The following is a 56,839-nucleotide window of genomic DNA, read 5'->3' as shown; positions in this document are numbered from 1 at the left end:
ACCTTCGTCGGCGAGACGACCGGGCCCGGTGGCGACACCTCCCCGGCCGTCACCGGTGGTGACGTCGACCCCGAGGCGCAGGAGATCGTCCGCGACCTCTACAACCCCGACGGTGACCGCCAGGACGAGAACGACGTCCGGCCTGAGCCGCAGCGCGAGAACGCGGCCGTCGTCGAGGACCCGGTGCTGTCCCCCGACGTGGCCCGCGCGGCCGCCGCTGAGATCGAGGCCGCCGAGCTGGGCGACGCGGCGACCTCCGGCACCCTGGCGCCGGGCGGCGAGTCCGCGCCCGACCCCGAGTGAGCGGTCGCTGAGCACTGCAGCACCTCACGACGAGCCCGCCCCCGACCCCGGGGGCGGGCTCGTCCGTCTCCGGCTGCAGGTCGCCTACGACGGCACGGCGCTGTCCGGGTGGGCTCGCCAGCCGGCCCGCCGCACGGTGCAGGGCGAGCTCGAGGAGGCGCTGGCGCGGGTGCTGCGCTGCCCGGTCGAGCTGACCGTCGCCGGACGCACGGACGCCGGCGTGCACGCCACCGGGCAGGTGGCGCACGCCGACGTCCCCCGCGCCGTCTGGGAGGAGCAGCGCGGGCGGCTGGTGCGGCGGCTGCGCGGTGTCCTGCCGCCCGACGTCGCCGTCCCCGCGGTGGACGAGGCGCCGCCGGACTTCGACGCCCGGTTCGGCGCGCTGGCCCGGCACTACGTCTACCGGCTCACCGACGCCGACGGCGGACCGCCGCCGCTGCGCCGCGCCGACACCGTCGGCTGGCCGCGCCGCCTCGACGCCGCGGCCATGGACCGCGCGGCGCGCCTGCTGCTCGGGGAGCACGACTTCGCCGCCTTCTGCCGCCGCCGGGAGGGCGCCACCACCATCCGGACGCTGCTCGCGCTCGACGTGGCTCGCGAGGACGACCTGGTGACCGTCTCCGCCTCGGCCGACGCCTTCTGCCACTCGATGGTGCGCAGCCTCGTCGGCGCGCTGCTCGCGGTGGGGGAGGGGCGGCGGCCACCGGAGTGGCCGGCCGGCCTGCTCGGCCGCACCGAGCGCGCCGGGGACGTCGGCGTCGCACCACCCGGCGGGCTGACGCTGGTGCGGGTCGACTACCCGGCCGACGTAGACCTCGCCGCCCGCGCGCGGGTCACCCGGGCCCGGCGGGCCTGAGCGCCGCTCACGGCAGGGCGGCGACCGCCTCGGCGATGGGCGTGGGGCCGCTCACCAGCTCGACCACCTCGTTGGTCTTGCCCGCGTCGAGCAGGGCGAGGAGGACCGCGGCGACGTCGTCCCGGGGGACCTCGCCGTACTCGACACCGTGCGCCAGCGTGACCTGCCCGGTACCGGGGTCGTCGGTGAGCCGGCCCGGCCGCAGGACCACCGTGTCGAGGGCGGGCCGGGGCAGGATCGTGTCCTCGGCGGCCAGCTTGGCCTGCAGGTAGAGGGCGAACACCGGGTCCATGCCCCGCGGCGTCCCCTGCCGGGCCTGCTCGACGCCCATCGAGGACACCAGCAGGTACGGGCGGACGCCGGCCCGCTCGGCGGCGTCGGCCAGCAGCACCGCGGCGCCCCGGTCGACGGTGTGCTTGCGGGCCCCGCCGCTGCCCGGGCCGGCGCCGGCCGCGAAGACGACGGCGTCGGCGCCCCGGACGGCGTCGGCCACCTCGTCGACCGACGCGGACTCCAGGTCGAGCACCACGGGCGTGACGCCGTCGGCCTCGAGGTCGGCGGCGTGGTCGGGGTTGCGGACGATGCCGAGGACGGTGTCGCCGCGCCCGGCCAGCAGCCGGCCGAGGCGGCGGGCGACCTGTCCGTGGGCACCGGCGATGGCGACGCGCATGGCCGCTGCCTACCCGCCGGCCGGCCCGGTCACCCCCGGTCGGGCTCCCCGGCGGCGGCGCGGGCGCGGGCCAGGTCGGCCGGGGTGTCGCAGTCGGTCCACGGCGGTGGCCGCCCCGGCTCGCGGGACGGGTGCCACCGGGTCACCGACAGGGGCGCGACGAGCCGGCGCACCGAGGTGGGGCCGCCGGCGGCACCGAGCGCCCTCCGCAGGGCCGCGGCCCGCCAGACTCCGAGCAGCAGCTGGTCGCGGCCGGTGTCGTCGACGACCAGCACGCCGTCGTCGACCAGCCGCCCCCGCAGGTCACGCACCAGCTCCGGCGGCACGAACGGCAGGTCGCCGGCGAGGACGGCGACCACGTCGGTGTCGACGGCGGTCAGGCCGGCGCGCAGCGCGGCGACCGGGCCGCCACCGGGGCGCTGCTCGCGGACGACGACGACGCCCGCGGGCACCGGCTGCGGCGGGCCGACGACCACGCGCGGCCCGGCGTCGGGGACGGCTGCGAGCACGGCGGCGAGCAGGGTGCGGCCGCCCACCTCCAGCTGGGGCTTGGCGCGCCCGCCCAGGCGCGCCGCGCGGCCGCCGGCGAGCACCACCGCCGCGTAGGGCGGGAGCGGGTCGGCCGGGGTCACGAGGCGACCGTAGGGGCCGGGCGTGGGTACCGTCGCCCCTCGTGGGACGAGTCACCAGCCGCACCCCGGTCCTGCGCATCCGGGGTCCCCTGCGCACCACCCGGCCGGACACCGTGGCCGCGGAGGAACCCCTGGAGATCCGCCTGGGCGGGTCTCCGCTGGCGGTCACCATGCGCACCCCCGGCGCGGACTTCGACCTGGTGCACGGCTTCCTGGCCACCGAGGGCGTCATCACGGGCATCGAGGACGTCGCCGGCCTGCGCTACTGCAACTCCGTCGACGACCAGGGCCGCAACACCTACAACGTCGTCGACGTCGACCTGGCGCCCGGCGTCGAGCCGCCCGACACCGCGCTGGACCGCAACTTCCTGACCTCGAGCTCGTGCGGGGTGTGCGGCAAGGCCAGCATCGACGCGATCCGCACGCGCACGCGGCACGACGTCGCCGCCGACGCCACCCGGCTGGAGCTGGCCACCCTGCTGGCGCTGCCCGACCGGCTGCGCGCCGAGCAGGAGGTGTTCGACCGCACCGGCGGGCTGCACGCCGCCGGGCTGTTCACCGCCGGCGGCGAGCTCGTGGTGCTACGCGAGGACGTCGGCCGGCACAACGCGGTGGACAAGGTCATCGGTGACGCGGTGCGCGAGGGCCGGGTGCCTTTGTCCGGGCACGTGCTCGTGGTGAGCGGGCGGGCGAGCTTCGAGCTGACCCAGAAGGCGGCGATGGCCGGCATCCCGGTGCTCGCGGCGGTGTCGGCGCCCTCGTCGCTGGCGGTGGAGCTGGCCGCCGACGTCGGCATCACGCTGGTCGGCTTCCTGCGCGGCGACGGCTGCAACGTCTACACCCGCTCCGACCGCGTGCTCCTAGACTGAGGCCGCCGACCGAGGCCGCCCTGCGAGGCGACGCGAGGAGTGGGGGCCGGAGGCTCCCGCGATCGACCGCCGGGTCGGGCTCAGCGCAGGTCGGGACGGTGCGTGGCCGCGGTGGAGGCCGGTAGGCCGACATCAGGCGTGGTCGCCGCCCCGGAGCTGGGACACGACGTGGGGGAGCAGCGGGCCGAGGACGGCGAGGCCGTCCCGCACCCCGCCGGTCGACCCCGGCAGGTTGACGACCAGGGTCCGCCCCGCGGTGCCGGCGATCCCGCGGGAGAGCACCGACGTCGGCACCTGCTCCTCCCCGGCCCGGCGGACGGCGTCGGCGATGCCCGGCGCCTCCCGCTCGACGACTGCGCGGGTGGCCTCGGGCGTGACGTCGGTGGGGGACAGCCCGGTGCCGCCGGTGGTGAGGACGACGTCCGCGCCCGATGCCACCGCCTCGCGGATCACCGCGGCCAGCGCCTCGGCGTCGTCCGGGCGCACGTGCGGCCCCTCGACGGCGAACCCCAGCGCGCGCAGCCCCTCGGCCAGCGCCTGCCCGCTGCGGTCCTCGTAGACGCCGGCCGAGGCGCGGTTGGACGCGGTGACGACGACCGCTCGCGCGTCCGGGGGCAGCTCGCTCACCGCCGCCACTCCCCGCTCTTGCCGCCGGACTTGGCCAGCAGCCGCACGTCGGTGACCGACGCCCGCGGGTCGACGGCCTTGACCATGTCGATGACGGTCAGCCCCGCGACGGCGACCGAGGTCAGCGCCTCCATCTCCACACCGGTGCGGTCGGCGGTGCGCGCCGTCGCGGTGATCTCCACGGCGTCGTCGGTGACCTCGACGTCGACGGTGACCCCGTGCAGCGCGATCGGGTGGCACAGCGGCACCAGGTCCGGCGTCCGCTTGGCCCCGGCGATGCCGGCGATCCGCGCGACGGCGACCGCGTCGCCCTTGGGCACGCCCTGGCCGCGCAGCAGCGCGACCACCTCGGGGCTGACCAGCACCCGCCCGGCGGCGGTGGCCTCCCGGGCGGTGACCGGCTTGGCCGAGACGTCGACCATCCGGGCCGCGCCGGTCTCGTCGACGTGGGTGAGGCGATCGCTCACTGGAGGGCTCCCTCGATCAGGACGACGTCGATCGCGCCGCCGACGGGCAGCTCGGTGACGTCCTCGGGCACGACGACCAGGCAGTTGGCGCGGGCGAGGTGGGCGACCAGGTGCGAGCCGGGCCCGCCGACCTGGGACACCCGCCCGGCGTCGTAGCGGCCGCGCAGGAACTGCCGGCGGCCGGCGGGGGAGCGCAGGGGCGCAGTGAGCACCGCGGGGGCGCGCAGCCGGTCGGGCGCCGCGTGGCCCAGCGCCCGCCGCAGCGCCGGCCGGACGAACACCTCGAAGGACACGAACGAGCTCACCGGGTTGCCGGGCAGGGTCACCACCGGGACGCCGTCGACCGTGCCGGCCCCCTGCGGGCCGCCGGGCTGCATCGCGACCTTGCCGAACTCGACGGTGCCCAGCGTCGCGAAGGCGTCCTTCACCACCTCGTAGGCGCCGGCGCTCACCCCGCCGCTGGTGACCAGCAGGTCGGCCTCGGCCAGCTCGCTGCGCACCGTGGTGAGGAACTGGTCGACGTCGTCGGGCACGAAGTGCAGCCGCCGGGCGCTGCCGCCGGCGTCCTCGACCGCGGCGCACAGCAGCAGCGAGTTGGACTCGTACACCTGCCCGGGCAGCAGCGGCTCGCCCGGCTCGACCAGCTCGCTGCCGGTGGAGAGCACCAGCACCCGCGGGCGGCGGCGCACCCACAGCGTGCGGACGCCGACCGCCGCGGCCAGCCCGAGCTGCGCGGCGCCCAGCGGGCTGCCGGCGGTCAGCGCGACGGTGCCCGCGGCGATGTCCTCCCCGGCGTGGCGCAGGTGGGTGCCGGGAGCGGGCGCGTCGCGGATCTCAACGACGTCGGTGGCCGCGTCGGTGAGCTCCACCGGGACGACCACGTCGGTGCCCGGCGGCAGGATGGCGCCGGTCATGATCCGCTGCACGGTGCCCGGCGCCAGCGGGACGACGTCGGTGCGGCCCGCGGGGACGTCGTCGGCGACCGGCAGCCGCACCGGCAGCCCGGTGAGCTCCGCCGAGCGGGCGGCGTAGCCGTCCATCGCGGAGTTGTCGAAGCCCGGCAGCGGCACCGTCGCGGACACGTCCCGCGCCAGGACGCGCCCGTGTGCCGCGGCCAGGGGCACCTCCTCCTCGCCGAGCGGCGCGAGCAGGGCGGCCACCGCCGCCTGGTGTTCCTCGACCGTGCGCACCCGGCCATCCTGGCGGATGCGGCGGCGACGGGCCTCGGCCGCCCGGGCCGCGGGCACCGTGCGGGTCGCCCCCGGGCAGAGGAAGCTCTCCCCACGTCCCCACGTCCGCACGTCGGCAGACGTGGGGAGAGCTTCCTATGCCCCCCAGCACGAGAGGAGCCACGCGTGGCCGAGTACGAGCGGATGCTGGCCGCCAACGAGGAGTGGGCGCGGGACTTCCGCGGCGAGTTGCCGGTGGCGCCCAAGCGGAAGGTCGCCGTCGTCGCGTGCATGGACTCGCGCATGCCGCTGTTCCCCCTGCTCGGTCTCGACGTCGGGGACGCACACGTGATCCGCAACGCCGGCGGGGTGATCACCGACGACACCATCCGCTCGCTGACGATCTCCCAGCACCTGCTGGGCACCCGCGAGATCGTGCTGGTCCACCACACCGACTGCGGGCTGCAGAAGACCGACGACGCCTCCTTCGCCGACCTCGTCGAGCAGGCCACCGGCGTCCGCCCACCGTGGCCGGCGCGCGCCTTCACCGACGCCGACGACGACGTCCGCGAGTCCATCCGGCTGCTGCAGGAGAGCCCGTTCCTGCTGTCCAAGGACGTCTGCGGCACCGTCTACGACGTCACCACCGGCCGGCTGCACCAGGTGGAGCCGGCGCCGGGCACCTGAACCGCCCCGACGCCGCACCCGGTCCGCCGCCCGTGACGGCGACGCGGGCCGGGTGCACGGCGGTCGCTGGGCTGGTTGCCGCCCGGCGGGCCGCCGCTGACCGGCTGGTATCGTCGTCGGCTGGTGCGCAGCCGCCGGCTGGTGCGCGCGCGCCGTTCCGTCTCCCGTGCTCGGTGAGGCGATCCCACCAGCCGCCCCGACGACGACGGAGGACACGAGCGCCGTGCGCACGTACTCACCCAAGCCCGGCGAGATCACCCGGGCGTGGCACGTCATCGACGCCACCGACGTGGTGCTCGGTCGACTCGCCAGCCAGGTCGCGACCCTGCTGCGCGGCAAGCACAAGCCCCAGTTCGCGCCCCACCTGGACGCCGGCGACTTCGTCGTCGTCGTGAACGCCGGCAAGATCGCCCTCACCGGCTCCAAGCGCGACCAGAAGACCGCCTACCGGCACTCGGGCTACCCGGGCGGCCTGCGGGCGATCAACGTCGGCGACCAGCTGCGCACCCACCCCGACCGGGTGGTGGAGCGCGCCGTCAAGGGCATGCTGCCGCACAACAGCCTCGGCCGGCAGATGATCAAGAAGCTGAAGGTGTACGCGGGGCCGGAGCACCCGCACGCCGCCCAGCAGCCCCAGACCTTCGAGATCAAGCAGGTGGCCCAGTGACCACGCCCATGACCGTGACCGACGCCGAGGGGCGTCCCGTCCAGACCGTCGGCCGGCGCAAGGAGGCCGTCGTCCGCGTGCGGCTCGTGCCGGGCACCGGCCAGTTCCGCCTCAACGGCCGGACCCTCGAGCAGTACTTCCCAAACAAGGTGCACCAGCAGCTCATCCGCGAGCCGTTCGTGACCCTCGAGAAGGCCGAGCAGTACGACGTCGTCGGCATCCTCAAGGGCGGCGGCGTCACCGGCCAGGCCGGCGCGCTGCGCCTGGCCATCGCCCGCGCCCTCATCGAGGTCGAGGCCGACGACCGCCCCGCCCTGAAGAAGGCCGGCTTCCTCACCCGCGACGCGCGGGTCAAGGAGCGCAAGAAGTACGGCCTCAAGAAGGCCCGCAAGGCGCCTCAGTACTCGAAGCGCTGACCGGTACGGCCGTGGGTCGCCTCTTCGGGACCGACGGCGTCCGGGGTCGGGCCAACGCCGACCTCACGCCGGAGTTGGCTCTCTCGGTGGCCCGCGCGGCCGCCGGTGTGCTCGCCGACCGCGACGGGACCACGCGTCCCGTCGCGGTCGTCGGCCGGGACCCCCGCGCCAGCGGGGAGATGCTCGAGGCCGCCGTCGTGGCGGGCCTGGCCAGCGCGGGCGCCGAGGTCCTCCGCGTGGGCGTGCTGCCCACCCCCGCCGTCGCCTTCCTCACCGCCTCCAGCGGCGCCGACCTCGGCGTCATGATCTCGGCGAGTCACAACCCGATGCCCGACAACGGCATCAAGCTGTTCAGCCGCGGCGGGCACAAGCTGCCCGACGCGGTCGAGGCCGCCATCGAGCGGACGGTCCTCGCCGGCGGCGGCGCCGGCGTGCGCCCCACCGGGGACGGCGTCGGCCGGGTCCGCGACCTCGCCGGCGGCGCCGAGGACTACGCCGCGCACCTGCTCGCGACGCTGCCGGCCCCCGTCTCGGGGCTGCGCCTGGTCGTCGACTGCGCGCACGGGTCGGCGGCCACCTGCGCGCCCGACGTGTACCGCCGTGCCGGCGCCGACGTCACCGTCATCGGCGGCGAGCCCGACGGCTGGAACATCAACGACGGGATCGGCTCCACTCACCTGGGGCCGCTCACCGCGGCCGTGCGCAGCCTCGGGGCCGACCTCGGCATCGCCCACGACGGCGACGCCGACCGCTGCCTGGCGGTGACCGCCGACGGCGAGGTCGTCGACGGCGACGCGATCCTCGCGGTGTGCGCCCTCGGCCTCAAGGAGCGCGGCGAGCTCGCCGAGGACACCGTCGTCGCCACGGTGATGAGCAACCTCGGCTTCCACCACACGATGCGCGACGCCGGCATCGCGGTGCACACCACCGCCGTCGGCGACCGCTACGTGCTCGAGGCGCTGCGTGCCCGCGGGCTGAGCCTGGGCGGCGAGCAGAGCGGCCACCTGGTCTTCCTCGACCACGCCACCACCGGCGACGGCCTGCTCACCGGCCTGTCGCTGCTCTCCCGCATGAGCGCCACCGGCGCGTCGCTGGCCGAGCTGGCCTCGGTGGTGCAGCGGCTGCCCCAGACCCTGGTCAACGTCCCGGTGCGCGACCGGATCGCCGTCGTCGAGAGCGACGCGGTGGCCGGCGCGGTCAACGCCGTCGAGGAGGAGCTCGGCGACCACGGCCGCGTGCTGCTGCGCCCCTCGGGCACCGAGCAGCTGGTGCGCGTGATGGTCGAGGCGCCCACGCAGGAGCAGGCCGACGAGATCGCCCAGCGCCTGGCCGCCGTCGTCGCCGCCGTCGACTGAGGCGCGTTTATGTGGATTGGGTTACGCCAGCCTGAGGTCGGTGGAATGAACGCGTAGCAGGGTGTGCGCGGCGATGGTGGCGGCGGTGCGGGTCAGCAGGCCCCAGAAGGTGTGGGCGCCGTGGCGGGCCAGCTCCATCCGGTCGGTGAGCTCGCCGAAGGTGACCTCGATGTGGTTGCGCCAGCGGGCGATCACCTGGCGCAGGGCGCTGGGCATGTTCGGGCGCTGGGCCTTGGTGGGCGGGGTGAGCACGGCGGTGCCGCGGGCGGCGCAGGCGGCGGTGAAGGCCCGACCGGTGAAGCCCTTGTCGACCAGCAGGTCACGCGGTGCTGGCCCGGCGGCGAGCAGATCGGTCGCGACGTCGCGTTCGTTGACCGCGGCGGGCACGATGCTCCAGGCGCGCACCAGCCGCGATCCCAGATCGGTGCGGACGGCCAGCCGGAAGCCGTAGAACCACTCTCCGTGCGCGCCGTCGCGGCCGAAGCCGGCGACCAGCTCGTGCGGGCCGACCCAGCCATCGGGGCCGCGGACCCGGGAAGGGTGCTTGACCGGCAGCGCGCTGGTGTCGATCTGGGCGCAGTCATCGAGCGGGCACCGGGCCACCAGCGCGGCGCGCAGCTGCTCGAAGGCCGCCCACAGCCAGCGGATGCGCCGGTTGGCCTCCGACTGGTGGGGCAGCCGGGGAAACAGGTGCGCGAAGTCGCGGGCGACCTCGGCGAGGAACCCGGCTTCGCTGCGCCGGCCCAGCAGATGGCGCACCAGCGCGATGGTGAGCAGTTCGGCGTCGCTGCAGGCCGGCGCCGGACCCGGCCGCACCGGAATGGTCACTTCTGCGGCGGCGATGGCGTCGTCGACGAGCACGTAGACGTGGACGAGGAGGTTCTCGGTGGGCAGCATGAGAGGCGCCTCTGCGGACGAGGGGTCTTCGACAACCGCCACGTTCCGCAGAGGCGCCCTCATGTCAAGCCATCAGTTGCCGCGGGCAACCCACATAACGCGCCTGAGGACCCCTCTGCCCCCACGCCTCCCAGGCCCGGGCGGAGGGACCCTGCGGAGGGGCCGCCCGTCGCCACCTCCGGAGGACCGGCCCGGGGGGCTGCGTCGCCGTGGGACTGCTGGGACGGCTGGGGGCCACGGTGCCGGACGGCGGTGACACGGCCCGGGCAGGACGGAGCGGTCCGCCACTGCCGGTAATCTCGGACAGATGTGCGGCATCGTGGGTTACGTCGGTCCGCAGAACGCTCTGGACGTCGTCCTGGAGGGTCTGCGCCGGCTGGAGTACCGCGGGTACGACTCCGCGGGTGTGGCGGTCCGGGTCGACGGACCGGGGTCGGGTGAGCTGAGCGCGGCCAAGAAGGCCGGCAAGCTGGCCAACCTGGAGAAGGTGCTGGCCGACCAGCCGCTGCCGGCGGCGACGCTGGGGATCGGGCACACGCGGTGGGCCACGCACGGCGGGCCGACCGACCGCAACGCCCACCCGCACCTGTCCGCGGACGGGCGGGTCGCAGTGATCCACAACGGGATCATCGAGAACTTCGCCGCGCTGCGCGCCGAGTGCGAGGACGCCGGTGTCGAGTTCCGCTCCGACACCGACACCGAGGTCGCCGCGCACCTGCTGGCCCGCGCCTACGACGAGCTGCCGGCGGGTCCCGACCGGCTGGCCGAGGCGCTGCGGGCGGTCAGCCGGCGGCTGGAGGGCGCCTTCACCCTCGTCGCCGCGCACGCCGACGAGCCCGACACCCTCGTGGCCTCGCGGCGCAACAGCCCGCTGGTGGTCGGCGTCGGCGACGGCGAGTACTTCCTCGGCTCCGACGTCGCGGCGTTCATCTCGCACACCCGCGAGGCCCGTGAGCTCGGCCAGGACCAGGTCGTCGAGATCGACCGCAGCCGCGGGCTCACGGTCACCGACTTCCACGGCACCGTCGTCGAGCCGGTCGCCTACACCGTCGACTGGGACGCCGCGGCCGCCGAGAAGGGCGGCCACGACTGGTTCATGCTCAAGGAGATCGCCGAGCAGCCGCAGGCGGTCGCCGACACCCTGCTGGGCCGCCTCGGCGACGAGGGCGAGCTCGTCCTCGACGAGGTGCGGCTGTCCGACCAGGAGCTGCGCGACGTCGACAAGGTCTTCGTCGTCTCCTGCGGCACGAGCTACCACGCCGGCCTGATCGCCAAGTACGCCATCGAGCACTGGACCCGCATCCCGGTCGAGGTCGAGGTGGCCAGCGAGTTCCGCTACCGCGACCCGGTGCTCGACCGCTCCACGCTCGTCGTCGTCATCAGCCAGTCCGGCGAGACGATGGACACCCTCATGGCGCTGCGCCACGCGCGCGACCAGAAGGCCCGCACCCTGGCGATCTGCAACGTCAACGGCTCGACCATCCCGCGGGAGTCCGACGCCGTCCTCTACACCCACGCCGGGCCGGAGATCGCCGTCGCCTCGACCAAGGCGTTCCTCGCCCAGATCGTCGCCTGCTACCTGGTCGGCCTCTTCCTCGCCCAGATCCGCGGCATCAAGTACGCCGACGAGGTGGGCGCGATCGTCGAGGACATCCGCGGGCTGCCCGACGCGGTGAGCAGCGTGCTGGACCGGATGGAGCCCGTCCGCGAGCTGGGCCGCTCCCTCGCCGACGCCGACACGATCCTCTTCCTCGGCCGGCACGTCGGGTTCCCGGTGGCCCTAGAGGGCGCGCTGAAGCTCAAGGAGCTCGCCTACATCCACGCCGAGGGGTTCGCCGCCGGTGAGCTCAAGCACGGGCCGATCGCGCTGATCGACCAGGGCACGCCCGTGGTGGTCGTGGTCCCGTCGCCGCGGTCGCGGGAGTCGGTGCACGGCAAGGTGGTCTCCAACATCCAGGAGGTCCGGGCCCGCGGGGCGCGCACCATCGTGATCGCCGAGGAGGGCGACGAGGACGTCGTCGCCTACGCCGACCACCTGATCCGGGTGCCGCGCACGCCGACCCTGCTCGCGCCGGTGGTCACCACCGTGCCCCTGCAGGTGCTGGCCTGCGAGATCGCCGCCGCCCGCGGGTACGACGTCGACCAGCCGCGCAACCTGGCCAAGAGCGTCACCGTCGAGTAGTCCCGGGCAGGGGCGCGCCATGATCAGGGAACCTGATCGTGGCGCGTCCTCCCCGACCGCCCACGGTGCGGGAGGACGCGCTGCGGTGAGGGAGGACGTCCCGGGACGGCGGAGGGCGCACCCGCACGGCAGACTGGGCGGGTGATCATCGGGGTGGGGATCGACGTGGTCCCCGTGGCCCGGTTCGCCGAGTCGCTGGTCCGCACCCCGGGTCTGCGCGACCGGTTGTTCACTGAGGCCGAGCAGCGGACCCCCTCGGGGGGGAACCGCACGCCGGAGTCGCTGGCCGCGCGGTTCGCCGCCAAGGAGGCCCTGGCCAAGGCGCTGGGTGCGCCTGCCTCCCTGCGCTGGCACGACGCCGAGGTCGTCGTCGGCGACCGCGGCCGGCCCCACCTCGACGTGCGCGGCACCGTCGCCGAGCGGGCGGCGGCGCTGGGGATCAGCACGTGGCACCTCTCCCTCAGCCACGACGGCGGGATCGCCTCCGCCGTGGTCGTGGCCGAGGGCGGCCTCGCGCAGGAGGGGCGCAACCGGTGATCGGACTGTCCACCGTGGCCGAGGTCCGCGCCGCCGAGGACGTGCTGCTGGCGCGCACCCGCGAGGGCGCGCTCATGCAGCGGGCGGCCACCGGCCTGGCCACGATCTGCCTGCGGCTGCTCGGCCGGGCCCACGGCTCCCGCGTCACCGCGCTGGTGGGTGGCGGCAACAACGGCGGCGACGCGCTGTTCGCCGGCGCCTCCCTGGCCACCCGGGGCGCCCGGGTGACCGCCGTCCTGCTCGACCCGGACCGGGCGCACCCCGCCGGGCTGGCCGCGCTCCGCCGCGCCGGCGGCCGGGTGAGCGGCCCCGATGACCCCGACGGGCTCGACCGCGCCGACCTGGTGCTCGACGGCATCGTCGGCATCGGCGGCCGCGGCGGGCTGCGACCGGCCGCCGCGGCGCTGGCCCGGCGGGCGGCCACCGGCCCGGGGCTGACCGTCGCCGTTGACGTCCCCAGCGGGGTCGACGCCGACACCGGCGCGGTCGAGGGGGAGGCGTTCGCCGCCCTGCACACGGTCACCTTCGGCGCGGTCAAGCCCGGGCTGGTCGTCGGCGAGGGGCGCGGGTGCGCCGGCACCGTCCACCTGGTCGACATCGGCCTCGGCCCGCACCTCGCCCGGCCGCGGGCGCACCAGCTCACCGACGCCGACGTCGCCGCGCACCTGCAGCCCCCGGAGCCGGGCGACGACAAGTACTCCCGCGGAGTGGTCGGCGTCGTCGCCGGCTCGTCGGTCTACCCGGGTGCCGCGGTGCTGTGCACGGGCGCGGCGCTGCGCACCCGGGCCGGGCTGGTCCGCTACGCCGGCACGGCCGCCGACGGCGTCCGCGCGGCCTGGCCCGAGGCGATCGTCACCGACGGCCGGCCCGCCGACGCCGGCCGCGTGCAGGCCTGGGTGGCCGGCCCCGGGATGGGCACCGACGACGCGGCCCGCAGCGTGCTCGCCGAGGTGCTGGCCACCGACCTGCCGGTGGTGGTCGACGCCGACGCGCTGACGATCGCCGCCCGCGAGCCGGACCTGGTGCGGGGGCGGAGCGCGCCCACGGTGCTCACCCCGCACGACCGCGAGTTCGAGCGCTTCGGCGTCCCGGTGGACGCCGACCGGATCGGCAGCGCCCGCCGGCTGGCCGCCGACCTCGCCGCCGTCGTGCTGCTCAAGGGCGACGCCACCGTCGTCGCCGCGCCCGACGGGACGGCGTACGTCAACGCCACCGGCACCTCGGCGCTGGCCACCGCGGGCACCGGCGACGTGCTGTCGGGGATCCTTGGCGCGCTGCTGGCCACGGGCACGCCCGCCGCGGAGACCGCCGCGGCCGCCGCCCACCTGCACGGCCGCGCCGGGCAGGTGGCCGGCGAGCGCGGGCCGCTCATCGCCGGGGACCTGGTGCGGCGACTCCCCGAGACGGTGGGCCGGGTGCGCGAGGGCCGCCTGCGAGACTCGGGGACGTGAGCGAGCGAGCCCGGGCCGAGGTGGTCGTCGACCTCGACGCGATCGCGGCCAACACCGCCGCACTGCGCGAGCGGGTCGGCCGGCCGCTGATGGCGGTGGTCAAGGCCGACGGCTACGGGCACGGCCTGGTGCCCGCCGCCCGGGCGGCGCTGGCCGGGGGAGCCGATGCGCTCGGCGTCGCGGTCCTCGAGGAGGCGCTGGCGCTGCGGACGGCGGGCGTCACCGCCCCGGTGCTCGCCTGGCTGCACGCCCCCGGAACCGACCACGCCGCCGCGCTCACCGCCGACGTCGAGGTGTCGGTCAACGCCGAGTGGGGGCTGGCCGAGGTGGTCGCGGCGGCCCGCGCCACCGGCCGCCCCGCCCGGCTGCACCTGTGCGCCGACACCGGGCTGTCCCGCGAGGGCGCCACCGGCACCGACTGGCCCGGCCTGGTCGCCGCCGCCGCGCGGGCCGCGGCCGACGGCGACGTCACCGTCGTCGGGCTGTGGAGCCACATGGCCTACGCCGACGCCCCGACCCACCCGACGATCGGCGCGCAGGTGCGCGTGTTCGAGGAGGCCGTGGCCATCGCCCGGGCGGCGGGGCTGACCGACGCCCGGCTGCACCTGGCCAACTCCGCGGCGACCGTGGCGCTGCCGGAGACCTGGTACGACATGGTCCGCCCCGGCATCGCCCTCTACGGCCTGGACCCGCTGGGCGGCGACCCCGCGGCCCACGGGCTGCGGCCGGCGATGACCGTGCGCGCCACGGCGGCGCTGACCAAGCGGGTGCCGGCCGGCGTCGGCGTCTCCTACGGCCACACCTACTCACCCGAGCGCGAGACCACGCTGCTGCTGGTGCCGGTCGGCTACGCCGACGGCGTGCCGCGGGCCGCGGGCAACCGCGCGCCGGTGCTGGCCGGCGGCGCCCAGCGCAGGATCGCCGGGCGCGTGTGCATGGACCAGTTCGTGCTCGACGTCGGCGACGCGGAGGTCCGGCCCGGCGACGAGGTCGTGCTCTGGGGGCCCGGGGACCGCGGCGAGCCCACCGCGCAGCAGTGGGCCGACGCGGTCGACACCATCCACTATGAGCTGGTCACGCGGGTCGGCGGGCGCTTCACCCGCCGCCACGTCGGGACCGCGGGGGCGGTCTGATGGCACGGGCGCAGAGGTCCGCGTCGCCCGGGAGGCCGGCGCACCCGGCCCGGTCGGCGGTCGCCGGCGCGCTGTCGCGCCACCCGGTGGCCGGCGTCGCCGGGACCGTCATCGGCCTCGCGGCGGCGACGGCGGCGGTCGGCGTCACCGTCGCGCGCATCGCCACGCGGCGGGTGCGGGCCGACCGGCTCAGCCCGGCCGGCGCCCTGCCCGAGGGCGCCACCGACGCCGACCTGCGCGAGGACGACCCGCTCGGGCCGGCGTCCCGGCGGGCCGACCGCACGGCGCTGGTCCAGGCCGACGACGGCGTGCTGCTGTCGGTGGAGGAGATCGGCCCGCTCGACGCGCCGCTGACCGTCGTCTTCGTGCACGGCTACTCGCTGTCGATGGCCTCCTGGACCTACCAGCGGCGGTCCCTGGCCGCGGCGCTGGCCACCGCCAACGGCCACCGCCCCGACGTCCGGCTGGTCTTCTACGACCAGCGGGGGCACGGCTCCTCCTCGCGCGGGCCGGCCGAGCACTCGACCATCGAGCAGCTGGCCCGTGACCTGGCCGCCGTGCTGGAGACGCGGGTGCCCTCGGGGCCGGTCGTGCTGGTCGGGCACTCCATGGGCGGCATGACGGTCATGGGCCTGGCCGACGTCCACCCGGAGCTGTTCGGCCCGGAGGTGGTCGGGGTCGCGCTGGTGTCGACGTCGAGCGGCAACCTCGCCGACCTCGACTTCGGGCTGCCGGAGTTCCTGACGCGGGTGCGGACCGCCGTGCTGCCGATCGCGGCCTACACGATGCGCCACCGGCCGGCCTTCGCCGAGCGCACCCGCCGGCTGGCCGCCGACGTCGTCTCGGCCGCCACCCGCGCGCTGTCGTTCGCCTCCACCGACGTCGACCCGCGGCTGGGCCGCTACGTCGACGCGATGATCGCCGGCACGCCGGTCGACGTGATCGCGGAGTTCTACCCGGCGCTGGCCGGCCTGGACGAGACCGGCGCGCTCGCGCCGCTGGCGCGGGTGCCCGTCCTGGTCCTCACCGGCGACCGGGACCGGATGATCCCCATGGCGCACAGCGAGCTGCTCGTGGAGCACCTGCCGGACGCGGAGCTGGTGGTCGTGCCGGACGCCGGTCACCTCGTGCTGCTGGAGAAGCCCGAGGAGGTCACCGCGGCCCTGTCGCGGCTGATCCGCCGGGTGGCCGCCGAGACCGCCGGCCGGCCGCGGGACTGACGCTCAGCCCCGCGACGCGTGGCCGCGGGCGACGAGGGTGTCCCGCGTCCGGTGGGCGACCTGCCAGCCGTCGGCGAAGGACAGCTCCCACGGCGTGGTCCCGCCCCCGGGGAGGACGGGGTGGCGCGGCGGCTCGAACACCGCGGCGTGCAGGGCCGGGTCGGTGACCTGCTCCCGCCCGTCCAGCGCCACCCGGCGGACGAGGTCGCCGGGGCCGACGGCGGCGCGCAGCTCGCGCAGCAGCCGGCGGCCGGCCGCGGTGGGGCCGAGGACCCGGCCGAGCAGGCCCGCGTCGTGCAGCCGCCGACCGATGGCGGTGACCCGCTCGTCGCCCAGCGCCCGCCAGTGCACGGTGTCCACCGAGCGCCGGCCGCGGGCGCCGACGGCGTCGAGGACGGCGGCCTCCACGGGGTGGCGGCGGCGCGGGTCGACCACCTGCAGCTCGCCCGGCGCGACCGCGCGGACCCGTCCGGTCGAGGCGAGCGCGACGAGGGCGGTGTCGACCACCCGGTGCGGGCCGCCGGCGAGCGTGGCGACGTCGTACACGTCCGGCTGCGACATGGCGTCTCCCTCGGGCGCGGGGTGGTGAGGGCACGGTGACACGGCGTGGCCGCCGACGGAAGGCCCGAAGGTCCTGCCGAGGCTGCCGCCGTAGGGTCGGCGCGTGGCCGCTCCCCGTCCGCCCCGGATCGACGCCGCGACCCAGGAGGAGGCGGAGGAGGTCGCCCGCACCGCTGCCGCGGCCGCCGACTGGCCGACCCTGGCCGCGGCCGCCGCCCCCTGCGTCGCCTGCCCCGAGCTGGCCGCCACCCGGCGGCACGTCGTCGTCGGCGACCCGCCGGTGCGCGGCCGGGCCCGCTTCGCGCTGGTCGGCGAGGCGCCGGGCGCGAACGAGGACGAGACCGGCCGGCCCTTCGTGGGGAAGTCGGGGCAGCTGCTCGACCAGCTGCTCGCCGAGGCCGGGCTGGACCGCGCCGAGGCCGCCGTCCTGAACGTCGTGAAGTGCCGGCCGCCGGGCAACCGGACGCCGAGGGCACCGGAGGTGGCCCGCTGCAGCGGCTGGCTGCGCCGTCAGCTCGAGCTGCTCGACCCGCCGGTGGTCGTCGCCCTGGGGCTCTCGTCGGCCAAGTGGTTCCTCGGGCCGAGGACCGTGCTCGCCGAGGCCCGCGGCCGCCCGCACGACGTCGGCGGCCGCGCCGTCTGGGCCACCTACCACCCCTCGGCGGCCATCCGGTTCGGCCCGGCCGGGGCGCCGCGCGCCGGGTTGCTGGCGGACCTGACCGCGGTGGCGGCGAGCCTGTCGTGAGGCGAGAGCACGTCCTGCCCGCGCCCGAGGACACCCGGGCCCTGGGCGCCGCGCTGGCCGCGGTCGTCGCGCCCGGTGACCTGCTCGTACTCACCGGCCCGCTGGGTGCGGGCAAGACCGCGCTCACGCAGGGCCTCGGTGCCGCCCTCGGGGTGACCGAGCCGGTCACCTCGCCGACGTTCGTCATCGCCCGCGTGCACCGCGGCGGCCGGGTGCCGCTGGTGCACGTCGACGCCTACCGGCTGGGCGGGGTCGCCGACGTCGACGACCTGGACCTCGACGCCTCGACCGAGGAGTCGGTCACCGTCGTCGAGTGGGGATCCGGGCTGGTCGAGCAGCTCGCCGACGAGCACCTCGAGGTGCGCCTGGACCGGCGCGAGGACGACGTCCGCACCGCCGTCCTCGTGCCGCACGGCCCCGGTTGGGAGCGGCGGCTGGCCGGGTGACCGCCCACAGCGTCGCCGCGGGGGTGCTCGTCGGGGGCGACCGGTCCTGCTGGGCCACCGCTCGCCGGCCCGCCCCTGGTACCCCGATGTGTGGGACGTCATCGGCGGGCGCGCCGGCGGACTAGCCTGGCCTCTCGTGCTCGTCCTCGCCCTCGACACCGCGACCCCCACGCTGGTCGCCGGCGTCGCCCGCCGCTCCGCCGGAGGGGACGCCGAGGTGCTCGCGGAGCGCGCGGTGCCCTCGGCCAACCGGCACGCCGAGCTGCTCGTGCCCGCCGTGCGCGAGGCGCTGGCCGAGGCCGGGGTGGCGCTTGCGGACGTCGACGCCGTCGTCGCCGGCCTCGGACCCGGGCCCTTCACCGGGCTGCGCGTCGGCGTGGTCACCGCCGCGGCGCTCGCCGACGCGCGCGGTGTCCCGGCGGTCGGTGTCTGCACGCTCGACGCGATCGGCGAGGGGGCGCGGACCGTGGTCACCGACGCCCGCCGCAAGGAGGTCTACTGGGCCGCCTACGACGCCGCCGGCACGCGGGTCGGCGGCCCCGGCGTCGCCCGCCCCGAGGAGGCCGGGCTCGCCGGCCCGCTCGTCGGCGACCCGCGTTTCGCCGGGCGGCTGGGCGCGGAGGTCACCCCGGCCGAGGTGACGACGGCGGGCCTGCTGCGCGCCGCGGCGCACCTGCTGGGCGACCCCGCCTCGGCCGGCCCGCTGGTGCCGCTGTACCTGCGCCGGCCCGACGCCGTCCCCCCGACGTCCTTCAAGCCGGTGACCACGTCGTGACGGTGCGGCTGCGGCCGATGCGGCTGGCCGACCTCGACGCCGTCATGGCGCTGGAGGAGGAGCTCTTCTCGCCCGACACCTGGACCCGCGCGATGTACCGCGACGAGCTCGCCCGCACCGACACCCGGCACTACCTGGTCGCCGAGGACGAGGGCGCCGTCGTCGGGTACGCGGGGCTGATCGCCTACGACGACGAGGCGCACGTGGCCACCATCGGTGTCGCCCGGGTCCGGCAGGGCGAGGGGATCGGCGCGCTGCTGCTCGACGCGCTGCTGGCCGAGGCCGACCGGCGCAGCCCGGCGGTGCTGCTGGAGGTCCGCGCCGACAACCCGCTCGCCCAGGGGCTCTACCGGCGGCGGGGGTTCACCGAGATCGGCCGCCGGCCGCGCTACTACCAGCCGAGCAACACCGACGCGGTCGTGATGAGGCGGGAGAGGCTGCGATGACCGAGCCGCTGGTGCTGGGGTTCGAGACCTCGTGCGACGAGACCGGGGTCGGCGTCGTCCGCGGGCACACGCTGCTCGCCGACGCACTGGCCACCTCGATGGCGGAGCACGAGCGCTTCGGCGGTGTCGTCCCGGAGATCGCCTCGCGGGCGCACCTGGAGGCGATGGTGCCGACCGTGCACCGCGCGCTGGCCGACGCCGGGGTGTCCGCGTCCGACGTGGACGCCGTCGCGGTCACCGCCGGGCCGGGACTGACCGGCGCGCTGCTGGTCGGGCTGGCCGCCGCCAAGGCCTACGCGCTGGCGCTGGACAAGCCGCTGTACGGCGTCAACCACCTGGCCGCGCACGTCGCCGTCGACGAGCTGCAGCACGGCCGGCTGGCCGAGCCATCGCTGGCGCTGCTGGTCTCCGGCGGGCACAGCTCGCTGCTGCTGGTGCCCGACCTCGCCCGCGAGGTCACCCCCCTGGGGCGGACGATCGACGACGCCGCCGGCGAGGCGTTCGACAAGGTGGCCCGCGTGCTGGGCATGCCGTTCCCGGGCGGTCCGCCGATCGACCGCGCCGCCCGCGAGGGCGACCCGACCGCGATCGACTTCCCGCGCGGGCTGACCGGCCACCGCGACGCGCCCTACGACTTCTCGTTCTCCGGGCTGAAGACCGCCGTCGCCCGCTGGGTGGAGGCCCGCCGGAGGGCCGGGGAGCCGGTGCCGGTGGCCGACGTGGCGGCGTCGTTCCAGGAGGCGGTGGCCGACGTGCTGACCGCCAAGGCGGTGCGCGCCTGCCGCGAGCACGGCGTCGACCACCTGGTGCTCGGCGGGGGAGTGGCGGCCAACTCGCGGCTGCGGGCGCTGGCCGAGGAGCGCTGCGCGGCGGCCGGGATCGTGCTGCGGGTGCCCAGCCCGAGGCTGTGCACCGACAACGGCGCGATGGTCGCCGCGCTGGGCTCCCGGCTGGTCGCCGCCGGCGTCGCTCCGTCGGCGCCGGACCTGGGCGCGGACAGCTCGCTGCCGGTCGACGTCGTCACCCGCTGACGTCGCACACCAGGGCGGTCGGGGCGCCGGCCACCCGGGTGACGACGACGGTCGCCGTCCCCTCGCCCGGGCCGCGCAGCTGCCGGGCGAGGGTCTCGGGCTGGATCGCCGACCCGCGCTTCTTCACCACCACCCGCCCGACGCCGCGCGACCGCAGCAGCGCCCGCAGCCGCTTGAGGCCGAACGGCAGCACCTCGTCGACGCGGTAGGAGGTGACCCAGGGGGAGTCCGCAGCCGCCCCGGAGGTCAGGTAGGCGATCGTCGGGTCGACCAGCGGGGCGCCCAGCTCCGCGGCCACCAGCGACACCAGCCCCGACCGGATGACGGCGGGGTCGGGCTCGTGCAGCCAGCCGCGCACCGGGCCGGCGTCGGCGGGGCCCGGGTCGGCGTCGGCGGTCAGCTCGTGCACGACGCCGTCGCGGACGACGGTCGCCCGCCGCCAGGTAGCCGAGACGCCGCGGCCCCAGAGCAGCGCCTCGACGATCGAGCCGCGCACCGACACCCACTCGGCCTCCACCCCCGTCGGCACCCGCTCGTGGTCGAGACCCGGCGCCACCTTGACCACCGCACGCGGCACCCGGTCGAGCAGCGCGGCCACCGTCGACCAGGGCGGGGACCACCGGTCGGGGTCGAGCTGCCGGCGCCCACCGGCCCGCCGGGCGGGGTCGAGGACGGCGGCGCCGCACCCGGCCACCTCGCCACCTCGGGCGGCGTCCACCAGCTCGACGACGTCCCCGGCGACCACCCAGACGTCGTCGTCGACGCCCAGGGCGGCCGCGTTGGCGGCGGTCAGCTCCCGGGCCAGCGGGTCGCGGTCCACCGCGAGCACCCGCGCACCGGCCCGCGCCAGGGCCACGGTGTCGGTGCCGGCGGCGCAGCCCAGGTCGGCGGCGGAGTCGGTGCCGTCGGCGAGCAGCCGGGCGGCGCGGCGGGCGGCGAGCTCCGGGCGGCCGGCCTGCTCGAGGGTGTCGGCGGTGAGGAACAACCGATCGGCGTCGGCGCCGAACACCGGCCGCGCCCGCGCCCGCAGCCGCGCCAGCTCCCACGCCGGGCCGGCCAGCTCCGGGCCGACCTCCGCGCGCAGCCGGGCCACGCCGGCCAGCACGTCGGCGCCCGCGGCGAGCAGCGCCGCGGCGCGGGCGGTGGCCGCCGTCCCCTCGGTGGTCCGCAGCAGGGCGACGGGGCTCTCCTCGGGCACCGCGCCAGCCTCCCGCAGGGCCCGCTCGCCCGGGCGGTGGACCCGGTTGAGGGGCTGGCACTCTCGTGGGTAGAGTGCCAATCGACACGGGTCGGCGCCTGACCCCCGCGACGGCAGGCCCAGGCCTCGTGCCACAACGTGCAAGCCACCCAGCCGTCCGATCCCGAAGGGGGCGTCACCTCGTGACGACCGCTACCAAGGTCACCATCAAGCCGCTCGAGGACCGCGTCGTGGTCCAGGCCAACGAGGCCGAGACGACCACCGCCTCCGGCCTGGTCATCCCGGACACCGCCAAGGAGAAGCCGCAGGAGGGCACGGTCATCGCCGTGGGCCCCGGCCGCATCGACGACAACGGCAACCGCGTCCCGCTCGACGTCAACGTCGGCGACGTCGTCATCTACTCGAAGTACGGCGGCACCGAGGTCAAGTACGCCGGCGAGGAGTACCTGGTGCTCTCCGCCCGTGACCTGCTCGCCGTCGTCGAGAAGTGACCTCTCCACACGCGCGCTGAGCACCCCGCACCACCCGTCCGCCCCGGCGACCCGACAGACCGGGTCCCGGGGCGGACGTCGTCCCACCCCGTCCCCTGATCGGAAGGGCCCCATGGCCAAGATCATCAAGTTCAACGAGGACGCCCGCCGGGCGCTCGAGCGCGGCGTGGACAAGCTCGCCGACGCGGTCAAGGTGACCCTCGGCCCGCGCGGCCGCAACGTCGTCCTCGACAAGAAGTTCGGCGCCCCGACCATCACCAACGACGGCGTCACCATCGCCCGCGAGGTCGAGCTCGACGACCCCTACGAGAACCTCGGCGCCCAGCTGGCCAAGAACGTCGCCACCAAGACCAACGACGTCGCCGGTGACGGCACCACCACCGCGACCGTGCTGGCCCAGGCGCTGGTCAAGGAGGGCATGCGCAACGTCGCCGCCGGTGCCAACCCCATGGCGCTCGGCCGCGGCATGCGCGCCGCCGTCGACGCGGTCTCCGCCGCCCTCGACGGGGTCGCCATCCCCGTCGACGACCAGCAGGCCATCGCCGGCGTCGCCACCATCTCCGCGCAGGACGCCGAGGTCGGCGAGCTGATCGGCCAGGCGATGGAGAAGGTCGGCAAGGACGGCGTCATCACCGTCGAGGAGAGCAACACCCTCTCCACCGACCTCGACGTCACCGAGGGCGTGCAGTTCGACAAGGGCTACCTCTCGCCCTACTTCGTCACCGACCCCGAGGCGATGGAGGCCGTCCTCGACGACGCCCTCGTGCTGCTGGTGCAGGGCAAGATCGGCGCGCTGGCCGACCTGCTGCCGCTCCTGGAGAAGGTGCTCGGCACCGGCGCCCGCCCGCTGCTGATCGTCGCCGAGGACGTCGAGGGCGAGGCGCTGTCCACCCTCGTCGTCAACTCCATCCGCAAGACGATCAAGGTCGTCGCGGTGAAGTCGCCCTACTTCGGCGACCGTCGCAAGGCGTTCATGACCGACCTGGCGATCGTCACCGGTGGCCAGGTGGTCAGCGAGGACGTCGGCCTCAAGCTCGACCAGGTCGGCCTCGAGGTGCTCGGCACCGCCCGGCGCGTCACGGTCGACAAGGACACCACGACGATCGTCGACGGCGGCGGCACCGGTGAGGCGATCGGCGACCGGGTCGCCCAGATCCGCCGCGAGATCGAGTCGACCGACTCCGACTGGGACCGCGAGAAGCTGCAGGAGCGGCTGGCCAAGCTGGCCGGCGGCATCGGCGTCATCCGGGTCGGCGCGGCCACCGAGGTCGAGCTCAAGGAGCGCAAGCACCGCATCGAGGACGCCATCGCCGCCACCCGCGCGGCGGTCGAGGAGGGCGTCGTCCCCGGTGGCGGCTCGGCGCTGGTGCACGCCGCCGCCGCGGTCGACGGGCTGGACCTCGCGGGCGACGAGCTGACCGGCGCCCGCGCCGTGCAGCGCGCGCTGGAGGCCCCGCTGGTCCGCATCGCCGACAACGCCGGCTTCGAGGGCCGCGTCGTCGTCGCCAAGGTCCGCGACCTCGGCGTCGGGCAGGGCTTCAACGCCGCCACCGGCGAGTACGGCGACCTGGCCGCCCAGGGCGTCATCGACCCGGTCAAGGTCACCAAGGCCGCGCTGGGCAACGCCACGTCGATCGCCGCGATGGTGCTGACCACCGACTCCGCCGTCGTCGAGGCGCCGGAGGAGGAGGACCACGCGGGGGCCGGTCACCACACCCACGGCCACTCGCACGGTCACGGCCACGCCCACTGACGGAGGACCCCGTCCTCCGCACGCTCCGCTCCGCGCGGCGCGAGCCTCCGGACGGGGCCAGGCGATGATCAGGTGACCTGATCGTGGCGCGTCCTCCCTCACCGCAGACGGTGAGGGAGGACGCGCCACGGTGGGGGAGGACGCCGTGGCGCGCTCCCCCCCCCGCAGACACCGAGAGGGCCGGTCCAGCAGCTGCTGGACCGGCCCTCTCGGTGTCTGGGGGAGTGCTACACGCCCGCGGCGACGGCGGCGGGCTCCGCGGCGATGAGCCGGGCCCGCTCCTCCTCGCTCATGCCGCCCCACACGCCGTAGGGCTCGCGGACGCTGAGCGCGTGCTTGAGGCAGGCCTCGACGACCGGGCACTTGCCGCACACGGCCTTGGCCGCGGCCTGCCGACGGGCGCGGGCGGGGCCGCGCTCACCGTCGGGGTGGAAGAACAGGGCCGTGCTCTCTCCACGGCAGGCACCGTGCAGCTGCCAGTCCCAGACCTCGGCAACGGGCGTGGGCAGGCGGCGGATGTCGGCCATCTGGGTCCTCCTCGGCTCGGTGCGAGCCGGAGGGGGCGGTCCGGCTGCATGGGGGCCGGTGCCCGAGGGCCAGTGGCGCCAAACACAACGGGATCCGACATTTTGCCGGTCCTCGTCTCCCTCCGCAGGGTGAGCACGGCTGTTGCCGGTCCCGGCGGTCGCTCATGGTGACTGCAGGCCGTGCCGTTCCCCGGGTCGAGGACCCGAACGCCCTGCACGGCCGGGGGAAGACGAGGAGTACGCGTGATCGACGACAGGATGCGTGGGCCCGGCCACGGGGCCACGACCGTGTGGGTGTACGACGAGCGCCGCCGGGTCCGCGACGACGTCGCCGCCCGCCTCGTGGCGCTGCCCTTCGTGGGCCGCGTGGAGGTCGTCGGTGACGCGGCCGTGCTGGTGCAGCGGCTGGCCACCCGCCAGCCCGACGTGCTGCTGGTGGGCACGCAGCGGGCGGTCGACACCGGCCTGACCGTGGCCACCCAGGTGCTGCGCGCCCACCCCGGCGTCCCGGTGCTGCTGCTCGGCGCGCCGGACGACGCCGAGACGGTGCGCGCCGCGGTCGCCGTCGGGGCCCGCGGGTACCTGCGGTGGGACGCCAGCGCCCTGGAGATGGGCCTGGGGCTGTCCCGGGTGGGTCTGCGCGCCGACGGCCGCCCGCCGCAGCCGGCCGCGCCGGTGCCGCTGGCCTCGGTCGGGGCGCCGGCTCCCAACTGGGCCACGCCGCTCAACGGTGCGGGGCCCCGGGCGGTGAGCACGACGGTCCGCGAGGCCGCGCCGCCGGTCACGCTGTCCGTGCGCGAGATGCAGGTCCTCACCGGGATGAGCCAGGGCAAGAGCAACGCCCAGATCGGCCGCGAGCTCTACCTGTCCGAGGACACGATCAAGACCCACGCCCGCCGGCTGTTCCGCAAGCTCGGCGCCAAGGACCGCGCCGAGGCCGTGGCCACCGGCTTCCGCCGCGGCATGATGACCTGAGCACGACGACCACGCGCTGAGGGCCCCCTCCCGATCCCGGGAGGGGGCCCTCAGCACGTGTCCCGGCCCTGCTGCAGGGGCCCGCCGTCAGCTCGCGAACGGTGGGGGCAGGAAGGTCCTTCGTCAGTCGTCGCGGGCGTGCCGGCCGCCCCGCTGGGAGCCGGTCGGCTCGTCGCGCTCGGCCATCGCGGCGATCCCGTCGGCGTAGCCGCTGGCGTAGTCCCAGCTGACGTAGTCGGCGGGGTCGGGGTCGAACGGCGGCTCGTGCCGGCCGGTCTGGCCCTCCTCGAGCAGCTGGCGCAGGTTGGCCTGCATCAGCGCCCAGTCGACGTGGTGCTCCTCGTCGCAGTCGGGGCAGTCGACGACGATCCCCTTGATGCCGGTGGGCTCGAGCAGGGTGCGGAAGACCTCAAGCTCGGCCAGGTCGTCGAGGACGCCGGCCCGCTCCTCCATCGACAGCGGTGGGGGGTCCGCCGGCGAGGAGCCGAAGTCGGGCCCCGGGGAGTCGTCGAAGGGACTCACGGTGCTCCTCCCGCGCGCCGGCGGCGCTGTCGCTCCTGCAGGGGCGCGCGGGCTCGCGCGTCCGGGGGCCCACGGTAGTCGCCCCGGCCGACGGATCCCACGCCCAGCGCCGGTCGGCGGCGTCCCGGCTGCCTGCGGCCGCGGCCTACGATCGGGGGGTTCCCGTGCGCCCGGCCGGGGCACGCCCGACGGAGAGGGTGGCGGCATCCCATGCAGCCCGACGACCACGGTCCTGACGAGCACCGGCCCGAGCTCCCGGCGAAGTTCGCCCCGCTCGGCCTGACCTACGACGACGTCCTGCTCATCCCCGGTGAGTCCGACGTCGTCCCGGCCGAGGTCGACACCAGCAGCCGGCTCACCCGCGGCATCCGGCTGGCCGTGCCGCTGCTCTCCAGCGCCATGGACACCGTCACCGAGGCCCGCATGGCCATCGCCATGGCCCGCATCGGCGGCGTGGGCATCCTGCACCGCAACCTCGCCGCCGAGGAGCAGGCCGGCCAGGTCGACCTGGTGAAGCGCTCCGAGGCCGGGATGGTCACCAACCCGGTCACCTGCTCGCCGGACAACACCCTCGCCGAGGTCGACGCGCTGTCGGCCCGGTACCGCATCTCCGGGGCCCCGGTGGTCGACGACGAGGGCGTGCTGCTCGGCATCGTCACCAACCGCGACATGCGCTTCGAGACCGACCAGAACCGGCTCGTGCGCGACGTCATGACGCCGATGCCGCTGGTCACCGCGCCGGTCGGCGTCGACCCCGACACCGCGCTGCAGCTGCTGTCGCAGCGCAAGATCGAGAAGCTGCCGATCATCGACGACGCCGGGCGGCTGCGCGGCCTGATCACGGTCAAGGACTTCGTCAAGCGCGACCAGTACCCGAACTCGACCAAGGACGCCGACGGCCGGCTGGTCGTCGGCGCCGCGCTCGGCGTGGGCGAGGACGCCTACAAGCGGGCCGGGCTGCTGGTCGACGCCGGTGTCGACGTGCTCGTCGTCGACACCGCGCACGGCCACCAGCGGGCGGTGCTCGACATGGTCGCCCGCGTGCGGGCCGACTTCGGCGGCGACGGCGGCGTCCAGGTGGTCGGCGGCAACGTGGCCACCCGCGCCGGTGCCCAGGCGCTGGTCGACGCCGGCGTCGACGCGGTCAAGGTGGGCGTCGGCCCGGGCTCGATCTGCACCACCCGCGTGGTCGCCGGCGTCGGCGTCCCGCAGATCACCGCCGTCTACGAGGCGAGCCTCGCCTGCAGGCCGGCCGGCGTCCCGGTCATCGCCGACGGCGGCCTGCAGTACTCCGGCGACATCGCCAAGGCGCTGGTCGCCGGCGCCGACACCGTCATGATCGGCGGGCTGTTCGCCGGGGTCGAGGAGGCCCCGGGCGAGCTGGTGTTCATGAACGGCAAGCAGTTCAAGACCTACCGCGGCATGGGCTCGCTGGGCGCGATGCAGAAGCGCGGCAACCAGTCCTACAGCCGCGACCGCTACTTCGCCGACGACGTCCTCTCCGACGACAAGCTCGTCCCCGAGGGCATCGAGGGCCAGGTGCCCTACCGCGGCGCGCTGGCCACCGTGGCCCACCAGCTGGTCGGCGGCCTCCGGGCGTCGATGGGCTACGCGGGCGCGGCCACCGTGGCCGACCTGCAGGAGCGCGGGCAGCTCACGCGGATCACCGCGGCGGGCCTGACCGAGAGCCACCCGCACGACATCCAGATGACCGTCGAGGCCCCGAACTACCGGGGGCGGTGACCGTGCCCGCGCGCGACACCGTCGAGATCGGCCTCAACCGCTTCGCCCGCCGCGGCTACGACCTCGACGAGGTGTCGATCGTCCCCTCCCGCCGGACCCGCGACGTCGACGACGTCTCCACCGCCTGGCAGATCGACGCCTTCCGTTTCGACATCCCGCTGGTGACCAGCCCGAGCGACGCCGTCGTCAGCCCGGCGACGGCGATCGCCGTCGGCCAGGCCGGCGGGCTCGGCGTGCTCAACGCCGAGGGGCTGTGGACCCGCTACGACGACCCGCTGCCGGTGTACCACCGGCTGCGCGACGCGGCCGCCGAGGCGCCGCCGCCGGTGTCGCTGCTGCAGGAGGTCTACGCCCAGCCGGTGGAGCCCGACCTGATCGGCGCCCGGATCAAGGAGATGCGCGACGCCGGGGTCACCACGGCGGTGCGCGTCTCGCCGCAGCACACCCAGCAGCTCGCGCCCGCGGTGCTCGCCGCCGGGGTCGACCTGCTGGTCATCCAGGGCACGATCGTCTCCGCCGAGCACGTCACCACCCAGGGCGACGCCCTGAACCTCAAGGAGTTCATCGCCGACCTCGACGTCCCGGTGATCGTCGGCGGCGCGGCGAACTACCAGACCGCGCTGCACCTCATGCGCACCGGCGCGGCCGGCGTGATCGTCGGCGTGGGGGCCGACAGCTTCTCCACCGGCGACGCCGTCATGGGCGTCCGCGTGCCGCTGGCCAGCGCGATCGCCGATGCCGCGGCCGCCCGCCGCGACTACCTCGACGAGACCGGCGGCCGGTACGTGCACGTCATCGCCAACGGCCGGATCGAGACCAGCGGGTCGATCGCCCGGGCGCTGGCCTGCGGCGCCGACGCCGTCCAGATCGGCGAGCCGCTGCGCGCGGCGAAGGAGGCCCCGGCCGGCGGCGTCTGGTGGGACTCGGTGGCCGCCCACCCGCGGCTGCCCCGCGGCGGGACGTCGGCGCCGGTGCCGGCCGCCGGGTCGCTCGAGCAGGTGCTGCTCGGCCCGGCCGAGACCGCCGACGGCCGGACCAACCTCTTCGGCGCGCTGCGCCGCACGATGGCCAAGACCGGCTACCGCGACCTCAAGGAGTTCCAGCGCGTGGACCTGGTGATCGGCGGCAGCCCGACCGGCCCCGAGATCGGCTGATGGACTTCCCGACCGTCCTCGTCGTCGACTTCGGCGCGCAGTACGCCCAGCTCATCGCCCGGCGGATCCGCGAGGCCGGCGTCTACTCCGAGATCGTCCCCTCCGAGGTGCCGGCCGAGGAGATCGTCGCGCGCAAGCCGGCGGCGATCGTCCTCTCCGGCGGCCCGTCGAGCGTCTACGCCGCGGACGCCCCGCAGGTCGACCCGACGCTGTTCGAGGCCGGGGTCCCGGCGTTCGGCATCTGCTACGGCTTCCAGGCGATGGCCGCCTCGCTCGGCGGCACGGTGGCGCGCACCGGCGACCGCGAGTACGGCGGCACGCCGCTGACGGTCACCACGGGCGGCCGGTTGTTCGGCTCGCTGCCGGTCGAGCAGTCGGTGTGGATGAGCCACGGGGACGCCGTCAGCGCCGCCCCGCCCGGTTTCACCGTCACCGCGACCTCCACCGGGGCGCCGGTCGCCGCCTTCGAGGACGTCGACCGCAAGCTCGCCGGCGTGCAGTTCCACCCCGAGGTGCGGCACACCGCGCACGGGCAGACGGTGCTCGAGCACTTCCTGTTCGACATCGCCGGCCTCGAGCCGACCTGGACGATGGCCAACGTCGTCGAGGAGCAGGTGGAGCGGATCCGCACGCAGGTCGGCGACCGGCGGGCGCTGTGCGCGCTGTCCGGCGGGGTCGACTCCGCGGTCGCCGCGGCGCTGGTGCAGCGGGCCATCGGCGACCGGCTGACCTGCGTCTACGTCGACCACGGGCTCATGCGCGAGGGCGAGACCGAGCAGATCGAGCGGGACTTCGTCGCCGTCACCGGCGCCGACCTGCGCGTGGTCGACGCCCGCGAGCAGTTCCTCGGCGCGCTGGCCGGGGTCAGCGACCCGGAGCAGAAGCGCAAGACCATCGGCCGGGAGTTCATCCGGGTCTTCGAGCAGGCCGCGCTCGACGTCGTCGCCGACGCCCAGGCGCACGGCGAGACCGTCGACTTCCTCGTGCAGGGGACGCTCTACCCCGACGTCGTCGAGTCCGGCGGCGGCACGGGGACGGCGAACATCAAGAGCCACCACAACGTCGGCGGGCTGCCCGAGGACCTGACCTTCACCCTCGTCGAGCCGCTGCGGACCCTGTTCAAGGACGAGGTGCGCGAGGTGGGCCTGCAGCTGGGCCTGCCCGAGTCGCTGGTGTGGCGCCAGCCGTTCCCCGGCCCCGGGCTGGGCATCCGGATCATCGGCGAGGTCACCCAGGAGCGGCTCGACGTGCTGCGGCGGGCCGACGCGATCGCCCGCGCCGAGCTCACCGCCGCCGGCCTGGACCGCGAGATCTGGCAGTGCCCGGTGGTGCTGCTGGCCGACGTCCGCTCGGTCGGCGTCCAGGGCGACGGGCGCACCTACGGCCACCCGGTCGTGCTGCGGCCGGTGTCCAGCGAGGACGCGATGACCGCCGACTGGACCCGGCTGCCCTACGACGTCCTGGCCCGCATCTCCACCCGGATCACCAACGAGGTGGAAGAGGTCAACCGCGTCGTCCTCGACGTGACGAGCAAGCCGCCGGGCACCATCGAGTGGGAGTAGGAGGGCCCTCCTGCCCCCACGCCCCGCAGGCTCAGCACCGGCCCCTGCAGCACGGCCGTTCCGGCACGTCACCGGGGCGACCTGACGGCGTGCGCGTCCGGAGGCGGGCGGCCGTAGGCCGCGGGGTCGCGCTCCGGCGCCGTCTCCGTGGTGAGGTCGGCCGCCTCGATGCGGTCGCGGCGGAACCAGCGCGGCGCACCCCGCTCCCGGCACCAGCCGAGCAGGTACCAGGAGCCGCCGTCGTGGGCGAGCAGGTGCGGTTCCACCCGCCGGCGGGACGGGGTGCCCGCGCGGTCGCGGTAGGAGATCGCGACGACGCGACGGCGGGCCAGCGCGTCCTCGACCACGGAGGCGGGGTCACGGCGTCCACCCGGCCGGCCGCGCACCCACACCCGGCTGCCGAGCCGCTCGACCTCCGCCCGCGCCTCGCCGCCGAGGACGTCGAGCACCTTCTCCAGGGCCACGCGGCCGTCGGCGGCGAAGGGCGCGTCGGGCGCGCCGGCCAGCGCGACGGCGACGGCCACGGCCTGGGCGGGCGTGAGGGTGACCGGCGGCAGCGTGGCCGCGGCGTCGAGCACGTACCCGCCGCCCGGCCCGGCGCTCGCCCAGACGGGCACCCCGGCCTGCTGCAGGGCGCTGACGTCGCGCTTCACCGTGCGGGTGGACACCTCCAGCCACGCGGCCAGCCGGTGCGCCGTCCGCCCGCGCGGGCCGGCCCGGCGCAGCTCCTCGGTCAGCGCGTGCAGCCGGTCGGTGCGGTTCACGGCCGGAGGTTCCCAGGAGACGGTGACAGGACGGTGTCACCGGGGGCGTCCGAGGGTGGCCGCATGGCCTCCGTCGCGCTCTTCCACTCCGTCCTCGGCGTCCGTCCCGGCATCACCGACGCCGCCACCCGCCTGCGGGCCGCCGGCCACGAGGTGCGGGTCGTCGACCAGTACGACGGCCGCGTCTTCGACGACTACGCGGAGGCCGGCGCGCACGTCGAGGCGGTGGGCATCCCGGCGCTGCTGCGGTCCGCCCTCGACGGCGTGCGGGACCTGCCCGACGGGTTCGTCGCCGCCGGCTTCTCCAACGGCGCGGGCACGGCCGAGCACGTCGCCACGCAGCGCCGCTGTGCCGGGGTCCTGCTGTTCTCCGGGGCGCTCCCGCTGGAGCTGCTCGGGGACGCCCGGTGGCCGGCCGGCGTGCCGGCCCAGCTGCACCATGCCGTCGGTGACCCGTTCCGGCGTCAGGAGTGGGTGACCGCACTGGCCGCGGACGTGGCCCGCGGCGGCGGCCGGCTGGAGGTGGTCGACCACGAGGGGAGCGGTCACCTGTTCACCGACCCGAGCCTGCCCGCGGAGTACGACCCGCGGGCGACCGAGCGGCTGTGGCGCGAGGCGCTGGCCTTCTGCGCCCGGGTGGCCGGCTGACCGCGGCGGAGGGCCCGGGGAGCAACCAGCTCCCCGGGCCCTCCGTCCCGCCCGCCCGCGGTGGTCAGCGCCTGCGGCGGGCCTTGCGCAGCTCGCTCACCAGGAGCCCGACGCCGGCGCCGACCAGCAGCAGCCACAGCAGGCCGCCGTCGGCGAGGAAGCCCAGCGGCAGGGTGATCCCGGCGAGGACCAGCAGGGCCAGGACGACGTAGACGACGCCCGGGACGAAGGTGACCAGGTCGGGCCGGCGCCGCGGCGGCGTGGCGTCCTGCGTCTCCAGCGCGGTCGGGTACTGCCACTGCTCGGCGAGCGCGCGCTCCTGCCAGCCGGTGGGGGTGGTCGGGAACTCGCTGTAGTCAGGCACGGGACACCTCCACGTCACCGAGGCCGTGGTCGATGGTCAGGACGAGGTCGACACGGCCGTCGCCGTCCTCGCCACGGAAGAGGCCGCCGTCGGAGCCCTCGTCGAACAGGTCGACGTCGCCGATCCCGTTCTCGACGTGGTCGATGCGGACGTCGACGTCGTCGGGCACGGTGACCTCGACGTCGCCGAGGCCGTGGTAAATGCGCACCCGGAGCGGCGTGTCGATCTCGTCGACGTCGATCTCCGACAGGTCGACGTCGAGGTTGCCGGCGTCGAGCCGGTAGACGGAGCGCACATCCGCGATGCTGTCCGGCCGGTACGTGCGGTCGCCGAGCTCGCCGTCGTCGATCTCGGGGACGGCGGAGGTGAACAGCACCGCCAGCGACAGCACGGCGCCGACGGCGATCAGCCCGCCGCGGGGTGCGCGGCCACGGGCGAAGCTGGAGGCGACGAGCCCCGCGCCCACGACGAGCAGGGCGGTGGCGAGGAAACCGCGGGGACCGAGGTCGACGTCGGTGTAGCGGGTGACCAGGACCAGCAGCCCGACGGCGATCAGCAGCCCCGCGACGGTGATCCCGGCGACGGGGGAGCGGGGGCCGGGAGGTGCGGCCGGGGCGCCGTCGACCGGGCGGCGCGGCCCGGCCGGCACGAGCAGCCACAGCAGCAGGTAGACGAGGACGCCCGAGCCGCCGGCGACGGTCAGGGCGACGAAGCCGACCCGCCACAGCAGCGCGTCGATGCCGCTGTACTCGGCCAGCCCGCCGGCGACACCGCCGACGACCTTGTCGGTGCGGCTGCGGCGGAGCGCGGGACGGGCGACCGGCGGGGGATCGGTGGGTGGAGCGGGAGGGGGTGCGGCGGTCATGGCGCAGAGCGTGCCCAGCCGGGCGCCGCGCCGGTATCGGGGAAGGCCCCCATCCGACCCTGGTCCTCCTCCTCCGGGGCTTCCCGGTACCGGGAGGAGGGCGGGCGGTGCGACGATCGTCGCGTGACGAGGACGGCGCCGACCCCCGCGGGCGGACCCCCGGCGACTGCTCCTGCGCCGGCGGACGCACCCGCGTCCGCCGGCCCTCTCCTCGCGCCCGGCGCTCCGGCTGTCGCTGCCCCTGCCCCTGCGGCTGCGGCTGAGCGGCCGCCGCTGGTCCGGCCCCGGTCGGGCCGGCTGCTGGCGGGGGTCGCGGCCGGGACGGCGGCCCACCTGCGCGTCGACCCGCTCGTCGTCCGGGTGGTCCTGGTCGCGCTCAGCACCGTCGCCGGCATCGGCATCGTGGTCTACGCGCTGCTGTGGTTCTTCGTCCCGCAGGGTGACGCCGTCCCGGCCCCGGCCGGCGAGCGGCCCAGCCGCCGGCAGACCCTGGGGCTGGTGCTGACCGGGCTCGGTGCGATGGTGGTGCTGGGCAACCTCGCGACCTGGGGCGGCAGCGACCTGCTCGCCCCGCTGCTGCTGCTCGGCGGCGGGCTCGCCGTCATCTGGCGGCAGCTCGACAGCGACCGCACGCTGACCCGCCCCGGCGTCCGCTGGGTGCTGGCCGGTGGAGCGGTGCTGGCCGCCGGCGGGGTGGTGCTGCTGCTGGCCACCACCGGTCAGCTGGCCAACGCCCGCAACGGGTTCGCCGCCACCCTGGTCATCCTCGCCGGCGTGGTGCTGGCCACCGCGCCGTTCTGGCGCCGGCTGCTCGACTCCCGGGCCGCCGAGCGGACCGCCCGCATCCGCTCGGAGGAGCGGGCCGCCGTCGCCGCCCACCTGCACGACTCGGTGCTGCAGACCCTCGCCCTCATCCAGCGGCACTCCGGCGACCAGCAGGCCGTGGCCCGGCTGGCCCGCGGCCAGGAGCGCGAGCTGCGCAGCTGGCTCTACGAGCCCGCGGCGGCCGCCGGCGGCACGTGGACGGCGCTGGTGTCGCAGATCGTGGCCGAGGTCGAGGCCGACCACGAGCTCACCGTCGACCCGGTGGTCGTCGGGGACGCGCCGGTCGACGACGCGCTGGCCGCTCTCGGCGCGGCCGCCCGGGAGGCGCTGGTCAACGCGGCCAAGCACGCCGGGGTCGCGTCGGCCGACCTCTACACGGAGGTGACGGCGGCCCGGGTGCTGGTGTTCGTCCGCGACCGCGGCGCCGGCTTCGAGCCCGCCGCGGTGCCGGCCGACCGGCGTGGCCTGCGCGACTCGGTGACCGGGCGGCTGACCCGCCTGGGCGGGACGGCGAGCGTCCGGTCCACGCCGGGGGAGGGCACCGAGGTGGAGCTCTGTCTGCCCCGCGAGGCCGCGGCGTGAGCGACCGCCCCCGCGTCTTCCTGGTCGACGACCACGCGATGGTGCGCGCCGGCGTGCGGTCCGAGCTGGGCGACGCGGTGACGGTGGTGGGGGAGGCCGCCGACGCCGACTCCGCGATCGCCGGCATCCGGGCCGCCGTCCCCGACGTCGTGCTGCTCGACGTCCACCTGCCCGGCGGCGGCGGGCGGGCGGTGCTGGAGGCGCTGCGCGCCGAGCTGCCGCAGGTGCGCTGGCTGGCGCTGTCGGTGTCCGACGCCGCCGAGGACGTCATCGCCGTCATCCGTGCCGGCGCCCGCGGCTACGTCACCAAGACCATCTCCGGGCCCGACCTGGTCGCGGCCGTGCAGCGCGTGGCCGAGGGCGACGTCGTCTTCAGCCCCCGGCTGGCCGGCTTCGTGCTCGACGCCTTCGCCGCCACGTCGCCGTCGGCTCCGCAGCCGGAGGACCCCGCGACCGATCCCGGTCTGGACCTGCTCAGTGCCCGCGAGCGCGAGGTCATGCAACTGCTCGCCCGCGGCTACACCTACCGCGAGATCGGCGGACGGCTGTTCATCTCGGTGAAGACGGTGGAGTCGCACGCCTCCAACGTGCTGCGCAAGCTGCAGCTGTCCAACCGCAACGAGCTCACCCGCTGGGCCGCCACCAACCGGCTCCTCTGACGTCCTACCAGACTCACCTCCAGCGTCACGCCGTGTGGACGACGTGGAAGGCCTCGGCGAGGCGGCCGGGCGGCAGGTCGAACCACCGCGCGGTCTGCGCCATCCAGCCGGTGACGAAGCCCTCGAGGTCGTCGACGTGGCTGACCTGCGTCACGTGGCTGCGCAGCGCGGCGAGCTTCTGCTCGACGACGTCGGTCACGTCGACGGCGTGGTCGGCCCGCGGGCTGGCGCCCAGCCAGACCTCCGACACCGTCCACGCCTCGAGGCCCTCGTCGGCCAGCAGCTCGGGGAAGGCGAACGGGTTGCGGGCGTCGGGGTAGACCGCGCGCAGCGTGGACTCGCCGACCGTCATGTGGTCGGGGTGGCTGGCGCCCACCCGCTCGTACCAGCGCTCCGGGGAGCTGGTGAGCACCCGCTGCGGGCGCACCTGCCGGATCACGCGGGCGATGTCGCGGCGCAGGTCGAGGGTCAGCTCCAGCCGGCCGTCGGGGTGACCGAGGAAGCGGACGTCGCTCACGCCGACGGCCTTCGCGGCGGCCCGCTGCTCCTCCCGGCGCAGCAGCGGCATCTGCTCGCGCGGCGTCTCGTCGAAGCCGCCGGCGTCGCCGTCGGTGACGATGCAGTAGGTGACCTCGGTGCCGGCCGCCGTCCAGGTGGCGACGGTGCCCGCGCTGCCGAAGTCGACGTCGTCGGGGTGGGCGAGCACGCACAGGGCGCGCTCGACGAACTCGGCGGGCTCCGACGGCAGCGGCGCGGTCACCGGCGGAGCCTACGCGCGGGGTCGGGCCCTTACCTCCGCAGGCCGGCCAGCTTGTCGGGGTTGAGCACCACGAGGACCTGCTGCACCAGCCCGTCGGCGACGACCAGCGACACCGCGACGTAGGGCCCGGCGTCGGTCCACGCCGCCACCCCGGGCCGGCCGTTGACCTCCGTCAGGTCCATCCGCAGGCCCGGCAGCGACGCGCCGCCCTGCACGACCGCGGCGAGGAAGCGGGCCACCTTCTCCGCGCCCGTGATCGGCCGCAGCGCCGCCCTCGTCCGGCCGCCGCCGTCGGTGACGAGCACCGCGCCCGGTGCCAGCGCGGTCAGCAGCGCGTCGACGTCGCCGCCCAGGCACGCGGCCAGGAAGCGCTCGGTGACCTCCCGGTGCGCCTGCCGGTCGGCGTCGAACCGGGGACGGCGGGCGGCCACGTGCTCCCGGGCGCGGTGCCCCGCCTGCCGGACGGCGGCCTCCGAGCGGCCCAGCGCGGCGGCCACCTCCGCGACGGGCAGGCCGAACACCTCGCGCAGCACGAACACGGCGCGCTCCACGGGGGAGAGGGTCTCGAGGACGACGAGCAGCGCGAGCGACACCTCGTCGCCGAGCACCGCCTCGTCGGCCGGGTCGCCGGCCCGCGCGGTGAGCAGCGGCTCGGGCAGCCACGGACCGACGTAGGTCTCGCGCCGGGCGCGGGCGGAGGTCAGCCGGTCCAGCGCCAGCCGGGAGGCGACCTGCACCAGGTAGGCCCGCGGGTCGGCGACGTCGTCCCGGGCCACGGACGACCAGCGCAGCCACGCGTCCTGGACGACGTCCTCGGCGTCGGCGACGCTGCCGAGCATCTGGTAGGCGACCGTGAACAGCAGCCGCCGGTGCCGGTCGAAGGCCGCCAGGGCCGCGTCCGGCGCCGACGGCCGCCCGGTGCTCACGACGACGGGGCCGCCGCGACGCGGGCGGTCGGGGCCGGGACCTCGCAGCGGTCCCGGAAGCCCTGGCTCGTGAGGCCCAGCGCGCTGTTGAAGCGCGACCGGCTGTTCTCCACGGCGACCATCATCGTGAGTTCGACGAGGGCGGCGTCGTCCAGGTCGCGCCGCAGGCCGGCCACCATCTCGTCGGTCACGGCCGGAGGCGTGGCGCTCACCGCCTCCGCGTAGGCCATCACCCGCCGCTCCAGGTCGGTGAACACGTCGCTCTCCCGCCACCCCGGGACGTCGCGCAGCTTGACGGGGTCGGTGCCCTTCCCGGTGGCGATCCAGTAGCCGAAGTCGACGCACCAGGAGCAGCCGACCGTGACGGCGGAGGCCATCACGGCGAGGTCCTTGAGCGTGGGGTCCAGCGCGTGCCACCGCTCCAGCGCCATCTCGTGCCGGGCGTTGGTCACCAGCACGCGCGGGTTGTGCCCCATCGCGGCGGCCGGGTCGGCGACGGTGCCGAACCGGCGGCGGGAGTACCACTCGGTCAGCCGGTAGACGACGGTGCGGGGCGGATCGAGCGGGATGCGGGCGGTGCTGCTGCGGGTCATGTCGAGGTCCTCTCCAGCGGTCGTGCCCATGGAGACGACGCAGCGGCCCGCGGTGTGACACCGCCCGGCGAACCGTCAGCCCGGTCGGTGTCCTGCGTGACGGCCCGTGCACCCGGCTCAGGCGCTCAACGCGGTCGCGCGGAGAGTGGCGCGCTTGACGGCGCGCCCTGCCTGCACACGCTCGTCCTCGTCCAGCACGACCCTGCACCTCGCCAGTTCCGTGTCGGTGTGGGTCATGACGAAGACCTTCGTGATGCGTGCGTTCGGGTGGCACTCGAGGTGGTCGACGGCGGCGTCGAGCACAGCGCGGGCGATCGAGTCCAGCTCGCCCTTGGCCGTTCCCGAGCCCAGCAGCGGGAGGAGCACGGACCGGATGCCCGCCGTCCCCTGAGCCAGCTTCTCCGCGCACCTCAGCGTCGAGCGCACGCAGTTCCCGATGTCCGTGGCAGGCGAGTAACCGCAGCCGAACTCACCGGCGACCGCCGCCACGTGGAGCAGCCGTCGGACGTTGTGCGACTCCGCCAGTTCACCGGGCTCCGTGTCGAGGACGGTGCCGAGCGGGACGCTCCTCCGGCCCTCCATCCTCGCTGCCAGTGCACTCCCGATGACGTCCTCGACCACCTCCCCGGCGGCGTCGTGACGTCCCCCGAGGTAGCGGATGACCCCGGAGACGGACCGGTCGAAGTACCGGGCCATCTGCATGTTGGTGTTCTCGGAGTTGACCCACACGTCGGCGAAGGTGACCTGACTGAGTCCTCCCGGGACGAGGCCGATCGAGCGCCTCGGTCGATCGACGAGGTAGTAGAGCTCGACGTCCCCACTGCTCAGCGGTTCGGCGTGCTCGCCGGCCATCGACGCCACGGTGTTCTCCCGCTTGACCACCTCCTTCTCGCGGACCTCGAGGTCCTCGGCCTGGAGCGTCTGTCGGATCCCGATCCCCCAGACGACGAGGTACGCAGCCAACGCGCCACTGGCCGTCCCCCAGCCGAACTCGCCGTTGATCGTGCTGTCCGGGAAGAAGAGGAAGACCAGGAAGACGGGGCACAGGGCGAGGACGAGCCAGGCCAGGACGAGACGGGCCCGGGGGGTCGGGGAGCCCAGACGTCGGCGACCTCCGAGGACGAGCACCAGGCCGATCCCGAGGGCTGCAGCGGCACACACGAGCACGGTCCACTGCGCGGCGGTCAGCCCTGCACCCAGCTCCGCGGCCGCGCCCAGGACACCGCTCACGGGGACCTGCAGAGCCTCGACGTCCACCGGTCGCCTCCCTCTACACGCGTGGTCGACGGTCCTCCCGGTACCGGCGCCAGCCCCGGGCTCCGCACCTCACGACGGCTCGCTCGGACCGGGACGACCTCGGCGCGGCGCCATTGTCCCGTCTCCACCCGACCCCGGGAAGGCGGCCGAGCCCGGCGGTGCGGTGCCGTCCGCCCGTCCCCGTACCCCTGACGGAGGGCTCACCGCCGACGCTGATACCGACGGCGCCGCTGACGTGCTCGCGGGTCGACCTCGCCGCGTCCGACACCGGTTCGGACCGAGCGGACGGCGCTACGCCCTGGGCAGCTCCGGTGGCCGGTCCCGTTCGGACACGGACCTCGGACCCTGGTATCAGGAACCACTCGGCCACACTCTGTGATGCGTGTCAGTGCAGGGATGCCTGTCGCTCACCAGGGCTCCTGGAGCTGGAGCTGCGGACCAGCCGCCCGTGCAGGTGCCGGCCGTGCCGGATCCGCGTCCTGGACCTGCTGCCGGCTCCCCCCACGGTCACGGCAACGGTGCGGACCGCGGGGCGGCGGCCGCTGCGGTCCTGGTGTCCGCACGGATGGCTGGACGTGCCTGACGACCCGGCCGGCGTCTACCGGCTCATCGCGAAGCGGCTGCTGAAGGGCAAGGTCGTCCCCGTGCTGGGCGCGGGGGTCAACCTGTGCGAGAGACCCCCGGAGGCGACCTTCCAGAAGGGGCGCTTCCTCCCGAACGGCCAGGAGTTGGCCATGAGGCTCGCTGCGGACTACTCGGTGACCGAGACCCGGGACCTGGCTCAGGTGGCCCAGTACATCGCCGCCGTGGCGGGCCAGGGCCCGCTCTACGACGAGTTGCACGACGTCTTCGACGCCGACTACCCGCCCACTCGGCTGCACCGCTTCCTCGCCCGGCTCTCGCGGCTGACCCGGGAGCTCAACAGCCAGTGCATGCTCTTCGTCACCACCAACTACGACGACCTGCTGGAACGAGCGTTCGCCGAGGAGGGGGAGCCGTACGAGCTGGTCACGTACATCGCGGAGGGAAGGGATCGCGGTCGGTTCCGCCACTTCCGGTCCGACGGCAAGGTGGTCGTGATCGACCGGCCGAACAAGTACATCGACCTGCGACTCGACCGGTCACCGGTGATCGCGAAGATCCACGGTGCGGTGGACCGGGAGAACCACCTCGACAGCTTCGTGATCACTGAGGACCACTACATCGACTACCTCACGCGCGCCGACGTCGGTGGTCTGTTCCCGGTCGACCTCGGCAAGAAGATGATGACCAGTCACCTCCTCTTCCTCGGCTACAGCCTGAGGGACTGGAACCTCCGGGTCATGCTGTACCGCCTCTGGGGTGAGCAGCAGGGGAAGGAGTTCAAGTCCTGGGCGATCCAGCCTGATCCGAACCCGATCGACGAGTGCGCGTGGGACGAACGCGGAGTCGACATCCTCTCCATCGGCTGCGAGCGGTTCCTCGACGCCATCGAGGCCGAGATCGAGGGATTGCGGCCCAGCGGGTTCGCGGAGGCGTCATGACCAGCGGCACGCTGTCCGACGAGCGGTCGACCCCTGGCAGCGCCGTCCCCTCCTGCCCCTACGTCGGGCTCGTGCCCTTCACCGAGAGCGACGCGGCGTTCTTCTTCGGGCGCGAGAACGACACCGAACTGATCGCGGCCAACATCGTCGCGGCACGGTTGACGCTGCTCTACGCCCCGAGTGGGGTCGGTAAGACATCGGTCCTGCGTGCCGGGGTGCTCCCCCGGTTGCAGGAGATCGGCAAGGAGGACGAGGACCTCGGGATCCGCAGCGCCGCAGTCGCCTACGTCAGCGACTGGAGCGACCTGCCGCTCGAGGTGGTGGCGGCGGCGATCAGGGATGCGATCGTGCGGTCCGGTGCTGATGTGGAGTCCCCGGAGCTCAGTGACGTGGAGCCCTCAGCGCTCCCGGACGCGTTCGTGTCGTGGTTGCGTGGCGCGCTCGCCGACTCCGGCGTCCCCAGGGTGTACCTGGTCCTCGACCAGTTCGAGGAGTACTTCCTCTACCAGCCCGTGGACGACCCCCTCACCACTGCGCTCGGCGACGTCCTCAGCACCCGGGACGTCAACGTCCACGTCCTCCTGTCGCTCCGGGAGGACGCCCTCGCCGGTCTGGACCGGTTCGAGGGCCGCATACCGCACCTCTTCGAGAACTACCTCCGCCTCTCCTTCCTCGGCCGGGAGGACGCCCGGGCAGCCATCGAGGGTCCGCTCAGGCGCTACGACGAGCTCGTCGCACCGGACCGGTGGGTGTCCGTCGAGCCCGAGCTCGTCGATGCGCTCCTGGAGGAGGTGCGGGCCGGCCGGGTCAGTGTGGGGGAGGACGGGACACTCCCCGACGAGCTCAGGTCGGACGACCGCACCGACATCGAGGCGCCCTATCTCCAACTCGTGCTCACCCGACTCTGGGACGAGGAGCAGACCCGGAGATCGTCGACCCTGCGGCGGGAGACGCTCCGCGAACTCGGTGGAGCGCAGACCATCGTCCAGACCCACCTGGACACCGTGATGGCGGACCTGACTCCCCAGCAGGTGGACGTGGCCGCTGACGTCTTCCACCACCTGGTGACCTCGTCCGGGTCGAAGATCGCCCTGACGGCCGAGGACCTCGCCGACTGGGCTGATCTCCCGCCCGAGCGCGTCCGGGACCTCCTCGAGCGGCTGGCGTCGGGGGCCAAGCGGATCCTCCGTCCGGTTCCCCCCGTGGCCGGCGCCGACGGGCCGCCCCGCTACGAGGTCTTCCACGACGTCATGGGGGTCGCCGTCCTCGACTGGCGCCGGCGCCACGTCGCGAAGCACGCCCAGGCAGCCGCGGAACGAGAGCTCGAGCAGGCTCGGGCAGCGGAGAGGTCCGCCCGCCGTCGACTGCGTCGCGCCCGTCTGATCGCCGCGGCCATGGCCCTGCTGCTGGTCGCCGCCTGCGCACTCGGCGTCCTCGCCGCCTCGTACGCCCGGAGTGCAGCATCAGCGCGCGACACGGCCTGGGCCCAGAAACTGGCCGAGAGCGCCGACGACGTGGTCGGCACACACCCCGACACCGCCATCCTGCTCGGGCTGCAGAGCTTGAGCCGGTCGCCCGAGCGAGAGCCCGTTCCTCCGGAGGCACTCGTCACCGGGCTGGCCGGGTTCACCCACCCGTTCACCGTGCTCGACGGTCACGGGCAGGCCGCGGTCACCGGTGTGGCGTTCAGCCCCGACGGCGCGCTGCTGGCCACGGCCGGGGAGGACGGCACGGTGCGGCTGTGGGACCCCGAAACCGGCGAGCCCCGCAGTGAGCCGCTGGAGGGCCACACCGGCGCGGTCAGCGCGGTGGCGTTCAGTCCCGATGGCGCGCTGCTGGCCACGGCCGGGGAGGACGGCACGGTGCGGCTGTGGGACCCCGAAACCGGCGAGCCCCGCAGTGAGCCGCTGGAGGGCCACACCGGCGCGGTCAGCGCGGTGGCGTTCAGTCCCGATGGCGCGCTGCTGGCCACCGCCGGTGAGGACGGCACGGTGCGGCTGTGGGACCCCGAAACCGGCGAGCCCCGCAGTGAGCCGCTGGAGGGCCACACCGGCGCGGTCAGCGCGGTGGCGTTCAGTCCCGATGGCGCGCTGCTGGCCACCGCCGGTGAGGACGGCACGGTGCGGCTGTGGGACCCGGCCACCGGCGAGTCCCGCAGCGACCCGCTGAGTGACTACGGCGACGCACTGAACGCGGTGGCGTTCAGCCCGGATGGCACGCTGCTGGCGACCGCCGGTGAGGACGGCGCGGTGCGGCTGTGGGACCCCACGACCGGCGAAGTCGACTACGACCGGTACCTCCAGGGCGACACCGACGTGGGGTTCAGTCCCGACGGCGCGCTGCTGGCCACCGCTAGCTCCGACGGCACGGTGCAGCTGTGGGACCCCGGCACCGGCGAACCTCGTGGCGAGCCGCTGGTCGGCCACGGTAGTGCGGTGGACGAGCTGGCGTTCAGTCCCGACGGTGAGCTGCTGGCCACGGCCAGCGCTGACCACACGGTGCGGCTGTGGCAGGTGCCGGACACCTACTCGGTGGCCCAGCCCCTCGTCGGCCACACCGGAGGACTCACCGGGGCGGCGTTCAGCCCCGACGGCGACTTGCTCGTCACGTCCAGCGACGACGGGACGGTCCGGCGGTGGGACGCCCGCAGCGCACAGTCGATCGGCCCGCCACTCGGGGGCGAAGGACCCACCGGTGCGGTGTACGGCCTGGTGTTCAGCCCCGACGGCAGGTTGCTGGCCACCGCCGGCGACGACGGCCTGGTGCGGCTGTACGACGTGGCGACCGGTCAGCCGCAGGGGGATCCGCTGGGAGATGACACCGTCGAGGTCAGCACGATGGTGTTCAGCCCCGACGGCGCGCTGCTGGCCACCGCCGGCGACGACGGCCTGGTGCGGCTGTACGACGTGGCGACCGGTCAGCCGCAGGGGGATCCGCTGGGAGATGACACCGTCGAGGTCAGCACGATGGTGTTCAGCCCCGACGGCGCGCTGCTGCTCACCGCCGACTATGACGGCCGGGTGCGGTTGTACGACGTGGTGAGCGGTGAGCCGCAGGGCGATCCGCTGGGAGGCGACACCGACGCGGTGTACGGAGTGGTGTTCAGCCCCGATGGCAGGCTGCTGGCCACGACCGGAGGTGACGGCTCGGTGCGGATCTGGGACGTCGCGACCGGTCAGCCGCAGGGAGATCCGCTGGGAGATGACACCGTCGAGGTCAGTACGACGGTGTTCAGCCCCGACGGCGCGCTGCTGGCCACCGCCGGCGACGACGGCCTGGTGCGGCTGTACGACGTGGTGAGCGGTCAGCCGCAGGGGGATCCGCTGGGAGGCGACACCGACGCGCTGTACGGACTGGTGTTCAGCCCCGACGGCAGGTTGCTGGCCACCGCCGGCGACGACAGCCTGGTGCGGCTGTACGACGTGATGACCGGTGAGCCGCAGGGGGATCCGCTGGGAGGCGACACCGGCGAGGTCAACCTGATGGAGTTCAGCCCTGACGGCGCGCTGCTGGCCACCACCGGTTATGACGACGTGGTGCGGTTGTGGGACGTCGCCACCGGTCAGCCGCACGGTGCGCCGGTGGGAGGGCGTCACGTCGGCCCGGTGTACGGCATCGCGATGAGTCCGGATGGCGCGCTGCTGGCCACGGCCGGGGACGACGGCACGGTGCGGCTGTGGGATCCCGGGACCGGCGAGCCCCGCAGTGAGCCGCTGGAGGGCCACACCGGCGCGGTGTACGGGGCGGCGTTCAGTCCCGACGGCGCGCTGCTGGCCACCGCCGGGGAGGACGGCACGGTGCGGCTGTGGGACCCCGACACGGGCCAGCAGCGCGACGCGCCGCTGGAGGGCCACACCGGCGCGGTCAGCGCGGTGGCGTTCAGTCCCGATGGCGCGCTGCTGGCCACCGCCGGGGAGGACGGCACGGTGCGGCTGTGGGACCCCGACACGGGCCAGCAGCGCGACGCGCCGCTGGAGGGCCACACCGGCGCGGTCACCGCTGTGGCATTCAGCCCCAATGGCGCGCTGCTGGCCACCGCCGGCGCCGATCAGAAGGTGCGACTCTGGAACACCGCCAGCGTCGAGCTCCGCAGTGAGCCGCTGGAGGGCCACACCGGCGCGGTCAGCGCGGTGGCGTTCAGTCCCGACGGCGCGCTGCTGGCCACCGCCGGTGAGGACGGCACGGTGCGGCTGTGGGATCCCGACACAGGCCAGCAGCACGGCTCACCACTGTCGGGCGGGTACTACGCGAACGCGGTGGCTTTCAGCCCCGACGGCACGCTGCTGGTCACCGCGAGCGGCGGCACGGTGCGGCTGTGGGACCGCCGGTTCACGTCGTGGTTCGAGACCGGGTGTGAGCTGGCCGGCCGCAATCTGTCCATGACCGAGTGGAAGCGATACGCCCCGGACGGGATGCCCTACGAGAAGACCTGTGACGACCTGCCGGCAGGAGAGGACGCTCCGGGCGACGCTCCCCCCGCGCGACAGCCGTCGCCGGACGCCATTGAGTGGTGACCGGCGCCGACGTCACGGATCCAGGTCCGGTCATCGGCGTAGCCCCTACAGCCGCCCGCGGCCCTGGCGCAGCAGCATCATCCCGAGCGTCGCGCCGTCCGGGCCGAGCGCGTCCTGGAAGCGGTCGATCACCTGCTTCTCGCGGGCCAGCGACAGCCGGGTGCCGCCGGCGGCGCGGCGCAGCCGGCCGATCTCCTGCGACACGGCGAGCCGGCGCTGCACCACCCGGATGATCTCCGCGTCGCAGGCGTCGATCTCCTCCCGCAGCTCGGCGATGCGGGTGTCGGCGTCCGGCGCCGTGTCGAGCGAGGTGGCGAGTGGGGTGGGGACGGTCGCGGTCATCGGGGTCCTCCGGAGCGGGTCGGTGGCCGTCGGACCCCGGGAACGAGAAACGCCCCGGGCTCCTCGGGCCCGGGGCGTTCGTTGCGGCGGCGGCTCAGCCAGCGGCGACGGACACCGGAACCCGGTGCCCGTAGGAAAACTCGACGGTGGCGAGCAGCACGGGGGAAGTGTGCCACAGCGCCGGCGACGGGCGCCACGGTGTCCCCCGGCCGCCGTCCCCAGGTCCGCTCGGCGGCCGGGGGAGCGGCCCCCGGGCCGAACTACAGTGGTGTGGCTATGAGCAGCGTGCAGCAGGCCCTCCCCGGAACCGCCGCGCTCCAGCGCTCCGCCCCCGGCTCGGTGGGCCGGGAACTGGACCGCATGCTGGCCGGCCTCAACGGTCCCCAGCGCCAGGCCGTCGTCCACGAGGGCGGTCCGCTGCTCATCGTCGCCGGCGCCGGCTCGGGCAAGACGCGCGTGCTCGCCCACCGCATCGCCTACCTGCTGGGCGCCCGTGGCGTGCAGCCCGGCGAGGTCCTGGCGATCACCTTCACCAACAAGGCCGCCGGTGAGATGAAGGAGCGCGTCGCCGCGCTGGTCGGCCCGCGCGCCCGGGCGATGTGGGTCTCGACGTTCCACTCGATGTGCGTGCGCATTCTGCGCGCCGAGGCCTCGAAGCTGGGCCTGAAGTCGTCGTTCACCATCTACGACCAGGGCGACTCGGTGCGGCTGATGACGATGGTCGCCCGCGACCTCGACCTCGACGCCAAGCGCTATCCCGGCCGCAGCCTCGCCGCCCAGGTGTCGAACCTGAAGAACGAGCTGGTCGACGAGGAGAGCTTCAGCCCCCAGACGGCGCCGGAGAAGGTGCTCAAGGAGGCCTACACGCTCTACCAGCGGCGGCTGCGCGAGGCGCACGCGCTGGACTTCGACGACCTGATCATGACGACGGTCAACCTGCTGCAGGCCTTCCCCGACGTCGCCGAGCACTACCGCCGCCGCTTCCGCCACGTGCTGGTCGACGAGTACCAGGACACCAACCACGCGCAGTACGTGCTGGTCCGCGAGCTGGTCGGCACCGGTGAGGGCCCGGTGCCGCCGGCCGAGCTGTGCGTCGTCGGCGACGCCGACCAGTCCATCTACGCCTTCCGCGGCGCGACGATCCGCAACATCGACGAGTTCGAGCGCGACTACCCGCAGGCGACCACGATCCTGCTGGAGCAGAACTACCGCTCCACGCAGCGCATCCTCAAGGCGGCCAACACCGTCATCGCCAAGAACACCGGCCGCCGCCCCAAGAACCTGTGGACCGACGCCGGCGACGGCGAGCTGATCGAGGGCTACGTCGCCGAAAACGAGCACGACGAGGCGGCCTGGGTCGCCGAGCAGATCGACGCGCTGGTCGACGAGGGGCAGGCCCGCCCGGCCGACATCGCCGTCTTCTACCGGACCAACAACGCCTCCCGCGTGTTCGAGGAGGTGTTCATCCGCGTCGGCATGCCCTACAAGGTCGTCGGCGGGGTGCGCTTCTACGAGCGCAAGGAGGTCCGCGACGCGCTGGCCTACCTCAAGGTGGTGTCGAACCCGGCCGACGTCGTCAGCCTGCGCCGGGTGATCAACACGCCCAAGCGCGGCATCGGCGACAAGGCCGAGGCCTGCGTGGAGCAGTTCGCCGACCGGGAGCGGATCGCGTTCGCCACCGCGCTGCGCCGCTGCCCGGAGATCACCACGCTGGCCCCGCGCTCGCTCAAGGCGCTGCAGGACTTCGTCGCGCTGCTGGAGGAGTTCGAGCAGCTGGTCGAGACCGGCTCGGGCCCCGCGGCACTGCTGGAGAGCATCCTCGACCGCACCGGCTACCTCGCCGAGCTCGAGGCAAGCACCGACCCGCAGGACGAGGGCCGCGTCGACAACCTCAACGAGCTCGTCTCGGTGGCCGCCGAGTTCGAGGCGGCCAACCCCGGCGGCACGGTCACCGACTTCCTCGAGCAGGTCTCGCTGGTGGCCGACGCCGACCAGATCCCCGTCTCCGGCGACGAGGCGGGCGTCGTCACGCTGATGACGCTGCACACCGCCAAGGGCCTGGAGTTCCCGGTCGTGTTCCTCACCGGCCTAGAGGACGGCGTCTTCCCGCACCTGCGCGCGCTGGGCGACCCCCGGGAGCTAGAGGAGGAGCGGCGGCTGGCCTACGTCGGCATCACCCGCGCCCAGCGGCGGCTGTTCCTCTCCCGTGCCACGGTGCGCACCAGCTGGGGGCAGCCGGCCTACAACCCGCCCTCGCGCTTCCTCGACGAGCTGCCCGGCGAGGCCGTGCACTGGGCCCGGGTCGACCCGACGCCGGCGCCGAGCACCGGCTACGGCTCCGCGCAGTCGCGGGTGGCCGCGACCGGGCTGTCCACCGGCGGGCTCCGCGGCGGCGCGGGGAACCGCGCGGTCATCAGCGTGGAGGTCGGTGACCGGGTCAGCCACGACGCGTTCGGCCTGGGCACGGTGGTCGAGGTCAACGGCGCCGGCGACAAGGCGCAGGCCACGGTCGACTTCGGTTCCGGCGGCACCAAGCGCCTGGTGCTGCGCTACGCCCCGCTCGTCAAGCTCTGAACGCCGGCGCCGAGGTCACGCCGGTCCAGGTGGTCGGCCGAGGGGCGCGCCGCCCGGGCCGCGGCCGCGTCGAGGTCGTACGGGTCGCCTGCGTGCAGCACCGCTGACGGTGGCACCCCGAGGCGCTCGCACGGTGTACACACCGACGTCGGCGGGCTCGGGGAGCGCCGGGACGACGTCGTCGGACGCCGTCCAGACCTCGTGGCGGTGGCGGGCGGCCGTCGGTCCGCTCTGCGGGTGTTCCTCGTGCTCCGGGGGTGCTGCAGGACCCCCGGAGCACGAGGAACACCCCCGGAGCGGCGCTCGCTCACACGGTGACGCCGTGCTCGGCGAGCCACTCCTCGGGGTCGATCGGCCGGCCGGTCATGCTGCCGCGGTTGATCTGGTAGTGCAGGTGCGGGCCGGTCGACTGGCCCTCGTTGCCGATCTTGGCGATCTGGTCGCCGGCGTGCACGATCTGGCCCGCCTCGACGTCGTAGTAGCGCATGTGGCCGTAGACGTGCACGTTGCCGTCGGCGTCCTGGATGTACACGGCGTTGCCGAACCCGGTGGCCGGGCCGGCGCGCAGCACGACGCCGTCGGTGGCCGAGTAGATCGGGGTGCCCAGCGGGCCGGCGAGGTCGATGCCGTAGTGCATCGAGCCCCACCGCATGCAGAAGCAGGTGGTCATGCGGCCCTGCGCGGGCAGGACGGTCTGCGGCTCGCGGGCGGCGCGGGAGGCGGCGAGCTCGCTGAGGCGCTGCTGGGCCTCGGCCTCGCTGATGCCGCGGCGGGCCTCGGCGTCCTCCACGTCACCGGTCAGGCCCAGGTCGGCCGCGCCGAGCCCGTAGTCGGCGGCGCTGACCGAGGTGGTCGCGGGCGTCCCGCCGGTGAACGCGGGGACCGCCGCGAGCACGGCACCGACGACGAGCGCGGCCAGCCACAGCGGGCCGCGCCGGCCGGGCGGGCGGCGCACGGCGCGGCGCGTCGCGGGTGCGGCCTCCTCCGGGGAGACCTCCGCGGCGGCCTGCGGGGCGGCGGCGTCGGCAGGGACGGCGTCCCCGGCGGCGCGCGGGGCCGGGATGGGTACGAGCGCCGGCCGGGCAGTGACGCGCGGGAGGGCGCCCGTCGGGCGCTCGAGGAGCGCGGGAGCACTCTGCCGGGTCACGGGACACCCTTCGTCCACGCTCCCGGGACCTCTGCGCGCAGCGGTCCGTCGGCGGAGCGACGGCGGTGGAGGCGCCCGGGGGACGCCCGCCGGTGGGTACCGGCACCGTGATCGGACCGTAACGTGCAGTCACCAAAGCCGCGAGTAGGCGACGGTGCGTGTCGTCATGTCACCCGGCAGGCCCCTTTGCGGTGTAAGTGAGATCCAGGCGGCCCCGCACCGTCCCCGACAGCGGCGCGGCGCCGCTCCTCGTCGATCCGGAGTGAGACATGACCACGGCCGCGAAGCCCGACCGGCGGGCACTCGTCCTGCTGGACTTCCAGCGCGACTTCCTCGCCGACGACGGGCGGATGCCCGTCGCCCGCCACCACGTCGCCCCGGTTCTCGCCGCCACCCGCTGCGCCGTGGACGAGGCGCGGCTCCGTGGCGACCTCATCGTCGAGGTCGGCAACGAGTTCCGCCGCAGGGACGTCATCGGCAACCTGCTGCGCCGCCGGGCGGCTGTCTCGGGCTCGGCGGGGACTGCCTGGGACGACCGCATCGACGTCGAGGAGGCGCTCTACGTGCCGAAGTCCGCCGGGAGCGGGTTCAGCAATCCAGCTCTGGGCGCCGCACTGGACGATCGGGGCATCAGGCACCTGGTGATCGCCGGGCTGTTCGCCAGAGGGTGTGTCCGTGCCACCGCCGAGGCCGCCCTCCGCCGGGGCCTGACCGTGGAGATCCTGAGGGACGCGGTCGCGTGTTCTTCGGACCGCAGCCGCGACCGGGCACTGCGCCTCCTCGCTGACCGCGGCGCCCGGGTCACCGCCGCCAGGCACGGGACAGGGGATCGTCGCTCCCCGCAGGAGCGCTGAGCCCCGGGCAGCGGCTCGGCGTGCGGGCCATCTCACCTTCTCCGTGAGGAGGGCCGGCGAGGACGCTCAGGCGACCGCCGCCGCGGCCGGCTGCGCCGGGGCGGCCGGCCGCCGCCCGGCCAGGGTGGCGGCGACCTCGTCGACGACGCCGCGGTGGAACGGCAGCGTCATGTGCCCCACGCCGCGGACGAGCACGTTGCGCGCCTTGAGGTCCGGGTGGTCGCAGCGCCCGGCGCGCGTGGGGACGACGAGCTGGTCGAGGTCGCTGTAGACGGCCGTCATCGGGGTGGACCAGTCCGGCGCGGGCTCGGCGAGATCGCGCAGCACGGGGGAGCCGGGGCGCAGCTGGCGGACCAGCGGCGTGGGCAGCAGGTGGGCGAGCACCGACCCGCCGTGCGGCGTCCCCAGGGTCACCAGGGACTCCACCCGGCGTCCGCCGCCCTGGCGCTGCACGTAGTGGCGGGCGATCAGGCCGCCCAGGCTGTGGCCGACGAGGTGCACCCGGTCGTGCCCGGTCTGGGCGCAGATCCGCTCGACCTGGTCGCCGAGGTCGGCGGCGCCCGCCGCGACGTCGCGCAGCAGCGGGCTGTAGTTCCAGGTGCAGATCTGTGCGAACCCGCGCCGGCGCAGGCCGCGGCGCATCACCGTGAAGATGGAGCGGTTGTCGATCAGCCCGTGCACCAGCAGCACCGGGACGCGCGCGGCCAGCGGGTCGGGGGCGAACAGCGCGCGGACGACGGGTGGCTGCTCACCGGGCCGGCAGCGGGGGTCCAGCCGCAGCACCTCCTCGCTCGTGCCCAGCGGGTACATGAGGGCGTGGGCACCGACCCAGGCCAGCTCGGTCAGCCCTCCGGCGACGGCGGCCGGTGTGACGAGCGAGCGGAGCAGGCCCCGTGGCGTCCCCGGAGGGAGCGTCGCGGTGTGCGACTCTGGACTGCACCCCGGATCGCCGGTCGCGCGCATGAGCTGGTCCTCCCCGTTCGTCGGCCACCGGCCGGGTCCCGGGACCCGGGAGCCCACCTGTGGCCGGAGCACCGAGCTCGTGCTCCGTTCACAGGACGGTAATGCCCCCGTGTGGCGACGGTCACACGAGCGATGCCGAGTCTCGACGACATCGAGGCCGCTTCGTGACACTTCCCGACGAAGGAGGACCCGTGGCCGCCCGGAACCGCTCTGCCCGCGACGACCGCGCCCCCAGCGGGACCGCCCGGCGCACCGGCTCTCCCGCGCACGTCCGGGGAGCCGAGGCCGGCCGGCCGGCCGCGAACCGGCGCCCGTCGTCGACGGGTCGGCCGGAGGCTCCCGGCGCCGGTCCGGGCCGCCGCACCGAGGGCCTCGTCGTCGGCGAGCCGCCGCGCACCGCCCGCCTCGCCGGCGTCCTGCTCGTCCTGGCCGGGCTCGCCGGGGCGGTCGCCCTCTTCCCGACCTACCTCGTCGTCGGCAGCCAGGAGCTCACCCTCGGCCGGGGTGTCGGTGCGGTGCTGGTCGGCCTCGTCCTCCCGCTGGGGTCGGTGGCGGTCGGGGCCGGGCTGGCGGCGGGGCGGGTCCCGCGCTTCGGACTGGCCTACGCCGGCGTGGGCGGCGTGCTCGCGGTCGGCTCGCTGCTCATCGAGGTCTACCGGGGCAGCAGCTCGACGGTGCGCCCCGGCATCGAGGTGCTGGCCGGTGAGCGGGTGCTCACCAGCTCGGTGGCGACCGGTGCCGGCTGGTGGCTGCAGGTGGCCGCGCTGGGCCTGACCGTCCTCGCCGGCGGGTGCGCCGCCGCGGCGTGGGGCCGCACGCTCATGGAGGACCGTGGTGCCCTCGACCCGGTCCGCCCGGCGCTGGCGGGGAGCGCGGTGCTCCTCGGCGTCCTCACCGTGCTGTGCCTGGCCCTGCCCGCGGCCGACGTGCCCGACCGGCTCGTCGACGACCCGGCCACCGGTCTCGAGGTCGTCGTCGAGCAGCAGGGGCCGCAGGCGCTGCTGGAGCGGCCGGGGCTGGCCCTGCTCGGCGGGCTGCTGCTGGCCGGCGCCGTGCTGCTGGGCGCGGTGCTCGCACCCTCGCTGCGGCCGCGGCTGGCCGCGGTCGGGGGCCTGCTCGCCCTCGCCGTGACCGTGCTGTCGGCCGGGCTGACCGGCCTGCGCGACGCCGTCGCCTCCCCGGACCTGGAGTGGACCGTGCCCGGCGCCGGGTTGCTCGCAGCCGGCCTGGCCTACGCGCTGCTCACCGTGCTGGCCTGGCGCCTGCGCCGGACGCCGGCGCCGTGACCGCGACCGAGCGACTCCGGGTGGTCGTCGCCGGGCCCGACGCCCCGGAGGACCCCCGCGCCGTCTCCCTGGCCCGCGCCCTGCGCGACGCCGGCGCCGAGGTGGTGCTGACCGGCGTCCCGCGGTCGGCCGTCGCGCTGGCCGCCACCGTGCTGCAGGAGGACGCCGACGCCGTGGGCGTGGCCGGCGCGCCGCCGGAGCTGCTCGCCGCGGTGCTCGAGCAGCTGGCCGCCGCCGGCGTGGACGACGTCACCGCCTTCGTGCTCGGCGGGCCGGACGGCGGGGAGCTGCCCGCGGGCGTGCGCCGGTTCGCCGACGGCACCCCGCCCGCCGACGTCGTCGCCGCGCTCGACCGCTGACCGGCGCGGTCGCGTGGCGCCGTCCCCGCCGCGAGCTGTGCGACAGCGATCCGGCGCCCCTCGTCGGAGGGACCGCCCGCGGGACGGCAACGCCCGCCGCGCCCTGTGACGCCACGCACGCTGCCCACGCCGGTGCGAGGAGCCGGACCCGCGGGAGCTACGGTGCTCGTTCGTGGATCTCTTCGAGTACCAGGCGCGTGACCTGCTGGCCTCGCACGGCGTGCCCGTGCTCCCCGGCGGCGTGGCCGAGACACCCGACCAGGCCGAGGCGATCGCGCGGGAGATCGGCTCGCGCGTCGTCGTCAAGGCGCAGGTCAAGACCGGTGGCCGCGGCAAGGCCGGTGGCGTCAAGCTCGCCGACGACGCCGACGAGGCGCGCGCCCGGGCCCAGGACATCCTCGGCCTGGACATCAAGGGGCACATCACCCACCGCGTGATGGTGGCCCAGGCCAGCGACATCGCCGAGGAGTACTACTTCTCCTACCTCCTCGACCGCGCCAACCGCACCTTCCTGGCCATGGCCAGCGTCGAGGGCGGCATGGAGATCGAGCAGCTCGCCGTCGAGCGCCCCGAGGCCCTGGCCCGCGTCCCCGTCGACGCCACGGTCGGCGTCGACACCGCCAAGGCCACCGAGATCGTCGACGCCGCGGGCTTCCCCGCCGAGGTGCGCGACCAGGTGATCGCCATCGCCGTCCAGCTGTGGGACACCTTCGCCAAGGAGGACGCCACCCTGGTCGAGGTCAACCCGCTGGCCAAGGCGCCCGACGGCACCGTGCTCGCGCTCGACGCGAAGGTGACCCTCGACGAGAACGCCGCCTTCCGGCACCCGCAGCACGCGCAGCTCGAGGACTCCGCCGCCGCCGACCCGCTCGAGGCGCGGGCCAAGGAGAAGGACCTCAACTACGTCAAGCTCGACGGCGAGGTCGGCATCATCGGCAACGGCGCCGGCCTGGTGATGAGCACGCTCGACGTCGTCGCCTACGCCGGTGAGGAGTTCGGCGGGGTCAAGCCGGCCAACTTCCTCGACATCGGCGGCGGCGCCTCGGCCGAGGTCATGGCCAACGGCCTGGAGATCATCCTCTCCGACCCGTCCGTGAAGAGCGTCTTCGTCAACGTCTTCGGTGGCATCACCGCCTGCGACGCCGTCGCCAACGGCATCGTCTCCGCCCTCGGCATCCTCGGCGACGAGGCCACCAAGCCGCTGGTGGTGCGGCTCGACGGCAACAACGTCGAGGAGGGGCGCCGCATCCTCGCCGAGGCGAACCACCCGCTGGTGACCGTGGTGGACACGATGGACGGCGCCGCGCGCCGGGCCGCCGAGCTCGCTTCCTCCTAATTGCCTCCGGCCTCGTCCAGAGGCTCGCCCCGAGCATGCGAGGGGTGAGGAGGACGAGGTCCTTCAACCGACAGGACACCACAGAGATGTCGATCTTCCTCAACGAGAACAGCAAGGTCATCGTCCAGGGCATGACCGGCTCGGAGGGGCGCAAGCACACCCAGCGCATGCTCGCCTCCGGCACGGCCATCGTCGGCGGCGTCAACCCGAAGAAGGCCGGTGAGAGCGTCGACTTCGACGGCGCCGGCGTGCCGGTGTTCGGCAGCGTCTCCGAGGCGATGAAGGAGACCGGCGCCGACGTCAGCGTCATCTTCGTGCCGCCGGCCGGCGCCAAGGGCGCGGTCATCGAGGCCGTCGACGCCCAGATCGGTCTGGCCGTCGTCATCACCGAGGGCATCCCGGTGCACGACTCGACCGCCTTCTGGGCGCACGCCCAGGGCGGTTCGACCCGGATCATCGGCCCGAACTGCCCGGGCCTGATCAGCCCCGGGCGCTCGAACGCCGGCATCATCCCGGCCAACATCACCCAGCAGGGCCGGATCGGCCTGGTCAGCAAGTCCGGCACGCTGACCTACCAGATGATGTACGAGCTGCGGGACATCGGTTTCTCCACCGCCATCGGCATCGGCGGCGACCCGGTCATCGGCACCACCCACATCGACGCCCTGCAGGCCTTCCAGGACGACCCGGAGACCGAGGCCATCGTGATGATCGGCGAGATCGGTGGCGACGCCGAGGAGCGCGCCGCCGACTTCATCCGGGCGAGCGTGACCAAGCCCGTGGTCGGCTACGTCGCCGGGTTCACCGCTCCCGAGGGCAAGACGATGGGCCACGCCGGCGCGATCGTCTCCGGCTCGGCCGGAACCGCGCAGGCGAAGAAGGAGGCCCTCGAGGCCGCGGGCGTCAAGGTCGGCAAGACGCCGTCGGAGACCGCCCGGCTCATGCGGGAGATCGTCGGCGCCTGAGCGGGGACCTCGTCCTCCCCACCGCGCGGGATCGCGGCGGGACCCGGGACGGGGCCACGAGCGGCCGCAGGAGGCGTCCGCCCGGTCCGTCCGCGGACCGGGCGGACGCCTCCTGCGTGTGCGGGGTCCTGCCGCCGGGTGCCGGACCGGTCCCGACCGCGGAGCCGGCCCGCCGGACGCCGGCGGCACCGCGGTCGCGACCCGGTCACGATCGCGCCGGCGGTGCCCAGCGGGGCGCGTGGCGTGGTTGCCCGAGGACGTGGCGGGGGAGAGCATCCGCGTCGCGCCGACCGATGTGACGAGAGGTAGTCGATCCATGACGTCCAGCCAGCCCTCCGAGCGGCCTGAGGAGTCCGGGCAGCCGGGCCCGAGTGGTCAGCCGGGCCCCGGGCAGCAGCCTCCCGTCGCTCCGCAGCCCCCCGGTCAGCCGCCGCTGCAACAGCCGTACGGCGCCCCGTCCCACGACCCCTCGTCCTACGACCAGCCCTACTGGCTGCCGCCTGCCTACGGGCAGCAGCCGTACGGGCAGCAGCCGTACGGGCAGCAGCCGTACGGGCAGCAGCCGTACGGGCAGCAGCCGTACGGGCAGCAGCCGTACGGGCAGCAGCCGTACGGGCAGCAGCCGTACGGGCAGCAGCCCTACGGGCAGCAGGCCTACGGAGAGCAGCCGTACGGACAGCAGGCCTACGGCGGGCCGTACGAGCAGCAGGCCTACGGCCAGCAGGCGTACGAGCAGCCGGCGTACGGGCAGTACCAGCCCCACGGGCAGCAGGTGTACGGCCAGTACCAGCCGTACGGGCAGCCGCCGGCCCCCGGTGCGCCCTACGGGCAGTACCAGCCCCTCGGGCAGCCGTCCCCTTACGGCGCGGCGCCCCACGGTGCGGGCCCCCGCCGCCCGGCCGTCGGCTTCGACCTCGAGCGGCTGAGGCTCGCCGACCACGTCATCGCCGTGTGCGCACTGGCCTACCTGGTGCTGGCGCTCCTGCCCTGGGTCAGCTACTCCAGCGACAGCTTCGACATCCCCGGCTTCGACGTCCCGGCGGTCAGCTACAGCTTCTCCGGCTTCACCTCCAGCGGCCTGGTCACCATCGCCTTCGTCCTGCTGCTCCTGGCCGCGGTGTGGGCGCTGCTCCCGGCCCTCGTCGACCTGCGGCTGGGGTTCCCGCGCAGCTGGGTCACGGTGGGTCTCACCGGCCTGGCCCTGCTCCTCACGCTCGTCGCCTTCCTCCAGGTGGCCACGCTGACCGACGTCGACTTCCCGGTCTTCGGGCTGCTGGCGCTGCTGGTCGCCGCCGCCGCCACGGTGTTCGCGATCCTGCGGTTGCTGTCCGAGCTGCGCGGCCGGCCGACGTCGCCGGGTGGTCCCGCCGACGCCGCGCCCTGGGCGGCCCAGCCGATGGCCGGCGCCGGACCCCACCCGGGCCCGTCGTCGCCGGGGCAGTCGACCGAGCCCGGGCAGTTCGGTCAGCCCGGCCCGTCGTGGGAGGAGCCGGAGGCGACCGGCGAGGCGACCCGGCCCTCCACGCCGTCGCCGGCGGCCGACCCGGGGGCGCCGCACCCGTCCGGTCGGCACGCGCCCGGTCAGCACGCGCCCGGTCAGCACGCGCCCGGTCAGCACGGTGGTTCCAGCGCCTCCGGGCAGGGCGGGTCCTGACCGGGATCGCACCCGCGTCCGGCTGAGCCCGGTCCGCGCCGTCGTCCGGAGCGCCGTCGGAGCGGGCGCCGGGCCGCCGTCCGGCGCGTGCGGCACCCGTCCGGCGGCAGGTCTTGCGAGAGTGGGGACGTGGTCTCCCTGCTCACCCGCCTGCCCCTCCCCGGGCAGCGCGACCCGGACGCCCGGCGGCCCTGGTACCCGGTCGCCCTCGCCGCGGCCGCGACGCTCGCGGTGTCGCTGCTGGGGCTGGTCGGTCTCGGTCTGGCGGTCGTCGTGGTACAGACCCTCGACCCGTCGGGCGGGCTGCCGGTCGGCGGCTCGGCCCGGGTGGCCGGGCAGCTGTGGCTGCTCGCCCAGGGCGGGGCGCTGGTGCTGCCGTCGGGGCCGCTCGTGCTCGCCCCGCTGCTGCTCACCCTCGCCGTCGCGTGGGGGCTGTGCCGCGCCGTCCGGGGCGTGGTCCGGGCGGTCGACCCCGTGGGCGGGCGGGCGGCCGCGGGCGTGGCCGGGACCGTGGTCGCCGTCCACACCCTCCTCGCGGTGCTGCTCGCGCTCGCCGTCGACGGGCCGGGTGCCCGCACCGACCTGCTGCGCTGCGCGGCGGGTCCGGCCGTCCTCGCCGTGGCCGCCGCCGGGTGGGGCGTGCTGCGCGAGAGCGGCCCGCTCGACGCCGTCCTCGACCGGCTGCCCGGCGCGGTCCGGGCGGTGCTGCCCGCCGTGCTCGCCGGGCTGCTGACCGCGCTCGGGCTCGGCGCCGCGGTGGTCGCCGTCGCGCTGGCCGCCGACGCCGCGGGCTACGCCGCCGTCGCGCGCTCCCTCGGCGGCTCGGGCGCCGGCGCGGTCGGCCTGCTCGCCCTCGGCGCGCTGCTCCTGCCCAACGCCGCCGCCGCGGCGCTCGGCGTCGCCGCCGGCCCGGGGTTCTCCGTGGGCACCGCGACTGTCGTGTCGGTGCACGGGATCAGCCTCGGCCCGGTGCCGGCCCTGCCGCTGCTGGCCGCGCTGCCCGACACCCAGG

General features: G+C 75.3%; 56 protein-coding genes (2 of these 56 cut by a window edge). 36 read left to right on the top strand and 20 right to left on the bottom strand.

The features are described 5' to 3' along the window. Both ACU616_RS04860 and truA read left to right on the top strand, forming a co-directional pair. Positions 1 to 303: the 3' portion of a hypothetical protein gene (locus ACU616_RS04860; protein ID WP_446757364.1), read on the top strand. Its footprint begins 78 nt before the window's first position; 303 of the gene's 381 nt are visible here — the last part of the coding sequence; its start codon lies beyond the left edge, outside the window; it ends in the stop codon at positions 301 to 303. Between the two features lie 7 nt (positions 304 to 310). Beyond that, entirely contained in the window at positions 311 to 1,159 is an 849-nt protein-coding gene (gene truA / locus ACU616_RS04855; protein ID WP_446761451.1) for a tRNA pseudouridine(38-40) synthase TruA, read from the top strand. A gap of 7 nt (positions 1,160 to 1,166) precedes the next feature. Here the strand turns inward: truA and ACU616_RS04850 are convergent, their stop codons facing one another. Further along, positions 1,167 to 1,829 (bottom strand): NAD(P)-binding oxidoreductase, encoded by a 663-nt coding sequence (locus ACU616_RS04850; RefSeq protein WP_446757363.1) that lies wholly within the window; start codon positions 1,827 to 1,829, stop codon positions 1,167 to 1,169. Positions 1,830 to 1,858: 29 nt separating this feature from the next. Continuing rightward, the gene (mobA, locus tag ACU616_RS04845; protein WP_446757362.1) at positions 1,859 to 2,461 is read right to left on the bottom strand and encodes a molybdenum cofactor guanylyltransferase; all 603 of its coding nucleotides are present in this window, start codon (positions 2,459 to 2,461) and stop codon (positions 1,859 to 1,861) included. A 41-nt stretch (positions 2,462 to 2,502) separates the two neighbouring features. Here mobA and fdhD point away from each other — a divergent pair, with 41 nt between their 5' ends. Continuing rightward, positions 2,503 to 3,330 (top strand): formate dehydrogenase accessory sulfurtransferase FdhD, encoded by an 828-nt coding sequence (fdhD, locus tag ACU616_RS04840; protein WP_446757361.1) that lies wholly within the window; start codon positions 2,503 to 2,505, stop codon positions 3,328 to 3,330. Between the two features lie 132 nt (positions 3,331 to 3,462). On the opposite strand, the gene ACU616_RS04835 is transcribed toward fdhD, so the two are convergent. The 3 genes from ACU616_RS04835 to moeA are packed head-to-tail and all read right to left on the bottom strand — an operon-like array spanning position 3,463 to position 5,614. Then, positions 3,463 to 3,957, bottom strand: a complete 495-nt coding sequence (locus ACU616_RS04835; protein ID WP_446757360.1) for a MogA/MoaB family molybdenum cofactor biosynthesis protein — start codon at positions 3,955 to 3,957, stop codon at positions 3,463 to 3,465. Further along, complete coding sequence (moaC, locus tag ACU616_RS04830) at positions 3,954 to 4,424, bottom strand: cyclic pyranopterin monophosphate synthase MoaC (RefSeq protein ID WP_446757359.1); 471 nt, start codon at positions 4,422 to 4,424, stop codon at positions 3,954 to 3,956. Before moaC ends, ACU616_RS04835 begins: the two co-directional genes overlap by 4 nt. Next, a complete protein-coding gene (gene moeA, locus ACU616_RS04825; protein ID WP_446757358.1) occupies positions 4,421 to 5,614 on the bottom strand; it encodes a molybdopterin molybdotransferase MoeA in 1,194 nt (397 codons plus the stop codon). Before moeA ends, moaC begins: the two co-directional genes overlap by 4 nt. Positions 5,615 to 5,779: 165 nt before the next feature. Between moeA and ACU616_RS04820 the strand changes: the two genes are divergently transcribed. The 4 genes from ACU616_RS04820 (at position 5,780) to glmM (ending at position 8,718) form a co-directional block, all read left to right on the top strand. Further along, the gene (locus ACU616_RS04820) at positions 5,780 to 6,280 is read left to right on the top strand and encodes a beta-class carbonic anhydrase (RefSeq protein WP_446757357.1); all 501 of its coding nucleotides are present in this window, start codon (positions 5,780 to 5,782) and stop codon (positions 6,278 to 6,280) included. Between the two features lie 223 nt (positions 6,281 to 6,503). Then, positions 6,504 to 6,947, top strand: coding sequence for a 50S ribosomal protein L13 (gene rplM / locus ACU616_RS04815; RefSeq protein WP_446757356.1), 444 nt, complete (start codon positions 6,504 to 6,506; stop codon positions 6,945 to 6,947). Beyond that, entirely contained in the window at positions 6,944 to 7,363 is a 420-nt protein-coding gene (gene rpsI / locus ACU616_RS04810) for a 30S ribosomal protein S9 (RefSeq protein ID WP_446757355.1), read from the top strand. Before rplM ends, rpsI begins: the two co-directional genes overlap by 4 nt. Before the next feature lie 11 nt (positions 7,364 to 7,374). Then, entirely contained in the window at positions 7,375 to 8,718 is a 1,344-nt protein-coding gene (glmM, locus tag ACU616_RS04805; RefSeq protein WP_446757354.1) for a phosphoglucosamine mutase, read from the top strand. 21 nt (positions 8,719 to 8,739) lie between these two features. Here the strand turns inward: glmM and ACU616_RS04800 are convergent, their stop codons facing one another. Beyond that, positions 8,740 to 9,615, bottom strand: a complete 876-nt coding sequence (locus ACU616_RS04800) for a transposase (RefSeq protein WP_446757353.1) — start codon at positions 9,613 to 9,615, stop codon at positions 8,740 to 8,742. Positions 9,616 to 9,922: 307 nt separating this feature from the next. Between ACU616_RS04800 and glmS the strand changes: the two genes are divergently transcribed. The 5 genes from glmS (at position 9,923) to ACU616_RS04775 (ending at position 16,138) form a co-directional block, all read left to right on the top strand. Continuing rightward, positions 9,923 to 11,797, top strand: coding sequence for a glutamine--fructose-6-phosphate transaminase (isomerizing) (gene glmS, locus ACU616_RS04795; protein WP_446757352.1), 1,875 nt, complete (start codon positions 9,923 to 9,925; stop codon positions 11,795 to 11,797). 141 nt (positions 11,798 to 11,938) lie between these two features. Next, entirely contained in the window at positions 11,939 to 12,334 is a 396-nt protein-coding gene (locus ACU616_RS04790) for a holo-ACP synthase (protein WP_446757351.1), read from the top strand. Next, positions 12,331 to 13,785, top strand: coding sequence for an NAD(P)H-hydrate dehydratase (locus ACU616_RS04785; protein ID WP_446757350.1), 1,455 nt, complete (start codon positions 12,331 to 12,333; stop codon positions 13,783 to 13,785). Before ACU616_RS04790 ends, ACU616_RS04785 begins: the two co-directional genes overlap by 4 nt. Further along, positions 13,782 to 14,918 (top strand): alanine racemase, encoded by a 1,137-nt coding sequence (gene alr / locus ACU616_RS04780; protein ID WP_446757349.1) that lies wholly within the window; start codon positions 13,782 to 13,784, stop codon positions 14,916 to 14,918. The genes ACU616_RS04785 and alr overlap by 4 nt, the downstream gene beginning before the upstream one ends. Continuing rightward, complete coding sequence (locus tag ACU616_RS04775) at positions 14,918 to 16,138, top strand: alpha/beta fold hydrolase (RefSeq protein WP_446757348.1); 1,221 nt, start codon at positions 14,918 to 14,920, stop codon at positions 16,136 to 16,138. The genes alr and ACU616_RS04775 overlap by 1 nt, the downstream gene beginning before the upstream one ends. A 3-nt stretch (positions 16,139 to 16,141) precedes the next feature. Here the strand turns inward: ACU616_RS04775 and ACU616_RS04770 are convergent, their stop codons facing one another. After that, the gene (locus tag ACU616_RS04770) at positions 16,142 to 16,741 is read right to left on the bottom strand and encodes a TIGR04222 domain-containing membrane protein (protein ID WP_446757347.1); all 600 of its coding nucleotides are present in this window, start codon (positions 16,739 to 16,741) and stop codon (positions 16,142 to 16,144) included. A 61-nt stretch (positions 16,742 to 16,802) separates the two neighbouring features. Between ACU616_RS04770 and ACU616_RS04765 the strand changes: the two genes are divergently transcribed. The 5 genes from ACU616_RS04765 (at position 16,803) to tsaD (ending at position 20,142) form a co-directional block, all read left to right on the top strand. Continuing rightward, complete coding sequence (locus ACU616_RS04765) at positions 16,803 to 17,444, top strand: uracil-DNA glycosylase (RefSeq protein ID WP_446757346.1); 642 nt, start codon at positions 16,803 to 16,805, stop codon at positions 17,442 to 17,444. Continuing rightward, positions 17,441 to 17,890 (top strand): tRNA (adenosine(37)-N6)-threonylcarbamoyltransferase complex ATPase subunit type 1 TsaE, encoded by a 450-nt coding sequence (tsaE, locus tag ACU616_RS04760; RefSeq protein WP_446757345.1) that lies wholly within the window; start codon positions 17,441 to 17,443, stop codon positions 17,888 to 17,890. Before ACU616_RS04765 ends, tsaE begins: the two co-directional genes overlap by 4 nt. Positions 17,891 to 18,026: 136 nt before the next feature. Continuing rightward, on the top strand, positions 18,027 to 18,665 hold the full coding sequence (gene tsaB, locus ACU616_RS04755; protein ID WP_446757344.1) for a tRNA (adenosine(37)-N6)-threonylcarbamoyltransferase complex dimerization subunit type 1 TsaB: 639 nt from the start codon (positions 18,027 to 18,029) through the stop codon (positions 18,663 to 18,665). Beyond that, positions 18,662 to 19,111: a ribosomal protein S18-alanine N-acetyltransferase gene (rimI, locus tag ACU616_RS04750; protein ID WP_446757343.1), complete on the top strand. Its 450-nt coding sequence runs from the start codon at positions 18,662 to 18,664 to the stop codon at positions 19,109 to 19,111. Before tsaB ends, rimI begins: the two co-directional genes overlap by 4 nt. Then, on the top strand, positions 19,108 to 20,142 hold the full coding sequence (tsaD, locus tag ACU616_RS04745; protein WP_446757342.1) for a tRNA (adenosine(37)-N6)-threonylcarbamoyltransferase complex transferase subunit TsaD: 1,035 nt from the start codon (positions 19,108 to 19,110) through the stop codon (positions 20,140 to 20,142). The genes rimI and tsaD overlap by 4 nt, the downstream gene beginning before the upstream one ends. On the opposite strand, the gene ACU616_RS04740 is transcribed toward tsaD, so the two are convergent. Then, complete coding sequence (locus tag ACU616_RS04740) at positions 20,132 to 21,340, bottom strand: THUMP-like domain-containing protein (protein WP_446757341.1); 1,209 nt, start codon at positions 21,338 to 21,340, stop codon at positions 20,132 to 20,134. The two genes, tsaD and ACU616_RS04740, sit on opposite strands and share 11 nt — an antisense overlap. 182 nt (positions 21,341 to 21,522) lie before the next feature. On the opposite strand from ACU616_RS04740, the gene groES reads away from it, so the two are divergent. Continuing rightward, entirely contained in the window at positions 21,523 to 21,831 is a 309-nt protein-coding gene (gene groES / locus ACU616_RS04735; RefSeq protein ID WP_089402145.1) for a co-chaperone GroES, read from the top strand. 112 nt (positions 21,832 to 21,943) lie between these two features. After that, positions 21,944 to 23,584, top strand: a complete 1,641-nt coding sequence (gene groL, locus ACU616_RS04730; RefSeq protein WP_446757340.1) for a chaperonin GroEL — start codon at positions 21,944 to 21,946, stop codon at positions 23,582 to 23,584. 227 nt (positions 23,585 to 23,811) lie between these two features. Here the strand turns inward: groL and ACU616_RS04725 are convergent, their stop codons facing one another. After that, complete coding sequence (locus ACU616_RS04725; RefSeq protein WP_075013352.1) at positions 23,812 to 24,111, bottom strand: WhiB family transcriptional regulator; 300 nt, start codon at positions 24,109 to 24,111, stop codon at positions 23,812 to 23,814. Positions 24,112 to 24,354: 243 nt separating this feature from the next. On the opposite strand from ACU616_RS04725, the gene ACU616_RS04720 reads away from it, so the two are divergent. After that, positions 24,355 to 25,086: a LuxR C-terminal-related transcriptional regulator gene (locus ACU616_RS04720; protein WP_446757339.1), complete on the top strand. Its 732-nt coding sequence runs from the start codon at positions 24,355 to 24,357 to the stop codon at positions 25,084 to 25,086. Between the two features lie 123 nt (positions 25,087 to 25,209). Here the strand turns inward: ACU616_RS04720 and ACU616_RS04715 are convergent, their stop codons facing one another. Further along, positions 25,210 to 25,608: a DUF5319 family protein gene (locus ACU616_RS04715; protein WP_446757338.1), complete on the bottom strand. Its 399-nt coding sequence runs from the start codon at positions 25,606 to 25,608 to the stop codon at positions 25,210 to 25,212. A gap of 210 nt (positions 25,609 to 25,818) precedes the next feature. Here ACU616_RS04715 and guaB point away from each other — a divergent pair, with 210 nt between their 5' ends. Genes guaB through guaA form a run of 3 tightly spaced genes read left to right on the top strand, consistent with a single transcriptional unit; the run spans position 25,819 to position 30,067 of the window. Further along, a complete protein-coding gene (gene guaB / locus ACU616_RS04710) occupies positions 25,819 to 27,351 on the top strand; it encodes an IMP dehydrogenase (RefSeq protein ID WP_446757337.1) in 1,533 nt (510 codons plus the stop codon). Further along, positions 27,348 to 28,505: a GuaB3 family IMP dehydrogenase-related protein gene (locus tag ACU616_RS04705; RefSeq protein ID WP_446757336.1), complete on the top strand. Its 1,158-nt coding sequence runs from the start codon at positions 27,348 to 27,350 to the stop codon at positions 28,503 to 28,505. Before guaB ends, ACU616_RS04705 begins: the two co-directional genes overlap by 4 nt. Next, on the top strand, positions 28,505 to 30,067 hold the full coding sequence (guaA, locus tag ACU616_RS04700) for a glutamine-hydrolyzing GMP synthase (protein WP_446757335.1): 1,563 nt from the start codon (positions 28,505 to 28,507) through the stop codon (positions 30,065 to 30,067). The genes ACU616_RS04705 and guaA overlap by 1 nt, the downstream gene beginning before the upstream one ends. A gap of 68 nt (positions 30,068 to 30,135) precedes the next feature. On the opposite strand, the gene ACU616_RS04695 is transcribed toward guaA, so the two are convergent. Further along, positions 30,136 to 30,831, bottom strand: coding sequence for a helix-turn-helix transcriptional regulator (locus tag ACU616_RS04695; protein WP_446757334.1), 696 nt, complete (start codon positions 30,829 to 30,831; stop codon positions 30,136 to 30,138). 63 nt (positions 30,832 to 30,894) lie between these two features. Between ACU616_RS04695 and ACU616_RS04690 the strand changes: the two genes are divergently transcribed. Next, positions 30,895 to 31,479 carry a dienelactone hydrolase family protein gene (locus tag ACU616_RS04690; RefSeq protein ID WP_446757333.1) on the top strand — a complete coding sequence of 195 codons (585 nt, stop codon included), beginning with the start codon at positions 30,895 to 30,897 and terminating at the stop codon, positions 31,477 to 31,479. Positions 31,480 to 31,543: 64 nt separating this feature from the next. Here ACU616_RS04690 and ACU616_RS04685 read toward each other — a convergent pair whose 3' ends face one another. Together ACU616_RS04685 and ACU616_RS04680 are read right to left on the bottom strand one after the other, a co-directional pair. Next, the gene (locus tag ACU616_RS04685) at positions 31,544 to 31,843 is read right to left on the bottom strand and encodes a hypothetical protein (RefSeq protein ID WP_446757332.1); all 300 of its coding nucleotides are present in this window, start codon (positions 31,841 to 31,843) and stop codon (positions 31,544 to 31,546) included. After that, a complete protein-coding gene (locus tag ACU616_RS04680; protein ID WP_446757331.1) occupies positions 31,836 to 32,708 on the bottom strand; it encodes a PspC domain-containing protein in 873 nt (290 codons plus the stop codon). The genes ACU616_RS04685 and ACU616_RS04680 overlap by 8 nt, the downstream gene beginning before the upstream one ends. Before the next feature lie 273 nt (positions 32,709 to 32,981). Here ACU616_RS04680 and ACU616_RS04675 point away from each other — a divergent pair, with 273 nt between their 5' ends. Both ACU616_RS04675 and ACU616_RS04670 read left to right on the top strand, forming a co-directional pair. Continuing rightward, positions 32,982 to 34,115, top strand: coding sequence for an ATP-binding protein (locus ACU616_RS04675; RefSeq protein ID WP_446761450.1), 1,134 nt, complete (start codon positions 32,982 to 32,984; stop codon positions 34,113 to 34,115). After that, positions 34,112 to 34,774 (top strand): response regulator, encoded by a 663-nt coding sequence (locus ACU616_RS04670; RefSeq protein WP_446757330.1) that lies wholly within the window; start codon positions 34,112 to 34,114, stop codon positions 34,772 to 34,774. The genes ACU616_RS04675 and ACU616_RS04670 overlap by 4 nt, the downstream gene beginning before the upstream one ends. Before the next feature lie 25 nt (positions 34,775 to 34,799). Here ACU616_RS04670 and ACU616_RS04665 read toward each other — a convergent pair whose 3' ends face one another. From ACU616_RS04665 to ACU616_RS04650, 4 genes are all read right to left on the bottom strand, one after another. Next, the gene (locus ACU616_RS04665; RefSeq protein ID WP_446757329.1) at positions 34,800 to 35,534 is read right to left on the bottom strand and encodes a PIG-L deacetylase family protein; all 735 of its coding nucleotides are present in this window, start codon (positions 35,532 to 35,534) and stop codon (positions 34,800 to 34,802) included. Between the two features lie 29 nt (positions 35,535 to 35,563). Continuing rightward, entirely contained in the window at positions 35,564 to 36,460 is an 897-nt protein-coding gene (locus ACU616_RS04660) for an RNA polymerase sigma-70 factor (protein ID WP_446757328.1), read from the bottom strand. Continuing rightward, entirely contained in the window at positions 36,457 to 37,053 is a 597-nt protein-coding gene (locus ACU616_RS04655; RefSeq protein WP_446757327.1) for a carboxymuconolactone decarboxylase family protein, read from the bottom strand. Before ACU616_RS04655 ends, ACU616_RS04660 begins: the two co-directional genes overlap by 4 nt. Before the next feature lie 117 nt (positions 37,054 to 37,170). Continuing rightward, positions 37,171 to 38,310 carry a macro domain-containing protein gene (locus ACU616_RS04650; protein WP_446757326.1) on the bottom strand — a complete coding sequence of 380 codons (1,140 nt, stop codon included), beginning with the start codon at positions 38,308 to 38,310 and terminating at the stop codon, positions 37,171 to 37,173. Positions 38,311 to 38,885: 575 nt separating this feature from the next. Between ACU616_RS04650 and ACU616_RS04645 the strand changes: the two genes are divergently transcribed. Together ACU616_RS04645 and ACU616_RS04640 are read left to right on the top strand one after the other, a co-directional pair. Continuing rightward, a complete protein-coding gene (locus ACU616_RS04645; protein WP_446757325.1) occupies positions 38,886 to 39,833 on the top strand; it encodes an SIR2 family NAD-dependent protein deacylase in 948 nt (315 codons plus the stop codon). Then, positions 39,830 to 44,347: a WD40 domain-containing protein gene (locus ACU616_RS04640; RefSeq protein ID WP_446757324.1), complete on the top strand. Its 4,518-nt coding sequence runs from the start codon at positions 39,830 to 39,832 to the stop codon at positions 44,345 to 44,347. Before ACU616_RS04645 ends, ACU616_RS04640 begins: the two co-directional genes overlap by 4 nt. 45 nt (positions 44,348 to 44,392) lie before the next feature. Here ACU616_RS04640 and ACU616_RS04635 read toward each other — a convergent pair whose 3' ends face one another. Beyond that, positions 44,393 to 44,689 carry a chorismate mutase gene (locus tag ACU616_RS04635; protein WP_446757323.1) on the bottom strand — a complete coding sequence of 99 codons (297 nt, stop codon included), beginning with the start codon at positions 44,687 to 44,689 and terminating at the stop codon, positions 44,393 to 44,395. 276 nt (positions 44,690 to 44,965) lie between these two features. On the opposite strand from ACU616_RS04635, the gene pcrA reads away from it, so the two are divergent. Continuing rightward, positions 44,966 to 47,263, top strand: coding sequence for a DNA helicase PcrA (gene pcrA / locus ACU616_RS04630; protein WP_446757322.1), 2,298 nt, complete (start codon positions 44,966 to 44,968; stop codon positions 47,261 to 47,263). Between the two features lie 307 nt (positions 47,264 to 47,570). On the opposite strand, the gene ACU616_RS04625 is transcribed toward pcrA, so the two are convergent. Next, positions 47,571 to 48,410, bottom strand: coding sequence for a M23 family metallopeptidase (locus tag ACU616_RS04625; RefSeq protein ID WP_446757321.1), 840 nt, complete (start codon positions 48,408 to 48,410; stop codon positions 47,571 to 47,573). 269 nt (positions 48,411 to 48,679) lie between these two features. Between ACU616_RS04625 and ACU616_RS04620 the strand changes: the two genes are divergently transcribed. Continuing rightward, positions 48,680 to 49,264, top strand: a complete 585-nt coding sequence (locus ACU616_RS04620; RefSeq protein WP_446757320.1) for a cysteine hydrolase family protein — start codon at positions 48,680 to 48,682, stop codon at positions 49,262 to 49,264. Between the two features lie 66 nt (positions 49,265 to 49,330). Here the strand turns inward: ACU616_RS04620 and ACU616_RS04615 are convergent, their stop codons facing one another. After that, entirely contained in the window at positions 49,331 to 50,227 is an 897-nt protein-coding gene (locus ACU616_RS04615; RefSeq protein WP_446757319.1) for an esterase/lipase family protein, read from the bottom strand. Between the two features lie 191 nt (positions 50,228 to 50,418). On the opposite strand from ACU616_RS04615, the gene ACU616_RS04610 reads away from it, so the two are divergent. The 6 genes from ACU616_RS04610 to ACU616_RS04585 all read left to right on the top strand — a co-directional run. Beyond that, positions 50,419 to 51,513 (top strand): hypothetical protein, encoded by a 1,095-nt coding sequence (locus ACU616_RS04610; RefSeq protein WP_446757318.1) that lies wholly within the window; start codon positions 50,419 to 50,421, stop codon positions 51,511 to 51,513. Next, on the top strand, positions 51,510 to 51,872 hold the full coding sequence (locus ACU616_RS04605) for a cobalamin B12-binding domain-containing protein (RefSeq protein WP_446757317.1): 363 nt from the start codon (positions 51,510 to 51,512) through the stop codon (positions 51,870 to 51,872). The genes ACU616_RS04610 and ACU616_RS04605 overlap by 4 nt, the downstream gene beginning before the upstream one ends. A gap of 172 nt (positions 51,873 to 52,044) precedes the next feature. Continuing rightward, complete coding sequence (sucC, locus tag ACU616_RS04600; RefSeq protein ID WP_446757316.1) at positions 52,045 to 53,208, top strand: ADP-forming succinate--CoA ligase subunit beta; 1,164 nt, start codon at positions 52,045 to 52,047, stop codon at positions 53,206 to 53,208. 86 nt (positions 53,209 to 53,294) lie between these two features. Beyond that, positions 53,295 to 54,173 (top strand): succinate--CoA ligase subunit alpha, encoded by an 879-nt coding sequence (gene sucD / locus ACU616_RS04595; protein ID WP_446757315.1) that lies wholly within the window; start codon positions 53,295 to 53,297, stop codon positions 54,171 to 54,173. A 316-nt stretch (positions 54,174 to 54,489) separates the two neighbouring features. Next, complete coding sequence (locus ACU616_RS04590) at positions 54,490 to 55,827, top strand: hypothetical protein (protein WP_446757314.1); 1,338 nt, start codon at positions 54,490 to 54,492, stop codon at positions 55,825 to 55,827. Positions 55,828 to 55,956: 129 nt separating this feature from the next. Next, positions 55,957 to 56,839: the 5' portion of a cell division protein PerM gene (locus ACU616_RS04585; RefSeq protein WP_446757313.1), read on the top strand. The gene runs 314 nt beyond the window's last position; the window shows 883 of its 1,197 coding nt (coding positions 1-883); its start codon is at positions 55,957 to 55,959; its stop codon lies off the right edge, out of view.

Source organism: Geodermatophilus sp. URMC 62, assembly GCF_052931475.1.
Note: the sequence above shows the minus strand (reverse complement) of the source record. Positions and strands in the feature narration are given on the sequence as shown.

Coding starts and splice junctions, on each gene's coding strand:
- ACU616_RS04850 (WP_446757363.1), bottom strand. CDS start 1,829: ATGCGCGTCGCCATCGCCGGTGCCCACGGACAGGTCGCCCGCCGCCTC.
- ACU616_RS04800 (WP_446757353.1), bottom strand. CDS start 9,615: ATGCTGCCCACCGAGAACCTCCTCGTCCACGTCTACGTGCTCGTCGAC.
- glmS (WP_446757352.1), top strand. CDS start 9,923: ATGTGCGGCATCGTGGGTTACGTCGGTCCGCAGAACGCTCTGGACGTC.
- ACU616_RS04775 (WP_446757348.1), top strand. CDS start 14,918: ATGGCACGGGCGCAGAGGTCCGCGTCGCCCGGGAGGCCGGCGCACCCG.
- tsaD (WP_446757342.1), top strand. CDS start 19,108: ATGACCGAGCCGCTGGTGCTGGGGTTCGAGACCTCGTGCGACGAGACC.
- groL (WP_446757340.1), top strand. CDS start 21,944: ATGGCCAAGATCATCAAGTTCAACGAGGACGCCCGCCGGGCGCTCGAG.
- ACU616_RS04725 (WP_075013352.1), bottom strand. CDS start 24,111: ATGGCCGACATCCGCCGCCTGCCCACGCCCGTTGCCGAGGTCTGGGAC.
- guaB (WP_446757337.1), top strand. CDS start 25,819: ATGCAGCCCGACGACCACGGTCCTGACGAGCACCGGCCCGAGCTCCCG.
- guaA (WP_446757335.1), top strand. CDS start 28,505: ATGGACTTCCCGACCGTCCTCGTCGTCGACTTCGGCGCGCAGTACGCC.
- ACU616_RS04690 (WP_446757333.1), top strand. CDS start 30,895: ATGGCCTCCGTCGCGCTCTTCCACTCCGTCCTCGGCGTCCGTCCCGGC.
- ACU616_RS04680 (WP_446757331.1), bottom strand. CDS start 32,708: ATGACCGCCGCACCCCCTCCCGCTCCACCCACCGATCCCCCGCCGGTC.
- ACU616_RS04655 (WP_446757327.1), bottom strand. CDS start 37,053: ATGACCCGCAGCAGCACCGCCCGCATCCCGCTCGATCCGCCCCGCACC.
- ACU616_RS04640 (WP_446757324.1), top strand. CDS start 39,830: ATGACCAGCGGCACGCTGTCCGACGAGCGGTCGACCCCTGGCAGCGCC.
- ACU616_RS04635 (WP_446757323.1), bottom strand. CDS start 44,689: ATGACCGCGACCGTCCCCACCCCACTCGCCACCTCGCTCGACACGGCG.
- pcrA (WP_446757322.1), top strand. CDS start 44,966: ATGAGCAGCGTGCAGCAGGCCCTCCCCGGAACCGCCGCGCTCCAGCGC.
- ACU616_RS04620 (WP_446757320.1), top strand. CDS start 48,680: ATGACCACGGCCGCGAAGCCCGACCGGCGGGCACTCGTCCTGCTGGAC.
- ACU616_RS04615 (WP_446757319.1), bottom strand. CDS start 50,227: ATGCGCGCGACCGGCGATCCGGGGTGCAGTCCAGAGTCGCACACCGCG.
- sucD (WP_446757315.1), top strand. CDS start 53,295: ATGTCGATCTTCCTCAACGAGAACAGCAAGGTCATCGTCCAGGGCATG.
- ACU616_RS04590 (WP_446757314.1), top strand. CDS start 54,490: ATGACGTCCAGCCAGCCCTCCGAGCGGCCTGAGGAGTCCGGGCAGCCG.